The sequence below is a fragment of the Bacteroides sp. AF25-5LB genome, assembly GCF_003602965.1.
In the GTDB taxonomy this organism is placed as follows: Bacteria; Bacteroidota; Bacteroidia; order Bacteroidales; family Bacteroidaceae; genus Bacteroides; species Bacteroides uniformis.
Map to the genome: position 1 here is coordinate 115344 of NZ_QTMC01000002.1, position 57671 is coordinate 173014.

45 protein-coding genes, 1 other RNA gene and 1 pseudogene (2 of these 47 cut by a window edge) are annotated in these 57671 nt (G+C 47.3%); 15 read left to right on the forward strand and 32 right to left on the reverse strand.

The window, feature by feature from the left end; translation table 11 throughout:
- A protein-coding gene (locus DWY57_RS21210; protein WP_227186277.1) for a hypothetical protein crosses the window boundary here: on the forward strand, nt 1–22 show its end. 143 nt of this gene lie to the left of the window's left edge; only the last 22 of its 165 coding nucleotides appear in the window; its start codon lies off the left edge, out of view; it ends in the stop codon at nt 20–22.
- 219 nt (nt 23–241) lie between these two features.
- On the opposite strand, the gene DWY57_RS21215 is transcribed toward DWY57_RS21210, so the two are convergent.
- From DWY57_RS21215 to DWY57_RS02725, 7 genes and pseudogenes are all read right to left on the reverse strand, one after another.
- Nucleotides 242–385 (reverse strand): hypothetical protein, encoded by a 144-nt coding sequence (locus DWY57_RS21215; protein WP_226791205.1) that lies wholly within the window; start codon nt 383–385, stop codon nt 242–244.
- A gap of 218 nt (nt 386–603) precedes the next feature.
- A complete protein-coding gene (locus tag DWY57_RS02695) occupies nt 604–1641 on the reverse strand; it encodes an alcohol dehydrogenase (protein ID WP_117601679.1) in 1038 nt (345 codons plus the stop codon).
- 26 nt (nt 1642–1667) lie between these two features.
- The gene (locus tag DWY57_RS02700) at nt 1668–2465 is read right to left on the reverse strand and encodes an RNA methyltransferase (protein ID WP_117964208.1); all 798 of its coding nucleotides are present in this window, start codon (nt 2463–2465) and stop codon (nt 1668–1670) included.
- Nucleotides 2466–2516: 51 nt separating this feature from the next.
- A complete protein-coding gene (locus tag DWY57_RS02705; RefSeq protein WP_119961310.1) occupies nt 2517–5204 on the reverse strand; it encodes a transglutaminase domain-containing protein in 2688 nt (895 codons plus the stop codon).
- 51 nt (nt 5205–5255) lie between these two features.
- Nucleotides 5256–5669 carry a DUF2141 domain-containing protein gene (locus tag DWY57_RS02710; RefSeq protein ID WP_117601676.1) on the reverse strand — a complete coding sequence of 138 codons (414 nt, stop codon included), beginning with the start codon at nt 5667–5669 and terminating at the stop codon, nt 5256–5258.
- Nucleotides 5670–5695: 26 nt separating this feature from the next.
- A pseudogene (locus tag DWY57_RS02715) lies at nt 5696–7635 on the reverse strand (TonB-dependent receptor).
- A gap of 138 nt (nt 7636–7773) precedes the next feature.
- Entirely contained in the window at nt 7774–8664 is an 891-nt protein-coding gene (locus DWY57_RS02725; RefSeq protein WP_117964205.1) for a LytTR family DNA-binding domain-containing protein, read from the reverse strand.
- Nucleotides 8665–8896: 232 nt separating this feature from the next.
- On the opposite strand from DWY57_RS02725, the gene DWY57_RS20815 reads away from it, so the two are divergent.
- Nucleotides 8897–9037: a hypothetical protein gene (locus DWY57_RS20815; protein WP_165491341.1), complete on the forward strand. Its 141-nt coding sequence runs from the start codon at nt 8897–8899 to the stop codon at nt 9035–9037.
- Between the two features lie 96 nt (nt 9038–9133).
- Here DWY57_RS20815 and DWY57_RS02730 read toward each other — a convergent pair whose 3' ends face one another.
- The 6 genes from DWY57_RS02730 to DWY57_RS02760 form a co-directional block, all read right to left on the reverse strand.
- Entirely contained in the window at nt 9134–9508 is a 375-nt protein-coding gene (locus DWY57_RS02730) for a YccF domain-containing protein (protein ID WP_005832831.1), read from the reverse strand.
- 37 nt (nt 9509–9545) lie between these two features.
- Complete coding sequence (gene dinB / locus DWY57_RS02735) at nt 9546–10652, reverse strand: DNA polymerase IV (RefSeq protein ID WP_119961311.1); 1107 nt, start codon at nt 10650–10652, stop codon at nt 9546–9548.
- A 31-nt stretch (nt 10653–10683) separates the two neighbouring features.
- Nucleotides 10684–12030 (reverse strand): MATE family efflux transporter, encoded by a 1347-nt coding sequence (locus tag DWY57_RS02740; protein WP_117964203.1) that lies wholly within the window; start codon nt 12028–12030, stop codon nt 10684–10686.
- 179 nt (nt 12031–12209) lie between these two features.
- Complete coding sequence (locus tag DWY57_RS02750) at nt 12210–13298, reverse strand: 2-aminoethylphosphonate--pyruvate transaminase (RefSeq protein WP_117600516.1); 1089 nt, start codon at nt 13296–13298, stop codon at nt 12210–12212.
- A 36-nt stretch (nt 13299–13334) separates the two neighbouring features.
- Nucleotides 13335–14129 carry a phosphonoacetaldehyde hydrolase gene (gene phnX, locus DWY57_RS02755; RefSeq protein ID WP_119961312.1) on the reverse strand — a complete coding sequence of 265 codons (795 nt, stop codon included), beginning with the start codon at nt 14127–14129 and terminating at the stop codon, nt 13335–13337.
- A 14-nt stretch (nt 14130–14143) separates the two neighbouring features.
- On the reverse strand, nt 14144–15601 hold the full coding sequence (locus tag DWY57_RS02760) for a DUF5690 family protein (RefSeq protein ID WP_117600419.1): 1458 nt from the start codon (nt 15599–15601) through the stop codon (nt 14144–14146).
- Between the two features lie 112 nt (nt 15602–15713).
- Between DWY57_RS02760 and DWY57_RS02765 the strand changes: the two genes are divergently transcribed.
- From DWY57_RS02765 to DWY57_RS02785, 5 genes are all read left to right on the forward strand, one after another.
- Complete coding sequence (locus DWY57_RS02765) at nt 15714–16595, forward strand: hypothetical protein (protein WP_117964201.1); 882 nt, start codon at nt 15714–15716, stop codon at nt 16593–16595.
- 97 nt (nt 16596–16692) lie between these two features.
- A complete protein-coding gene (locus tag DWY57_RS02770; RefSeq protein ID WP_119961313.1) occupies nt 16693–18633 on the forward strand; it encodes a heavy metal translocating P-type ATPase in 1941 nt (646 codons plus the stop codon).
- A 5-nt stretch (nt 18634–18638) separates the two neighbouring features.
- Nucleotides 18639–19073, forward strand: a complete 435-nt coding sequence (locus DWY57_RS02775) for a transcriptional repressor (RefSeq protein WP_117600422.1) — start codon at nt 18639–18641, stop codon at nt 19071–19073.
- A gap of 71 nt (nt 19074–19144) precedes the next feature.
- On the forward strand, nt 19145–20785 hold the full coding sequence (locus DWY57_RS02780) for a sigma-70 family RNA polymerase sigma factor (RefSeq protein WP_119961314.1): 1641 nt from the start codon (nt 19145–19147) through the stop codon (nt 20783–20785).
- Nucleotides 20786–20866: 81 nt separating this feature from the next.
- Nucleotides 20867–21664 (forward strand): class I SAM-dependent methyltransferase, encoded by a 798-nt coding sequence (locus DWY57_RS02785; protein WP_057255848.1) that lies wholly within the window; start codon nt 20867–20869, stop codon nt 21662–21664.
- Nucleotides 21665–21863: 199 nt separating this feature from the next.
- On the opposite strand, the gene DWY57_RS02790 is transcribed toward DWY57_RS02785, so the two are convergent.
- Both DWY57_RS02790 and ssrA read right to left on the reverse strand, forming a co-directional pair.
- Nucleotides 21864–22349, reverse strand: coding sequence for a helix-turn-helix transcriptional regulator (locus tag DWY57_RS02790; RefSeq protein ID WP_119961315.1), 486 nt, complete (start codon nt 22347–22349; stop codon nt 21864–21866).
- Nucleotides 22350–22552: 203 nt separating this feature from the next.
- Nucleotides 22553–22951, reverse strand: a transfer-messenger RNA (tmRNA) gene (gene ssrA, locus DWY57_RS02795).
- A 798-nt stretch (nt 22952–23749) separates the two neighbouring features.
- On the opposite strand from ssrA, the gene DWY57_RS02800 reads away from it, so the two are divergent.
- From DWY57_RS02800 to DWY57_RS02810, 3 genes are all read left to right on the forward strand, one after another.
- Complete coding sequence (locus DWY57_RS02800) at nt 23750–26578, forward strand: glycoside hydrolase family 3 N-terminal domain-containing protein (protein ID WP_119961316.1); 2829 nt, start codon at nt 23750–23752, stop codon at nt 26576–26578.
- 93 nt (nt 26579–26671) lie between these two features.
- A complete protein-coding gene (locus DWY57_RS02805; RefSeq protein WP_119961317.1) occupies nt 26672–27799 on the forward strand; it encodes a lactonase family protein in 1128 nt (375 codons plus the stop codon).
- A gap of 70 nt (nt 27800–27869) precedes the next feature.
- On the forward strand, nt 27870–28919 hold the full coding sequence (locus DWY57_RS02810) for a DUF4831 family protein (protein ID WP_118696425.1): 1050 nt from the start codon (nt 27870–27872) through the stop codon (nt 28917–28919).
- 7 nt (nt 28920–28926) lie between these two features.
- Here DWY57_RS02810 and DWY57_RS02815 read toward each other — a convergent pair whose 3' ends face one another.
- The 15 genes from DWY57_RS02815 to DWY57_RS02885 all read right to left on the reverse strand — a co-directional run bounded on the left by DWY57_RS02815 (nt 28927) and on the right by DWY57_RS02885 (nt 44706).
- The gene (locus tag DWY57_RS02815; RefSeq protein ID WP_117600427.1) at nt 28927–29280 is read right to left on the reverse strand and encodes a PqqD family protein; all 354 of its coding nucleotides are present in this window, start codon (nt 29278–29280) and stop codon (nt 28927–28929) included.
- Between the two features lie 19 nt (nt 29281–29299).
- On the reverse strand, nt 29300–30691 hold the full coding sequence (locus DWY57_RS02820) for an MFS transporter (RefSeq protein WP_119961318.1): 1392 nt from the start codon (nt 30689–30691) through the stop codon (nt 29300–29302).
- 153 nt (nt 30692–30844) lie between these two features.
- Nucleotides 30845–31234: a preprotein translocase subunit SecG gene (secG, locus tag DWY57_RS02825; RefSeq protein ID WP_117600429.1), complete on the reverse strand. Its 390-nt coding sequence runs from the start codon at nt 31232–31234 to the stop codon at nt 30845–30847.
- A 4-nt stretch (nt 31235–31238) separates the two neighbouring features.
- A complete protein-coding gene (locus DWY57_RS02830) occupies nt 31239–32012 on the reverse strand; it encodes a tetratricopeptide repeat protein (RefSeq protein ID WP_117964198.1) in 774 nt (257 codons plus the stop codon).
- Between the two features lie 4 nt (nt 32013–32016).
- Complete coding sequence (locus DWY57_RS02835; protein WP_117600431.1) at nt 32017–32541, reverse strand: LptE family protein; 525 nt, start codon at nt 32539–32541, stop codon at nt 32017–32019.
- Nucleotides 32528–33778, reverse strand: a complete 1251-nt coding sequence (locus DWY57_RS02840) for a sigma-54 dependent transcriptional regulator (protein ID WP_117964197.1) — start codon at nt 33776–33778, stop codon at nt 32528–32530. Before DWY57_RS02840 ends, DWY57_RS02835 begins: the two co-directional genes overlap by 14 nt.
- A gap of 1 nt (nt 33779) precedes the next feature.
- On the reverse strand, nt 33780–34877 hold the full coding sequence (gene pdxA / locus DWY57_RS02845; RefSeq protein WP_117964196.1) for a 4-hydroxythreonine-4-phosphate dehydrogenase PdxA: 1098 nt from the start codon (nt 34875–34877) through the stop codon (nt 33780–33782).
- A 5-nt stretch (nt 34878–34882) separates the two neighbouring features.
- A complete protein-coding gene (locus DWY57_RS02850; protein WP_117600434.1) occupies nt 34883–35938 on the reverse strand; it encodes a DUF4837 family protein in 1056 nt (351 codons plus the stop codon).
- A 70-nt stretch (nt 35939–36008) separates the two neighbouring features.
- On the reverse strand, nt 36009–37049 hold the full coding sequence (gene rlmN, locus DWY57_RS02855) for a 23S rRNA (adenine(2503)-C(2))-methyltransferase RlmN (protein ID WP_119961355.1): 1041 nt from the start codon (nt 37047–37049) through the stop codon (nt 36009–36011).
- Nucleotides 37050–37201: 152 nt separating this feature from the next.
- Nucleotides 37202–39340: a peptidylprolyl isomerase gene (locus DWY57_RS02860; RefSeq protein WP_119961319.1), complete on the reverse strand. Its 2139-nt coding sequence runs from the start codon at nt 39338–39340 to the stop codon at nt 37202–37204.
- A gap of 122 nt (nt 39341–39462) precedes the next feature.
- Nucleotides 39463–40719, reverse strand: a complete 1257-nt coding sequence (locus tag DWY57_RS02865; RefSeq protein WP_117600436.1) for a hemolysin family protein — start codon at nt 40717–40719, stop codon at nt 39463–39465.
- A gap of 4 nt (nt 40720–40723) precedes the next feature.
- Nucleotides 40724–41350, reverse strand: coding sequence for an LPS export ABC transporter periplasmic protein LptC (gene lptC, locus DWY57_RS02870; protein WP_117600437.1), 627 nt, complete (start codon nt 41348–41350; stop codon nt 40724–40726).
- Between the two features lie 4 nt (nt 41351–41354).
- The gene (locus DWY57_RS02875; RefSeq protein ID WP_117600438.1) at nt 41355–42680 is read right to left on the reverse strand and encodes a hypothetical protein; all 1326 of its coding nucleotides are present in this window, start codon (nt 42678–42680) and stop codon (nt 41355–41357) included.
- A 45-nt stretch (nt 42681–42725) separates the two neighbouring features.
- Complete coding sequence (locus DWY57_RS02880; protein ID WP_117600439.1) at nt 42726–43988, reverse strand: hypothetical protein; 1263 nt, start codon at nt 43986–43988, stop codon at nt 42726–42728.
- Nucleotides 43975–44706 carry a type III pantothenate kinase gene (locus DWY57_RS02885; RefSeq protein WP_117600440.1) on the reverse strand — a complete coding sequence of 244 codons (732 nt, stop codon included), beginning with the start codon at nt 44704–44706 and terminating at the stop codon, nt 43975–43977. The genes DWY57_RS02880 and DWY57_RS02885 overlap by 14 nt, the downstream gene beginning before the upstream one ends.
- Before the next feature lie 505 nt (nt 44707–45211).
- Here DWY57_RS02885 and DWY57_RS02890 point away from each other — a divergent pair.
- From DWY57_RS02890 to DWY57_RS02910, 5 genes are all read left to right on the forward strand, one after another.
- Nucleotides 45212–46432, forward strand: coding sequence for a DUF4105 domain-containing protein (locus DWY57_RS02890; RefSeq protein WP_117600441.1), 1221 nt, complete (start codon nt 45212–45214; stop codon nt 46430–46432).
- Nucleotides 46432–48000: an alkaline phosphatase family protein gene (locus DWY57_RS02895; protein WP_117600442.1), complete on the forward strand. Its 1569-nt coding sequence runs from the start codon at nt 46432–46434 to the stop codon at nt 47998–48000. The genes DWY57_RS02890 and DWY57_RS02895 overlap by 1 nt, the downstream gene beginning before the upstream one ends.
- Before the next feature lie 97 nt (nt 48001–48097).
- Nucleotides 48098–51433 carry a preprotein translocase subunit SecA gene (gene secA, locus DWY57_RS02900; RefSeq protein ID WP_117600443.1) on the forward strand — a complete coding sequence of 1112 codons (3336 nt, stop codon included), beginning with the start codon at nt 48098–48100 and terminating at the stop codon, nt 51431–51433.
- Between the two features lie 170 nt (nt 51434–51603).
- Entirely contained in the window at nt 51604–52704 is a 1101-nt protein-coding gene (locus tag DWY57_RS02905; RefSeq protein WP_117600444.1) for a DUF6340 family protein, read from the forward strand.
- Nucleotides 52705–52770: 66 nt separating this feature from the next.
- Entirely contained in the window at nt 52771–53217 is a 447-nt protein-coding gene (locus tag DWY57_RS02910; protein ID WP_117600445.1) for a hypothetical protein, read from the forward strand.
- Nucleotides 53218–53325: 108 nt separating this feature from the next.
- Here DWY57_RS02910 and DWY57_RS02915 read toward each other — a convergent pair whose 3' ends face one another.
- Nucleotides 53326–56328 (reverse strand): glycosyl hydrolase family 28-related protein, encoded by a 3003-nt coding sequence (locus DWY57_RS02915; RefSeq protein WP_119961320.1) that lies wholly within the window; start codon nt 56326–56328, stop codon nt 53326–53328.
- Nucleotides 56329–56357: 29 nt separating this feature from the next.
- Nucleotides 56358–57671, reverse strand: the 3' portion of a protein-coding gene (locus DWY57_RS02920; protein WP_119961321.1) for a glycosyl hydrolase family 28-related protein. It continues 1701 nt past the right edge of the window; the window shows 1314 of its 3015 coding nt (coding positions 1702–3015); its start codon lies off the right edge, out of view; the stop codon is at nt 56358–56360.

Genomic DNA, 57671 nt, shown 5'->3' on the forward strand with positions numbered 1-57671 from the left:
ACACACTGATGGAGAGTTATAGCCCAAAATGAACTGGTTATTGGTACTGATCTGGGAATTATATCCGGAGTTGAATTGTCCGTTCCTCATATGCTCCTCTTTCATGCGCATGAAAGTGGCGTCATTGTCTGTCTTTGAGTAGCTGTCACGTCCATCAAGTATTTTTCCCTATGATTCATATTTTTTGAATTGTTCAGGCCATGACTTCCTTAGACGTCTTACCTTTGCTTTCATTTTCCTGTCAGCATCCCCCGTTCAGGGTATCATCTATCTGCACGAGTGCCTTTTCCACTTTCTTCGGGGTGATATCCTGATATGTGACCGGAGCGGAATCACGCAGTTCCTGTTTGGTGACGGAGCCCCAGACGAACCCGAACTGGATCATTTTGGGGAATAAAATCGCCTAAATATGGAGGCAAAAGCAGATTATCGTTGGAGGTGTAACTTTTAAACATTATCCTTGGGATATCTTGACTTGATTCCCTAAGATACGAAAAATTAGGGACACGGGCAAGTTCTGGCTGAGAGAAGTTAGGGCTTGTCCGATTTTTTTGCAGACACAAAAAAGGCCATCTCAAACTCATTTTGAGACAGCCTTTTTTTCTATCTACCCACAATCGCCACCTTTATCACCCCCTCCAGCCTATTCTCAAAAATACGGTAGGCTTCATCAATTTCCTCTAATGGGAAACGATGTGTGATAAGTGGTGTGGTATCTATCTGTCCCGCCGCTATCAGGCGCAGTATCTCGGCACAATCGCACCCATCCACACCACCGGTCTTGAAGACAAGATTCTTACCATACATCTCCGGCAAGGGCAATAACTGAGGCTGGTCATAAAGCGCCACAATGGTGACAATGGCATTGGGACGGGCACACTCCCATGCCAAGCGGAAAGTATCTTCCGTGCCGGCAACTTCAAGTACGACATCTGCCCCACCATGGTCGCTATGCTTCCTCACAAAGTCTTTGCAGTTTTCCGGCCCAATGACCAGCACCTCCGGATAATGCTCGCGGACAAAACGGATTCTTTCGGCCGACTGCTCGCAGACAATAATGCGACTGGGCTTCTTCAGCATGGAACAAAGCAGGGTACAAATACCCGTCGGCCCGGCACCGATGATGAGTACAGTGTCTTCCTCGGTTATTTCGGAGATACGGGCGGCCCAGAAGCCGGTGGCCAACACATCGCCTACCAAGAGCGCCTGCTCGTCACTTACCGTATCGGGAATACGATTCAGCCCCTGGTCGGCATAGGGCACACGTACATATTCCGCCTGGCCGCCATCGATACGGCACCCCAAAGCCCAACCGCCATTGGGATCGGTACAGTTGTTCACATATCCGCGACGGCAAAAGAAACATTTACCACAAAAAGTCTCCACATTCACAGTCACACGGTCGCCGGGCTTTACCGACTCAACGTCGGCACCCACCTGCTCTACGATGCCCACCATTTCGTGTCCTACCGTAATTCCGGGTACAGCGCGCGGTACGCTTCCATGCTTTATATGCAAGTCACTGGTGCATATGCTACCCAATGTCACCCGCACAATAGCATCGCGTGCATCCTCCAATACTGGTATCGGTTTCTCAAGCAATCCAAACTTTCCGTGTTCAATATAAGTATATGCCAACATAATATATGTTTTTTGAGTTATCACTTTTAAACGCGAAGTTGCCAGAAAGCAACGGCCGCCGCAGCCGCCACGTTCAGAGAATCGACACCGTGCGCCATGGGGATACGAACCACATAGTCGGCTCCCGCAATCGCTTCGTGCGAAAGACCATCTCCCTCAGTACCCATCACAATAGCCAACCGGGGCTCGGTCTTCAAAACGGGATTGTCTATGGAAATGGAATTGTCCGTAAGCGCCATGGCCGCCGTGCGGAAGCCCAACTCACCAAGCGTATCCAAAGGACCGTCCATCCACGTCCACGGCACAAGAAAAACCGTTCCCATTGAAACTCGGACCGCACGACGGTTCAGAGGGTCGCAGGAATTACGCGTCAACAGCACGGCATCCATGCCAAGAGCTGCTGCCGAACGGAAGATGGCCCCGATATTGGTGGTATCCACCACCCCGTCAATAACCACAATACGCCGGGCTCCCCGGCAGATGTCCTCCATACTCTTCGGAACCGGACGGCGCATGGCACAAAGAACACCACGTGTCAAGACGTAACCGGTCAGCTCGGCAAGCAATTCCCTACCGCTTGTGTAGACGGGTATATCGCCACAACGTTCAATGATTTCAGCAGCATCCCCATAGATGTGCTTGTGCTCACACAAAAGGGCCAAAGGCTCGTAGCCGGCATCCAGAGCCACCTTGATAACCTTAGGACTCTCAGCTATAAACAGCCCTTTGTCCGGCTCAAGGCGGTTGCGCAACTGGGCTTCGGTAAGGGTACTGAAGATCTCCACACCGGGATGAGTCAAAGATGATATTTCGATAATAGGCATCGGATGATTTATTATTTGACAATTACTATTTACAATTCATAGCAGAAAGCCCTATAACCCCTTTATTGTCTTCATCAGTTGTTCTCCCAGTCCGATGGTATATCCTTGCGATACAAAGACCACCCGATTGAAAGTATCGGCTATAATGAATATCGGCAGGCTCTCTTTATGCTTCAACTTCATGCTTTCTGCAATCTGCGCAGCGATACCGTCCGTATCTATACCATAAATAATGGTAGAGGGCAAATCGGGGAATGACTCGCGGGCGAACTTGCCGGCTTTGGCCTCATTAGGGAACAGCAACACCATCTTACGCCCCCACTTCTCCAAATCAGCCTTGAATGAAGCGATATCGCGCAACGCATGATTGGTTGGCTCTTGGTTGACACCCAGAATGCCTACGACAAAGTAACCGCGCCCACAAGCCTGCAGCAGACTCTGCCGGGCTGCGGAGCCGGCGTCCGGCAGCGGAGTGAAGAGAGACTCCGAATTAAAGTTCCCGATAACCTGCACCTCATCCTCGCTCTCGCGCATCACCAATTCAATTTCCGTTGTCTTCTCCGGCAGAATATTGAAAAAGGTGGTTTTAGAAAGTACCGTACCGCTGGCAAGGCGTGTACCTGTCACCAAAACATAACCTCCGGCCTCCAGAGCAGTTCCTTCCCTCAGCAGGCTATTCCAGGTAGTACCACCGCCCATATCCGTATCGCCTTCGTCATAAGAAAGCAACTGTAAACTACCCTGCGGAGTCAGTTTGGAAAGGGTGAAATGAGAATAGTATTTCGGGTTGTCCAACGAACGGATAGGCTTATAGGAAGCCACTAACTTTCCCTTCGAAGCAATTCCTTCCGCCATAAAGACCGGCTCTTCCGGATGATGGTTCAAGTCCACATCCGTCACACCATCATCCCCTATCAACTGTACTTTGCCGGTCACTCCGTTGATACGGGCAGGGATTGCCATGCTGCGTGCCATGGAGACGAAGAAAATGTCACGGCTATGGGCATCAGCCACACGGGCCTTCCAGACCCCTTCTGGAGAAATGGGAGCCCCTCCCAGATTACAGTCATTGTCTACCCGGATATTTTGGGCCACCCATGCCACCAGTTTCATCGGTTCTGCCTTGTATGCCTCAGCATCTTCCTTTGAGACGGCTTTCTTGAAAAAGCCTTTATAGGGGGTCAGCATCTCGTTGCTTACGCGTGGATTGCGCACATATCTGCGGAAATGGTCGGCATTCTTGCACATACGGGATTGCATGTGGTCCATCAGAACTTCCAGCGTAACGTCGCGGAGGTCTTTTGCCGAAATCCGTTGGAGCAGGTCCAGACCTCCTCTTTTGGACTTTTCAGAGCGCAACCGTGCCATGAAGTCGGCAATGACCCGGTGGTTTCCTCTGGAAGCGACCAGTATCCGTGAAACGGCATCTTCGTCGAGCTTGTACTGCCGGGCAAAATAACGTGCTGTCTCATCCGTCATGAACATAGACACATAAGCGTTGCGGATGGAATCTTCATGAACCATGCGGCGGTCGTTCGCCGCACGCTGTTCGGGCGTAACCGTCGGTAACTCCGCATTTTCGGGTGGCGGCACAAGTTCAAAATCTACCGCATGGCCGTCACCGACAGTCTTGTCCATCTTCACTGTCAGTTCATGGTCCTTGCCGAAAGACAGTTTGGCATAGCCGAACTTTCCGTCTTTGGAGACCCATACCAGCATGTCGCCTTTGCCAGCCGTCAAGGAAGCTTTTCCCTCTTCATCACTCTGTTTCCGGGCCACAGTATAGAACTCCGCATAATTATAGAGTTTGAACTCCACACAGGCATCAGATACCGGATTGCCTTGCCCATCCGTTACCGTAACGGTGGACTTGGCTGTCGCTGCATAGTTACCGATTACATTGATTTCCGTATAAGTAGGAGTGACGGACATCACTTCCTCCGCTCCTTCATAACGTCCGAAGACCTTGGTATGCATCAACATACCGCGACTGGCCGGAGCATTGAACCAGCCAAGGTTGAGTACCGGTTCCGGTTCGCAGGCTCCAAGAAAATACCATTTCCCGTCTGCCCATGCTTCTACCCACGCATGATTGTCGTCCGTATGCGCCCACCGGGGGGTGTAGACCTGACGGGCAGGAATGCCCACCGAACGCAAGGCGGCAACCAGCAAGGTAGATTCCTCACCACAACGCCCGTATGCCGTGCGTACCGTTGCCAAAGGCGAACTGGTACGGGCATCGGAGGGAGTATAGATAGCCTTCTCGTGGCACCAGTGGTTCACCTCCAGAATGGCATCATAAAGGGACAGAGACTTGACACGATTCTTCAGTTCTTCGTAAAACACTACCCGTGCACTATCCAGATGCTCATTGTTCACCCGCACCGGAAGCACGAAATGACGGAACACCTCCTCGGGCACCGTTTCTCCCCAAGGCATTTCCTCGGCCGCCTTCCGAGAGGCTCGCACATTCATCAGATGAAATTCGCCGGGGTAGTCGGTTATGTCTGCCAAAGGCATATAGGCATAGAGAAACTCCAGTGCCTCACGCTCATACGGCGTCAGGTCCGCATCGAAAATAGCGAACAAATCACCCTGCGGTAACCTTTCCTTTTTTTGATTGAAGTCCTGCTCCACACGTTGGCGGTAAGAAGCGTCTGTAATGAAAGAACGTCCGCCACAAGAGGACAGCAGACATACCACTCCAAGAAATCCCAGAAGTCGTGCAACTCGTTTCATAATCCTTATTATTGAGGTTGAGCCACAAAAATAAGGATTATATTTCAATTTTTACTTCAGATGTATCACCAAAGTCATGTCTCCGGAGAAAATGAAGCTACATTTGGCATAGGACGGAGGCCCCATCATGCCTTCGGCATCATTGCTGAAACCAAACTTCTCCGTAGGGATGCCAAAAGCCCCGCTATCCAGCTTCCCGTTTCCATTCTCATCCTGGAAAAGGGAAATGGCATACGTGCCCGCAGGAAGTCCCTGGCAAGGGATGGAGAGCGACGTATCTTTTACATCTATCCGGAAAGCGGTCAAGGGTTTCTTCATGAACGCCTCTTCCGAGTTATAGAGGGCGACGTAGAGATGTCCCTCCACCTTTTCAATGTCACGCACTTCAATGGTCAGGTTCTGAGCAAAAAGCATCTGGGCAACACTTTGTAACACAAACACTAAAAAAATAATCATTGCTTTCATCTTTGTTCTTTTTTAAAGAGTTATCATTAGAAATTGGATACATCGTAAGCAGCCTTCTTCCCCAAAGTGACGTACACTCCTACATAAAAGAAACGGTCTTGGGAAGCCAGGACAGCCTTGTTGTCTACTTTGCCAAACTCATTCTTGCGACCGAGGATATTGCTGGCGGAAGCATGGATAATCACCTTCTTGCTCGCCAGAAAGGTCACCCCTAAATCCAAGCTATTATAAGGCTTCACTTCATCGTTCATCAACCCCGGCAGCAATGGATTATGATAGGGACGCCCCGTGCTGAAACGGTTCGTTAAGCTGATGATGGAGTGAAGACGGGGCAAGGAATATTTCACAACCAATGCCGCGTTATGCCGAGTGGCATACTGGGGAATGGTCAGCTCGGAACAACTCTGATATTTACGCTTGGAAATGTTATACGTATAGGACAACTGGTATTCCAGATTCTTTATCGAAATCCGGTCGCGGAAGAACAAGTCTACACCTCTGCTATATCCGTATCCACCGGAAGTCAGAAGTACACTCCCCGTTCCAGCATCTGTTTCTTCCAGAACCAAGCGGCTATAGTCTTTATAATATAGTCTTTATAATAAAGTTCTGCCTTATAGAAACGTCCTTCATAACCGTATTGCATCCCCAGATTATATTGCATGCACACCTCGGACATCAACTTCCGGTTACGTACCAACCAGTCATTTTCGGGCAATTGCGTGTAGCGGCCCACTATGCCAGAGAGCATCATATCCCCCAAATAGTAATTTACCGCCAGACGCGGAGAAAAATTCATCTTCCGGTTCAGAGAAGTGTACTCCGTACGGAAAGACAATTCTGCCTTCAAGCGCTCCAGCGGATAGTAAGCAGCCGAAAAGAAACCTGCACTGATAGTGGGGGACATTTGGTTGGCATCGTCTATGTCGGAGTATAGATAACAATTCCGATAGTTACGGATATAACTCTCCACCCCCATATCCAGGTGGAATACTGACGAGAAGCGCCTAGACATCTTAGTCTTCAAATGCAACTCCCACTGGCGTTCCAGCCAATTATCTCCCGAAACAGCAGCAGCGTTGACCTCCCGATTATAATAGGAATAAGCAGCCCCTGCAAACCAGTCCCATCCACCTGCCGCACGATAGCGAAAGGTAGCATTGACGTAGATGTTGTCTTCGGCCAGAGCGAACAATCTGCGTTCATCCCCCTCATAGGCAGAAAAGTCTGTCCGGTCATATTGCGCATAGATCTTAAAAACCGTCGCATCGCCGGGGGTATGACGGAACTGGGTGGCACCGGAAAACATCCGGTAGGGCCGCTCAAATTCTGTCCGTCCGGAATAAACCTTGTCATATAAGCTCAGATTCTGGTAATTCAGATCGACGGACAAGGAGCCACGGTCCAAAGTCTTGGTACCGCCCCCGCCCACACCGACTACGGAAGCATTCACGCCCACCTTATCCACTTTACTATAATCCTTGGTTTCTAAGGGCAGAACAGCCGAAAGAGCCTCTCCGTACTCCTGCGAAGCCCCGCCGGAAGCAAAATTCACCCCACTGAACATGAAGGTGGAATAACGACTACGCGAAGGGGTATTTATTCCATTGGAGGTATAGGGATTCAACACATGCATCCCATCAATGAAGGTCTGTGTCTCATAGCTGCTCCCACCACGTACCAGTAATTCGCCAGTCTCCCCCTGCACCTGCGTACCGGGCAAGGTCTGCAATGCCTTGTACAAATCACCGTTTGCACCGCCCACCGTGACTAGTTCCACCGGATGCATATCGCTCCACCTGCTATTGGCGGCAGGAGTCTTTTTCCCTCTTACCACCACTTCGTCCAGACCTATACTATCGATATTGAATGTCAGACGCACGGTATCCGTCACCGACTTCTGCGCTACGGAAGCTTGTACAAAGAGAAGTCCGCCCGTCATTAAAAAGATTATTTTCCACTTCATATCTTCATGTTCGTTATGTTTTCCTGCCACAAACATAAAGGAAGGACACGGACAAAAAAAATATCCGGGACAGACGACCCGGATATGTGACGAACAACCAACGACTTGTGACGAATGGCGTATCTCTGTGACGAATAGCTACCGCTTTATCTTGTTTTCTATCAGTGCTTTCACCTCCTTGGCATAGGCACGTGAAACAGGAATCTCCTCTCCATCTCCCTCCAGCCTCAACCGGTATCCTTGAGAGTTTCCGTCCACTTTCACCACCTTGCGGGCATTCACCAGAAAGGCTCTATGACACCGGATAATGAAGGGGCAGGCAGCAACCGCCTCCTCTGCCTGCTTCATCGTGGCACGCAACATCTTCCGGGTACTCTCTCCCTTCAGTCGATAATCCACCTTCACATAATTTCCTTCAGCCTCCGCATAAAGAAAATCTACGGCCTTCACTTCCAGCATATCTTTGGTGCCACCGGAAAACACCAACACTTCCTCCGGAGAAAACTCCTTACTTTCCGCCCCAACCTCTTGAGATGCCCTCTTTGAAAGGTGGCAATTTATCTCCATGGCTTCTTGCAGATTACGGGTCAGTTGCAAATTGCGATTCCACAGCAAGAAAAACACGACTGGAAAAGGTGCCAGTACCATTACCCAAGACAAAGCCAGAAAAAACAACCGCTTGTCCAGCCACATACCCATCAACCATGAATGATAGACCCAAATTCCCACCGCTATCAGTAACAGCATCAGCAACACGTCCAACACGTGTTTACCCAACGTCCAGTTCTGCTCTTTATAATAGGTGGGAAACAATGCCGGAAGCAGGTAAGTGAAGATGCTCGAAGCACCCGCCGCTATAAGTGCCGAACCGGCAACCACCCAAAATACACCTTCCTTTATCCGGGAAATACCGAAAGGTTGGAGTATATATAGTATCAGAAATATAATGACCGAAGGTATCACCACCGCTTTCCAACGTTGATAAAACATGGGATAGGGGCTCCGCCAAAGTTCTGTCAGTTTATTCATAAGTATTACCTCTCTTCTTTACATGGTAGTACATGCAAAGATATGTAATATATTTGTTATATACGGATTGCAAAATACAGTATTTCTAGAGAAAATGAAGAAAGAAACATAAGTTTTTATGTTATAGAACATATTTATCGCAAACATTTCGTATCTTTGCAGCGTTATAAGATAAAAGAAAAGATATAAAACCCGCTTTCCGAAACGCGGAGAGCACAAAAAGATGAGAATTATGAAAAAGAATGCAAATGAAATTTTTATGTTACAGTACCAAATCAAACGCTATCAAGCAATGGGTAATGGAACAATGTGCCAAACACTGAACGGTAAACTACAAAAACTGCTTGCAAAGCAGCCCCTTGTAACCATGTAAAAAAACACCTTTAAATACAATGAATGAAGGGCGGAGAACTGAAAAATTCCCCGCCCTTCTTCTTCTCTGGCATATTCCAAACCAACAGAAAATAACTCAAGCCGCAACAATATCCTTCCCGAAAGGAGTCAATGCCAGCCCTGCCAACTTAAAATGTTGAATACCGAAAGGAATGCCTATAATAGTGATGCACAGCAACAACCCGAATCCCAAGTGCGAAAGGCAAATCCAAATGCCGCCCAAGAATATCCAAAGAATATTCATCAGCACATAGAGGCAACCGTTGGAACGTTCCCCACTACGAACCTCTTTGCCGAAAGGCCACAAGGCAAGGCTTGCCATTTTCAAGGTCTGCATACCAAAAGGGATGCCAATAATGGTGAACATCATCAATAAACTTGCAATAAGATACTCCACAGCAGTGATGATACCTCCAAACATCAACCACAAAATATTCATAAAACAGCCCATAGCTTTCCTTTTTTTGATACTGAACACAAATATAGCATTATTTATTTGAATGTTCCGTCTCCCAGTCACTAAATTCAAAACTCAGCTGCTCCCAGACTCCTTTCTCCTCCCCCTCTTCACAGGGGTTGGAAACGGAAAGCCCAATCAAACGGATAGGATGATGTTCATAATCCACTTCCTGCAGCAATTGCTTTGCCAAAGGCAGAATCACGTCAAGGGCAACCAGCTCCTTTGTTTGGGTCATACTGCGGGTAATCTGGCTAAAATCATGAAACTTGATTTTCAGCGTCAGCGTATTCCCGCGGAAATTGGTGTGCTCCAGTCGCCCCACCAGCTCCACTGCCGCATGGTACAGCTCTATAATGACGGATGAACGCTTGCTGATGTCCTTCTCCAACGTATGTTCACAGCCCACAGACTTGCGGATACGGACAGCCTCTACCGGACGGATATCGATGCCACGGGCAAAATCATAATAAATTGTCCCCACTTTGCCAAATTCGCGGGTCAGCATTTCCAAAGACTGCATGCGCAGCTGTTCCCCGTTGTGAATCCCCAAAGTGTGCATCTTCTTCGCCGTTACCGGTCCCACTCCCCAGAAACTTTCAATGGGCAGCCGGGCAACAAAGTCCAACGCCTGGGCAGGATGTATGGTGCAAAGCCCGTCCGGCTTGCGGTAGTCCGAGGCTATCTTGGCAAGAAACTTATTATAGGATATGCCGGCGGAAGCCACCAGATTCAACCTCTCCCGCACCTTCCGCTTTATCTCCTTCGCGATGTCCACAGCCAACGGAATGCCCGGTTTATTCTCCGTCACATCCAAAAAAGCCTCGTCCAGCGAAATGGGCTCGATGACATCCGTATATTCATGAAAGATTTCGTGTATCTGGCGGGAAACGGATTTGTAGACTTCCATCCGTCCCGGGATAAAGATAAGTTGGGGGCACAGCCGCTTTGCCTTCAGTGACGACATGGCAGAACGCACCCCGAAACGCCGTGCCTCGTAACTGGCTGCCGCCACCACTCCCCGCTCCTCCGCATGGCCCACGGCAATGGGCTTGCCCCGCAATGCAGGATTATCACGCTGTTCTACGGAGGCGTAGAATGCGTCCATATCGATGTGTATAATTTTTCGTCCGGTCATTCTTCTTTCAACTCCCCGATACAAAGATACACTAATTTTTCTTCATCCGAAGTATCCGCCGATAGACATAAATGAAGGCTGGTATTAAAAAGGCATCTGCAAAAATCCATGCAGTAGGGTCACCAAAACACACGGCCAGATAGCCGAAAGCCGGAACAGCCAGCAGGCTGACCAGTATCCGGGCAATCATCTCCGAGACACCGGAAAGCATAGCAAGATTGGTATATCCCACCCCCTGGATAGTGTATCGCAGGATGCAGAGCAGTCCCAAAACCGGGAAAAAGGAAACGGAAATGTGCAGGAACAACTCCGTATTCTTTAAAATCTCCAACTCAGAGGCATCTACAAAGAGCAGGGCAAAAGTCCTGGCACCGAACATCAGTACACAGAAAGTGAATGCCCAATAAACAATCATCATCAGTGCGCTTGCCTTGACTCCCATCCAGATACGTTCCGGCTTGCCCGCACCGTAGTTTTGCCCGCTATAGGTGGCCATTGCCATGCCCAGACTCTCGAAAGGACACATGAAAAACATCTTGATACGCATGGCTGCCGTGAATGCAGCCACACAAGCCGTACCCAAAGCATTATTGGCGCTTTGCAACATAATGCTGCCAATGGCAGTAATGGAAAATTGCAGTCCCATGGGTACGCCGATGTACATCAGTGTGCGTGCCAAAGCACCGTCGAATTTCCGCTCGGCAGGCGTTGTCTTCAGAATGTCGAAACGACGCATCATATAGATGTAGCACAATATGGCCGAGACGCCTTGTGAAAATACGGTAGCGATGGCAGCTCCTGCCACTCCCCAACCCAGTACCAGAATGCAGAACAAATCGAGCAGGATATTCAGTACTGTAGAGAGAAGTAGAAACCAAAACGGCGTCTTGCTGTCACCCAATGCACGGATAATACTGGACAGCAAATTATAGAAGAAAGTAAAGGGAACCCCGATAAACGTAACAAGCAGGTAATAATAGGCTCCCGTGAATATGTTCTCCGGCGTACTCATCATGTGCAGAATATCTGCACAGTAAATGCTGGTAACCACGGCAATGACAACAGACATCACCGCAGCCAGCTGCAGGCTGATAGCCACATAACGGCGCATCGTGACATAATCCCGCGCACCGAACTTTTGCGCCACAGGAATGCCGAAACCTCCGCAACAGCCATTGCAGAATCCCAGAATAAGAAAAACGACCGAAGTGCTTGCCCCGACTGAAGCCAAGGCGTTGATACCCAGAAAGCGCCCCACGATGGCTGCATCCACCAATGAATAGGTCTGTTGCAGCAGATTGCCGAGCAGTAAAGGCAAAGTAAAGTTGAAAATCAACGGAAGAGCCCGTCCTTCCGTCATTTCTCTGGATGTTGCCATAAATCTGATACCTCCGAAATTGGGTGCAAAAATACGAAAAGATAGCGTTTACAGACTTGACGAAAGTCAAATTTAATAGGGAAGCTTAAGGAGAAGGAAGGCGAAGGACAAATCGTTCCATCGTGGGGGAAATATTATTCCTCCACGATGGAACGATTAAATCTATGCAGATTCGGAGCTTAGTATTTACACTCGCGAATTATCTCTATCAGCTGCCAGAAATCTTCGGGATGAACATCTCCGATATTGCCGATACGGAAAGTGTCGGCTTGCGAAATCTTTCCCGGATAGATGACAAATCCACGTTCTTTCAGTTGTGTGTAGAAAGCTTTGAAATTGAAATCGGCATGAGGATAGAGGAAAGAAGTAATAACGGGCGATTGAATCTCGTCCGGCAGCAACGTTTGGAAACCGAGGGAACGCATGCCGTCCACCAGCACGCGGTGGTTCTCGCAATATCTGTTGTGACGGGCCTCCACACCGCCCTCCTCTGCCAGTTCGTCCATGGCTTGCTTGAAGGCGCGGACCACGTGTGTGGGAGAAGTAAAACGCCATTTGCCATGTCCTTTCTCCATGGCTTCCCATTGGTCGTAAATGTCGAGAGAGAGTGACTTGGAGACGCCCTTGCAGTGCAACAGCTCGGAACGGCGAGCGATGATGAAGCCAAATCCCGGAACGCCCTGGATGCACTTGTTGGCACTGCTGATGAGGAAGTCTATGCCCAGTTCGTGTACATCGAGGGGAACACCGCCGAAGCTGCTCATGGCGTCTACAATCAGTTTCTTGCCGTGCATCTTGACGAGGTGGGCTATCTCCTTGAGGGGATTGAGCACGCCGGTAGTGGTTTCGCAATGCACCACGGCAACGTGAGTGATTTCGGCATTGTGCGAAAGATAGTCGTCAACGTAGCTGACGGAGACTTGCTCCGTTTCGTCAAAAGCAAGCATGTCGTACGAGATGCCGTGATACTCGGCGATGTTGCCCATGCGGTCGCCATAGGCGCCGTTGCTCAGTATGAGAAGTTTGTCGCCAGGCTTGATGACGCTACCGATGACGGCTTCCACACAGTACGTGCCGCTGCCTTGCAGGAGGATGGAAGTATAGTCGCCGGTATGCTGGGTGGCGAGGGAGACGAGGGACTTACGGATTTCTTCCACAATGTGGAGGTTGTAGTCTTCGTCCCAGGTACACCAGTCGGTCAGCATGGCTTCCTTGACAGTTTGTGAGGTAGTAAGGGGGCCGGGGGTAAGGAGAATGTAGGGTTTCATATGCATTGAGTTTTTAAGTTTATACGTTTATAAGGGTTACAAAATCTCAAGTTTACGGTTTATCTCGGCGATGACTGCGGGAAGCTCGGCAATGGTATCGACCACATAGTGGGCACCGGCGGCAAGCATGCGGCGGCGGACATCGGCCTTACGGGCTTCGAGCTCATCGGCAGACAAGGAGGAGACTTCCTCTTGTGTCAGTCCCAGTTCGTTACTGCCGAGGACTACACCGACGGTCCATGCTTTGGCATTGATACCCTCCTTGATGTCGGCGATGGTATCGCCATACTTCAACACACAATCTACGGAGGGGATGGCGAGGTCTGCCATATTCTTATATATCATGTAGGGAGCAGGACGGCCTGCAGGCAACCCGTCGGGAGTGACACAATTATCTACCGCATAGCCTTTGGCAGTGGCGGCAGGCAGCACAACATCCATCATAGAGCGGGTATAGCCGGTGGTGGAGCCAATGCGGACGCCTTGCGCACGCAGTGCGGAAATAGTTTCCACCACACCGGGAATAGGGTCGGTATAATCTTCGAGCGAGGCAAACAACACCCGTTGGAATTCGGCATAACGTGCCTGCACGTCTTCCTCACCGGCGGGACGGCCGAATTTCCGTTCAAATTCCGCACGGACACGCTCTATATTGAACAGCGCACGGATTTCTTCTACTTTGGTCAACCCCATGTGCGCACGTGTTTCGGCAGCAGTGACGGGAACGCCGATGGCCCGAAAGCTCTCGACAAAGGCGGCGACGGGAGCAAAGCAACCGTAATCGATGGCAGTTCCTGCCCAGTCCATAATGATACATTCAATTCTTTTCATACGATATATTATTATTATTCAGTCTCAAGAAGCAAGGAATTGCCCGGCCGGGACCAACGGCGCAAACGGAAAAGGGAAGAGCCCAACGGTCCCGAAGCATTCTCCTTGCGATAGCGCTGCACCAGGTAGACAGCCGAGCATAGGAAAGCCACGCTGCACACAATGCCTACATAGCCCGACATCAGGTTATAGAAATCCAGCCAGTTGATGTCCGGATTGAAGAATTCCTTGAATACCAATACCACCACCGTACCGGTATACCCGATAAAATCGAGTGTGACGATAAAGAACCCCACATTCCCCTTGATGCGGAAGCAGGCGATGAAACGCTCGAAGAACAACGTCTGAAAGCTGAGGTAAACAGTATAGAGCGACAAACTCTGGAGGAACAGCCACGTCATGGGTGGCAGTTGCAACCCATCGTAATTGAAGGCCACGAATCCCAAGGTCGCTGTGCCGCACGTCACAAGCACCAGCAGCAGGCACAGCACCTTTATATTACTCCTCACCGCGGACATCAGCCCGAAAAGCAACAAGATAATCAGTGTCACCACCGCATCTACCTTGGCAAATGCCCACGACGACAGCCCCACCGCCTCCACATCCAGAATCTTCACCAGGAAGTCCTCCTTGATGTCCTGCAAGACGGTGATGAACAAGTTTGCCGCAAACAGCATCAGCAATACCGGCATGAAGCTCTTGAAGAGGTCCGCACGCGCCCTGCCGTCCAGCGTCACCCGTTCCGAGCGCAGTGCCCGGTCTGCCGCGGTAGGTTGCGGCATTCTCGTCATCAGCCAGCCCAGCAACGACAGCAGCGGGAAGGCAAAGGCACCGATAAAGGCAGGCATCCAGAACTCACTGATGTGGAGATGCTCCATCACAAACAGCCCGACAGACTTTGCCGTGCCCGAACTGATGGCAATGCTCAGCCCCATCAGGCTCGCCAGCAGATCCGTCACCCGCCGCCCCTCGAGGAAACTGAAAATCACTCCCCACATGCATCCCAACGAAAGCCCGTTGAAGAACAGCGCAAAGACATTCAGCGGCCGGGGCAACGCTCCGAACAGCACCAGCGAAAGCTCGGCCACCGCCACCGAGAGGATGATGAACTTCAGACGGTTCTCCTTCTTCAGTTCCGAAATTACCTTGATGCCAATCAGCTTGGAAATAAAATAGCCGGAAATCTGCACGATGCTGGTTGCCGTCTTGTAATCCATCCCGAAGAAGTCGAGCCCGTCGAAGCCCGCAGCCGTAAACGGCTTGCGCAGCGCATAGACCAGTGAATAGGAAAGCAAAGCCGCTCCACCCGCCCAAAGGATGAATAAGGCATCAGCCAGTCTCTTGCTCTGTATTATCTGTTTTTTCTCACCGTTGAACATAGTGTGTTGTTTAAATTCGTTCTTGATTTCGGTGGCAAAGATAGAGGCGGGCGCTGACAGCAAAAATGAATTTCCATTATTAATAAACTTCATGAAAACAGCCCTTTATTATGTAACATTAATGAAATATTTATGTAACGCCAGCATAACATCCGCACCTTTTCTTTGCACCCATTTAAGTAATGTATCATAGAAGCACACCCTTATGAACGACCTTTTAGACATATACAAACGCATCGAATACCTCCGCAACAAAGGAGTGAAAATGAAAGAAATGGCAGACCACACCAACATGGCGGCGAGCGTCCTCTCCTCCCTCTACTCCAGCGTCCTCCCCACCTACATCAGCACCCTGCGGAAAGGCAGTACGGAGGAAGAATCCCTGGACTACGCCCTCTCCCAAGTGAACAACGTATCGAAGAAGCGCCTCCTCGGCTCCCTCAAAGAACTGAAGGAACAACTTTTTGAGCTGGAGCCTGCTCCAGCCACGGGGCAAAAAGCCAACCCTTTCCTCGACATGCTGACCGAAGAGATGCTCCACTCGGCGCAGGAAGTGTACAATTACAGCGGCATCTACATCAGTTACAGCCTCTCTTCCTCCTCCAATGCCTTAAAGGTGGAGCCTTACCTGATAACCCCTGCCGACAGCAACGACCACGTCAAAGTGGTGCACATGAGCGCCTACAACACCACCCACTTCGGCACTGCTATCTTCAACAACCACCAGAATGCCTATATCTTCTTCAACGAACGCGAGGCGCCCCAACTAGCCTTGTTCACCATCTACCTGCAACTGCCCATGTACGACTTTCCCCACCTGCTCAAAGGGCTCTACCTCTGTCTGGACTACAACCGCAACCCCATAGCCCGCCGCATCCTCTTCATCAAACACTCGGACAGCACCTCCATGGACGACTTCCTGGAACTGAAAGGCCAACTCATCCCCCAAGACCAGCTGACCGACGAGCAACGCCCCTACTACAACTACACCTGCCAGCCGGGCGACTTCATCAAAACCTGTTCCGTCCCCTCTCCCCTGCTGAACGAGAAAGACCTGGAACGGGAGAAACGGATGCTGGAAATCTAAGACAGCCCGGACAGTCCGGGAATTTTCACTTTGCAACCAAGTTGCATCTCCTTTCCGCTACCTTTGCTGCAGAAAATAGAAAATAGGAGGAAACAATATGAGTTGCAAATGCTGCTGCACACACGGACATACAGCGATACAAGAAAAAAGAAACAGTCTGCTGAAAGATTATTGGAGAATCATCCTCTCTGCCCTATTGCTCTTCGGAGGGCTCATCCTGAATGCTACTGACGCCACCTTCTTCAAGGGAGAGTATGTACCTTTTATATGGTACTTGCTTGCCTATCTCCCCGTAGGCCTCCCGGTGATGAGGGAAGCCTGGGAAAGCATCCTGCAAAAGGACGTGTTCAGCGAATTCACCCTTATGTCCATCGCCACCCTCGGCGCCTTCTATATAGGCGAATATCCCGAAGGCGTTGCCGTCATGCTCTTCTACTCCTTGGGAGAGCTCTTTCAGGACAAAGCCGTAGACAAAGCCAAGCGTAACATCAGCGCCCTGCTCGACGTACGTCCCGAAACGGCAACGGTCATCAGAAACGGCAGTACGCTTGTCGAAGCTCCCCAACGTGTGCAGGTAGGCGAAACCATCGAAGTAAAAGCCGGAGAGCGCGTCCCCCTGGACGGAACGATGCTGGACGAAGTTGCCGCCTTCAACACCTCCGCACTGACGGGAGAAAGTGTTCCCCGCAACATCCGCCAAGGCGGGGAAGTGCTTGCCGGAATGATTGCGACCGACAAAGTCGTACGCATCCAAGTCACCAAACCCTTCGAGAAAAGTGCTCTTTCCCGTATATTGGAACTGGTGCAGAATGCCTCCGAGCGCAAAGCGCCGGCAGAACTTTTCATCCGTAAGTTTGCCCGTATCTATACGCCCACCGTCACCGGACTGGCGGCATTGATTGTACTGCTCCCCTTCCTCTATTCGCTGGCAGATGCACAATTCTCGTTCATCTTCAATGACTGGCTATACAGAGCATTGGTCTTTCTGGTTATCTCCTGCCCGTGCGCCCTCGTCGTAAGCATTCCGTTAGGCTACTTCGGAGGAATCGGTGCCGCCTCCCGCCTGGGTGTCCTCTTCAAAGGGGGCAACTACCTCAATGCCATCACCCAAGTCGACACGGTGGTATTCGACAAGACGGGTACGCTGACCAAAGGCACCTTCGATGTACAATCCTGCCAGGCACAACCGGGAGTTACGGAAGAGAAGTTGATACAGCTTGCCGCCTCGGCAGAGCGAAACAGTACGCACCCCATAGCCAAAGCCATCGTAAGCTATGCCAAACAAAGGGATATAGAGCTGATTGCCACAACGGACGTTACGGAGATTGCCGGCCACGGACTGCAAGCCACTATGGATGGAACGCGTGTCCTGGTGGGCAACACCCGCCTGCTGACTAAGTTCGGGATAGAATATCCCGATGAACTGTCATCAATTGTCGATACGATTGTGGTCTGCGCCATCGGAACCAAATATGCCGGCTATCTGTTATTATCAGACACATTGAAGGAAGACGCCGTCAACGCCGTCAAAGAATTAAAAGCTTTAAATATCAATAATATTCAGATATTATCGGGAGACAAACAAGCCATTGTTACTAACTTTGCAGAAAAGCTAGGCATCACCCAGGCATACGGAGACCTGCTGCCGGACGGAAAGGTGAAGCACATCGAGGCACTCCGCAGCAACCCTGCCAACCGGATAGCCTTTGTGGGCGACGGCATCAATGATGCCCCGGTTCTTGCCCTTAGTCATGTGGGCATCGCCATGGGCGGACTTGGCAGCGATGCCGCCATCGAAACCGCCGATGTAGTGATACAGACAGACCAGCCTTCGAGAGTGGCCACCGCCATTCATGCGGGCAGGCAAACCCGCCGGATTGTCTGGCAGAACATCTCGCTGGCTTTCGGAGTGAAGCTGCTTGTCCTCATCCTCGGTGCCGGTGGAATCGCCACACTTTGGGAAGCTGTCTTTGCCGACGTAGGCGTCGCCCTCATTGCGATAGTGAACGCCATACGCATACAGAAACTTATTAAATAGAAAAAATGGAACAAAAGAAATATTTGGACCTATTGGCCAAAAGAGACATACAGCCCACTGCCATTCGCATCCTGGTATTGCGCACCATGATGCAGGCAGGCCGTTCCGTCTCATTGCTCGACCTTGAAACCATGCTGGATACGGTGGACAAATCCACCATCTTCCGTACCCTTACCCTATTCCTCTCCCATCATCTGATACACAGTATAGATGACGGGACGGGTTCCTTCAAGTATGCCGTGTGCAGTGACAGTTGCTCTTGCGACGTAAGCGACCTGCACACCCATTTCCATTGCGAGAAATGCAACAAGACCTTCTGCTTCACCAACATTCCCACTCCGGTGGTGAAGCTGCCTCAAGGATTTACACTGAACAGCATCAACTATGTACTGAAAGGCATTTGTCCGGACTGTGCAGCAGAAGCCAACCGGGAGGCTTAGTTAAAAAATAAAAATCCATGCAGTCATTCATGTTCTTCTCTATCTTTAAGAAATAACATTGAGACAAACACATGGATACAAAAGCTCTTGTCACTTTATGCCAGAAGGGAAACGGGCAGGCCTTGAGCCTGCTCTACGAAAACTATTCAGAGAAAATGCTGAAAGTATGCCTACGCTATATTCCCGACCCAACGATAGCCCAAGATCTTCTTCACGACGGTTTTGTCATCATATTCACTTCCATTCATTCGCTGCGCAACCCGGAGAAACTGGAATACTGGATGAAAAAGATTATGAGAAACCTGGCACTGCAATACCTCAACCATGCCAATGCCAACCCCACCATCCCATTGACAGATATTTCGGAAGAGGAAGAGCCTGCTGAAAATCCTTTTTGTCCGGATTTCATTTCGTACGATAAGATGCTGGATATAGTGGAGAGCCTTCCGGAGGGCTACTGCAAGGTATTTAAACTGGCAGTACTGGAAGGATTGTCCCACAAAGAAATCGGAGATTTACTGGGTATAGCGCCACACTCCTCTTCCTCCCAATTGTTCCGGGCGAAAATTTTACTTAAAAAGATGCTGGCAGGATACCGTGTATTCATTGTTTTGACAGTATTGCTTCTCTTTCCAACGCTGTATGACTATCTGTACAGAGAGAAAAAGAGTATCAGGGAAAACCGTTTGTCCAAAGTTTCTTCCAGGCAAGCCGGGAGTACGCAACTAACAAAGAAAACTGATACTCCCCGAAACGACGAACAATGCTATACCAAAGAAAATCTGAACAAAAGGGAACGAATCATCCCTCCCGTTCCTGTTTCCACAGAATGGCCCCTTACCATACCCAAAATGAAAGATAGCATCCACAAATATCCCATACCCTCTCCATTCACCGGACAGACCATCACCAACCGGCAGATGGCTTTCGCCTCCTCCCCTTCCCCGATGCCGCCAACCCGCAAGAAGAAATCCGGGAAATGGAAGTTGATGCTGGCAGGTTCACTCGGACCGCAACTGGCACAGAACTTATATAAGCTGATTGCCACTCCACATACCGACGGCATTTCAAGTGACTTCCCTCAACAAGTCAGTACGTGGGAAGAGTATTATTCTTATCTGCACACCCGCTATCAGCAGGGTACTCTGGGAAAAGATTCCATCGGACTCATGCAGATTGCCCAGAATAACAGCGGCAGGATTGTTGAGAACCAGCAGCATCATGCCCCCACCGTCGTGGGACTCTCTCTCAGCAAGAAATTGAATGAGCGTTGGAGTCTGGAAACCGGATTGCAATATACGCTTCTCAGGTCGGAGTTCACTACCGGCGAAGCATTCCGCATTCAAGACAACCAGAAGCTGCATTATATCGGCATCCCTCTCCGGCTTTCCTACCGTTTCTGGCATTACAAACGTTTCTCCGGTTATGCCACGGCAGGCATGCAGGTGGATATCCCCATAAAAGGGACACTCCAAAGCTTCCACGTCACAGACAGTATTCCACACAAGCTCGGCAGTCATCCGGTAAGTGCTCCCTGGCAGTGGTCGGTCAACACAAGTATAGGCATACAATATCACCTCACACCCCAGGCAGGCATCTATCTGGAGCCGACTGTAAACTATTACATCCCCGACGGCAGCCAACTGCGCACCATCCGAAAGGAACATCCGTTCACATTCACCCTCCCGGTAGGCCTCCGCATTTCCTGGTAAAAAAACGATGTGCCACGCAGTCTTTTACCCGACTGATTATCTATTTATATGGATAATCAAACTCAAGAAGGAACAAAGAACATGCAGAAACGACATACCGACCGGGAAAGCTACTTTGGTGAACAGTCACAGACCAGCAAGAACTATTATATCCCCTACATAAAGGAAGTCATCGGACACATCCCCGATAAAGTGCTGGAAGTGGGCTGTGGAGAGGGAGGCAATCTGCTCCCCTTTGCCGAAGCCGGTTGCCGGGTGATGGGCGTAGACATTGATGCCACGCGAATAGAACAAGCCAGAACCTTCTTCGCCCAAAGGCATCAGCAGGGACAGTTCATTGCCACCGACATTTTCCAGCTTAAGGACAAGGCTACGAATTTTCCCCTAATTCTTCTACACGATGTGATAGAGCATATCAGAGACAAAGAACGGTTCCTCTCCGGCCTACAAAAACATTTGTCTGCCGATGGAGCTATATTTGTAGGGTTTCCCGCCTGGCAAATGCCATTCGGAGGGCACCAGCAGATAGCACACAGCCGCATTGTTTCACACTTCCCTTTTCTCCACCTCCTTCCCCGCACTTTATACAAATGGATATTAAGACTATGCGGCGAGCAGGAACACGCAATTACGGAGCTACTGGATATAAAGAGCACCGGATGCACCATAGAACTGTTCAATCGTATCGCCCGGCAAGCCAACTATCAAATCATTGACCGGAGACTGTACCTTATAAACCCACATTATAAAATCAAATTCGGCTTGTCCCCACGAAGGCTCAACGGAGTTATTGCTGCTATCCCGTATATAAGAAACTTCTTTTGTACAAGTTGCTTTTACATATTAAAGAAAGGGACTAAAACTGTTAATCACTACTGATTTCCCAGCTTTAGAATTGATTCCGAACCATCAATTTAAGATTATATATTCAGAAGAAACAATTAATTTTTTGAATAGCTCTGATGAAAGAGTGGGTGTAGAAACCCTCATAAACTAAAAAATCCCCCTCGCTGCAGATGGTTGTAGCGAGGGGGATTTCAATAAAAGAGGAACTTGCACTTCTTCCCTTTTAATGTTTTTACATCGTTACTTGGTTCATTACAGCCTCGTCAGGTGTCGTTCCTATTTCATCGGCAAATAATATGTGGGTGATAGACCCTCTCGGGGTCGGAGTTTCGATTTTAATTCTTTGACCTTGGTACATCTCCGGAATATCAACCAGCTTACATCTATGGACTTCGTTATTGCCAAAACTGACATAATAGTCTTCCCCTATTACCAGCTTTACAGGTTTACGTTGAGAGAAATGAATCGGACAAACAGAGCTATCCACTTTTATATCTATCACAAAACCAAGAGCGGATGTTACCTTAGATAGTATATCAATGCTCACATTATAAGCCCCTTTCTCTATCTTGGCTATATTAACACGATTAACACCACAAAGATTAGCCAATTCCTCTTGGGTCATATTTCTCTTCTTGCGAAGAATGGCTAACCGGTTACCAATCCGTTCACGTTCTTTCAAAATCTTCTCTGTACATTTTCCTTCGTGAATTTTCATAAATCTGTTGCAGAATTTAAAGTGTTGCCCCCACTTCTAATAGTTATTGATTGTTGAGCAGACAAAAGTAGACATTAATTTTGAATTGTAGTACATTTACTACAATTATTTTTTAATGAATATAAAAGATAGAGGAAGTAGTAGAAAAAGAAATTCCCTAAACCATTGAAATTCAAGGAATTAAAAACTTATTTTCCCATTTTTCGTGGAGCTGGAGGGAATCGAACCCTCGTCCAAACGAGGAAATCATAAGCTTTCTACATGCTTATCTTTGCCTAAGTTTTCGTGCAGCGGCAGAACCAAAGCCATCAACCGTTGCCTTATCCTCTAAAGTTTCATCCGCGCCACGAGGCTGGCACGAACTATCCCCGATTTGACTGCACCACTTTATCGGAATGCTTCGGAGCAACAGCTTCCGAGTGATGTCACGTCCCAGCACCTTGTGCCGGGATTAAGCTTCAATCTACTATACTTCGATTAAGCAGCGAGAGCGTAACGAGTTTCGCCAGATAAAATTTTGAGGACTGAGATTAAAGTGCAAATCAACGACGCACTGCATGCTTACTTACCATTTCTGCCCGCTGTCAAATCCAGTCAACCCCATGACTTTATAACGGTCTGAAATTTAAAAGATTGCGTAACTCATTGCTAAGTAGGGAGGGTGAAAAAGGGATAAATGCTACTTTATTTTTCATCCTCTACCGCTTTCTTTGGCACAAAGATACATATTCTTTTATTAGCAATCACCATATATTTACAAATATTAGCTAATACTGACTTTTCGTGATAAAAACAATAATCCTCCATACATACAATATGTGCACCCCATTGTCATCAATGTTCAAACAGCTACCAAAGCCAGTATCCGTTGACGGAATTAATGCCTGCAAGAGGGAATATCTATCTTCTGTAATGGATATTTGCACAAAAGAGATAGGAAGTTAACGGAAAAACCGGAAAGAATTAAGGAAGCAATCTATCCCAAACTTTGGTTTTTCCAAACCCAACTTTGGGATGTCTAAACCAAGGTTGGGTTTAGACATCCCAAGGTTGAAAAGAATGTTCTCCCGTACAAGCAACAATTCTGCCAACGGATTCCTATTATATAAATATACCCTCGTTCAACAGATGCAGCCGTAATACTTGTATACACCACGACCGCATCTACTTCTCAGGTTATTATAGTGTCCCCTATTTCTTTTTAAAAGTGAATGATATGTTTCGTCTAATAATGATTTGAACTCCCCGGTAGCATCTTGGAGGATATTTTTAGTAAGAGGAATACCCTTCGGACAATAAAAGCCGATACTTCGGACTATTTTATCCCTTTCTTTCACACATTAGCCGTATTTTTGTCAATAAAAGAAACAATAATAACCAAGAGATTTTCAGAACATATCATGAAGAACCTTATTGCCCTAACCCTGCTGCTTGGAGGAAGCACACTGCTCTGCGCACAAAAGCCTGCCAAAACACCGGTAACCTACAAGCCGGTGAAAAGTGAAATGTACCGCAAAGGTTGGATAGACTTCAACAAGAACCGAGTGAAAGACGTGTATGAAGACCCCTCCGCCCCGCTCGAAGCACGTATCGAAAACCTGCTGCAACAGATGACGCTGGACGAAAAGACCTGCCAAATGGTCACCCTCTACGGCTACAAACGCGTACTGAAAGACGACCTCCCCACCCCCGAATGGAAAGAGCTGCTCTGGAAAGACGGCATCGGCGCCATCGACGAACACCTGAACGGCTTCCAGCAATGGGGACTGCCTCCCTCGGACAATGCCTACGTCTGGCCCGCCTCGCGCCACGCCTGGGCACTGAACGAGGTGCAACGGTTCTTTGTGGAAGATACCCGTCTCGGCATCCCCGTAGACTTTACCAACGAAGGCATACGCGGCGTGGAAAGCTACCGCGCCACCAACTTCCCCACCCAACTGGGACTGGGACATACCTGGAACCGTGAACTGATTCGCCAAGTAGGACTCATCACCGGACGCGAAGCCCGCATGCTGGGCTACACCAACGTCTACGCCCCCATCCTCGACGTAGGACGCGACCAGCGCTGGGGACGCTACGAAGAAGTTTACGGCGAATCTCCCTACCTCGTAGCCGAACTGGGCATCGAAATGGTGCGCGGCTTGCAGCACAACCACCAAGTGGCCGCCACCGGCAAGCACTTTGCCGCTTACAGTAACAACAAAGGCGCCCGCGAAGGCATGGCACGCGTGGACCCGCAAATGTCGCCGCGCGAAGTGGAGAACATACACATCTACCCCTTCAAACGCGTCATCCGGGAAGCCGGCATGCTGGGCGTAATGAGTTCGTACAACGATTACGACGGCATCCCCGTGCAGGGCAGCTACTACTGGCTCACCACCCGCCTGCGTGGCGAAATGGGATTCCGTGGCTACGTCGTATCCGACAGTGACGCCGTAGAATACCTCTACACCAAGCACGGCACCGCCAAAGACATGAAAGAAGCCGTCCACCAAAGCGTGGAAGCCGGGCTGAACGTACGCTGTACCTTCCGCTCGCCCGACTCCTTCGTCCTTCCCCTCCGCAAACTGGTGAAGGAAGGCGGGCTGAGCGAAGAAGTCATTAACGACCGTGTGCGCGACATCCTCCGGGTAAAGTTCCTCATCGGTCTGTTCGATGCCCCCTACCAGACAGACCTTACCGGTGCCGACCGTGAAGTGGAAAAAGAAGAGAACGAAGCCATCGCCTTGCAGGCATCCCGCGAGTCCATCGTTCTGCTGAAGAATGCCGGTGAGCTGTTGCCCTTAGACATCAACTCCACCAAGAAGATTGCCGTCTGTGGTCCCAATGCCAACGAAGAAGGCTACGCGCTGACCCATTACGGCCCCCTTGCCGTAGAGGTGACCACTGTACTGGAAGGCATTCAAGAAAAGACAAAAGGCAAGGCAGAGGTGCTCTACACCAAAGGCTGCAACCTAGTGGATGCCCACTGGCCCGAAAGTGAAATCATAGACTATCCTCTGACCGACGACGAGCAAGCCGAGATAGACAAAGCCGTAGAAAATGCCCGTCAAGCTGATGTTGCCATCGTAGTATTAGGCGGCGGACAACGCACCTGCGGCGAAAACAAATCGCGCACCAGCCTCGACCTGCCCGGCCGGCAGTTGCAACTGCTTCAAGCCATACAAGCCACGGGCAAGCCCGTCGTACTGATACTCATCAACGGACGCCCGCTCTCCATCAACTGGGCAAACAAGTTCGTCCCCGCTATCCTCGAAGCTTGGTATCCCGGCTCCAAAGGCGGAACAGCCCTGACCGACATCCTCTTCGGCGACTACAACCCCGGCGGAAAGCTGACAGTGACCTTCCCCAAGAGCGTAGGGCAAATACCCTTCAACTTCCCCTGCAAGCCTTCTTCACAGATAGACGGCGGTAAGAATCCGGGACTCAACGGCAATATGTCACGCATCAACGGAGCACTGTACCCCTTCGGTTACGGCTTGAGCTACACCACCTTCGAGTACTCCGACCTCGACATCACCCCCCGAGTCATTACCCCAAACGAGTCTGCCACCGTCCGCCTGAAGGTGACCAACACCGGCAAACGCGCCGGAGATGAAGTAGTGCAACTCTATATCCGCGACGTACTGAGCAGCATCACCACCTACGAAAAGAACCTTGCAGGTTTCCAGCGCATCCACCTTGAACCGGGCGAAACCCAGGAACTATCCTTCACCATCGACCGCAAGCACTTGGAGCTTCTGGACGCCGACATGAAATGGGTGGTGGAACCCGGCGACTTCGTGCTCATGGCCGGCGCCTCTTCCGAAGACATCCGCTTAAACGGAACGCTGACCGTAGAGGATTATCAGACTCGAGCCAAAGCCATTGAAGTCCAAAAACCGACAAAGCGTGTGAACGCCAGCACTAACCCAGAGGATGCCGAAAACGTGCTCGACGAAAAAATCAATACCGTATGGCAAGGAAATAAGGGAGATTATATTACCTTTGCCCTAAAGAACGGAGCCAAGGTAGATAAAGTTGCCATCGCCTTTACACGCGACAACAACCTACCGGCAACCTTCGAAATCCAGCTCTCGGGCGGTGGCGGACAGTTCCTCACCGTATATTCGGGCACCGTCAGCGAATATGGCAAGCTGATTTCCTATCCGTTCAAAGGCACTACCGCCAGCGACCTCCGCATCGTGCTGAACGATGACCGCGTCGGTATTGCCGAAGTTAAATTTTAATGTGCTAATGTGCCAATATGCTAATTGGCTGCGCTGTATATGCCGCAGGGGCATTGGCACATTAGTATATTGACATATTAGCACATTAAATTAATGAAAACACTTCTTTTCTGTATGCTCGGATTAGGTTTGACAGCATGTGGCTCTTCTCCAAAGGGCACTAACGGTGACCAGGACGAACTTGCCATGCTGGTGGGTACTTACACGAATGGTTCAAGCAAGGGTATCTATACCTTCCGCTTTAATCAGGAGACGGGAACAGCCGTCCCGCTCAGTTCAGCGACATTGCCCAATCCCTCCTACCTCGTTCCCTCGGAAGATGGCGAATTTGTCTATGCCGTCAGTGAAATGAACGACAGCACAGCAGCCCTCAGCTCCCTTTCCTTCAATCGGGAAACAGGAGAACTGCGCCTGCTGAACACCGTTCCCACCTTCGGCGCCGACCCCTGCTACGTGGCCACCAATGGCCGGGAAGTGTTGACTGCCAACTACAGCGGTGGAACCATGTCCGTCTTTCCTTTACAGAAAGACGGCACTTTGGCCCCTGCAGACACGCTCTTTCAAGGCTCTGCCACCGGTCCCGACGCCATACGACAAGTCACTCCCCACATCCATTGCACAGTCTTTTCACCGGACGGAAAGTACATCTTCGCCACCGACTTCAGTGCCGACCGCATCCTGCGCTTTGTGATGCACCCCGACAACCCTATTCCTCATGCTTCTCTGGAAGCCGTTAACATTGAGGAGGATTCCGGCCCGCGCCACCTGACATTCAGTCCCAACGGGAAGTTTGCCTATCTCATCACCGAGTTGTCCGGCAAAGTCATCGCCTTCAGTTACGATGACGGCCGCCTGGAACAGATACAAACCATTACAGCCGACACCGTAGCCGCCCGTGGAAGTGCAGACATCCACCTCAGTCCGGACGGGAAATACCTCTATGCCAGTAATCGGCTGAAAGAAGACGGCATCGCCATCTTTGCCGTTAATCCCGAAAATGGGACCTTGACAAAGGTAGGTTATCAGCCAACCGGCATCCATCCTCGCAACTTCAACATTACACCCAACGGCAAATACTTGCTTGCCGCCTGCCGTGACAGCAATGTCATTCAGGTGTATAAACGAAACGAAGTTACCGGACTTTTAGAAGACACTCATCAGGACATTGTAGTCGACATGCCGGTTTGCGTACAATTCGTCAGATCTGTTAATAATTTATAAAGCAATATTTAGCAAAGATAACTTCATTAACTTTGTCCCTTAGCTAAATCAGTCTAAACGAATGTAGATTATGAAAAAGAATATATTGATACTCTCAGCTCTGTTCTTGTCTACCACTGCCATAGCGCAAACAGACGTAACCACCGGTGTGATGCGTGGCAAAGACTATGGAGTAACCTATATGTTGCCCAAAACAGAAATAGAAATCGTATTGCAAACCACCAAGCATACCTACACTCCCGGAGAATTTTGCAGATATGCCGACCGCTATCTGCGTCTCAACAACGTGTCTGCCGAACCGGAAGAGTTCTGGACACTGGATAAGATAGAAACCCGTATAGCCGGTATACCGGATAAGGACAATGTCTATTTCGTCAAAATGAAAGACAAAACCGTGGCACCCCTTATGGAGCTTACTGAAGACGGGATTGTCCGCTCCATCAACATTCCGTTCAGTGACAAGCCTGCTGCCAAGATGCCCGTAGCTAAAGCCACCGAAAGCAACATTGACCCACGCAGTTTTCTGACAGAAGAAATACTGATGTCCAACTCCAGTGCCAAGATGGCCGAGCTGGTGGCCAAGGAAATATACAGCATCCGCGAAAGCAAGAATGCCATCCTGCGCGGTGAGGCAGACAATATGCCCAAGGACGGCGCCCAGCTCAAGCTGATGCTCGACAATCTGAACCAGCAGGAAACGGCCATGACGGAAATGTTCTCGGGCAAAATAAAGAAAGAACCCAAGACATTCACTATCCGGTTGACGCCTAAAGAGATGAAAGATGAAGTGGCTTTCCGTTTCTCCAAAAAGTTAGGAGTGGTAGCTAATAATGACCTTGCAGGTGAACCGTATTACATCAGTGTCACAGACCTCAAAAATCCCGATGTATCTGCCACCGAGGAAGGCAAAAAGAAAGTGGACGGTGTAGCCTATAACCTTCCGGGCAAGGCACAAGTGACATTGGTGTATAACAATAAGAAATTGTTTGACGACCAACTTCCCATTACCCAATTCGGCACCGTAGAATACCTCGCACCGGTACTGTTCAACAAGAATTCTACCATCAAAGTGCTGTTTGATACGGCAACGGGAGGATTGATAAAAGTGGATAGGGAATAAAGGAATTCTAATTCCGGATTGTCAACTGGATAAATCCATCCTTACGCAACTGCATTACGTAGGCGGTGACCCGGGGAATATAATTCTCTTCCTTCCCAAAGTGCCTGGCAAGCAGAGAGATGATTTCGCGCACGGTACGATGTCCATCTATCAGATTCCAGACAGCTGTGCCGTGTTCTTCCAGCCTCACATGGATGTCAGGAGACATCCCCTTCGGCAATAAAAAACGACGCATCCATTCGTATTTAAACCGTGGGTAGGCGAGTACGGCGCACTCACCTTCCCATTCGGTTGTTATATGTCCACAGCGGACCGGAACAGCGTCCAACAGACTTACTTTTCCTTCGGGTATTTCCATCATACGATATCCGCTTTTCCTATTATTTCTGAATATTAGGCTCTTCCAGCTTATAACCATACTTCCTGTCCGCCTTCTTCAGCAGTAGGGCCACTACAAGGGACAAGCAGGCAATACCGGTAAATATGCACATAGGCACCGTATAGTCATACATATTCGTTCCATCTGGTTTCTTACCGGATATACAATAGGCATCAAGCACCCACCCTATCAATGTAGGAATACCCCAAAGACCGATATTCTGGATAAAGAAAATCAATGCGTATGCCGTACCCAGCTGACTTACCGGGAATATCTTGGCCACAGCCGGCCACATGGCAGAAGGTACCAGCGAAAAAGCGATGCCCAAAATTATCATCAGCACAATAGCTACCAACCAATAGTTTATATCGGGAATAGCATAAATAAAATGTACACATATCAGCATGGCTGAACCCAGCAGCATGATAGATGCGGACTTGCCCCGCTTGTCAATAAAACCACCAAAGACCGGGGTCAGAATCAGCGCCCCCAATGCCGGAAGTCCGGCAAACGTACCAGCTACATTCTCATTGATACCGTATTTGATAATCATCAACTCGGAAGCAAATTTCTGGAATGGGAATACACAAGAGTAGAACAATACACACAGCAATGCTATCAGCCAGAAACCGGGATTGACCAGAATATTCTTCACATCCTTAAAGGAGAACTTCTCTTCCTCATCTTCCGTACCGGCAGCAATGGCAGCAGCTTCCATCTGTTTGTCCAGCTTCTTGTCCATCACTGTAAAGACGAAGAAAGCAATCATACCACCCAACAACAGAACCAAGCCCAACAACACCGGTGTGGAAATACCGAAAGCACGGGCCAAAGGAATGGCTACTGCATAACCGGCCTGCGAACCGATACGTGCCAAAGCAACTTGTACCCCCATAGCCGTGGCAAGCTCTTTCCCCTTAAACCACTTAGCTATGATTTTGGAAACTGTAATACCAGCGACCTCCGCTCCTACTCCAAAGATGGAATAACCGGCAAAAGCAACAAACACCCCTGTTTTATAGCCAAATATTTCATTGATTCCAAATAAAGTCGCGTCGGTACCGGCAAGTCCCGTCATTGCATAGTATTCAAGTGCTGTACCACCTACCATCAAGATAGTTGCCAGCTTTCCGGTGAAGCGGATTCCAAAGCGGTCGAGGATTAATCCTCCCCAAATCAGCATCAGGAAAAAAACATTCAGGAAACTATAACCACCGGTAAAGAATCCGAAATCAGTACTCGACCAAGCCAAGTCCGTTTCCAACATTGTCTTCAATGGCGCTACCACGTCGTTTACATAATAAGCTGCCATCATCGTGAAGGCAACAATCACCAATGCCCCCCAACGGGTAGCCTTGGAATCATTCAATTTAAGTTTGAGTTGTTCTGTCATTGCACTATTTAAATTTCAATTTATTAATCAGATTGCATAAGTTGCTGACAAAGGTAAATAAATACTTCATTAAAACGAAAAAAGGTTGACACCTTTTCAGTATCAACCTTTCTCTTATTTTTCCAAGCGGGAGTCATCCGCAATATCCTTATCTTATTCTGCTGCTGGGGCTTCTGCTGCAGGAGCAGGAGCTTCAGCCGAAGTTGTAGCTGCAGGGGCCTCCGATTGCGGAGCTTCTGTACCTACGGGCATGTTATAAGGATTAGTTTTTTCTTCTTGTTGCGCCTGTTCCAGAATCACATCACCGCCCTTACCTGTGGAAGAAGGAATAGTGTAAGCAGAAACAATACTGAAGACTACCATGACAGCTGCCAGAGTCCAAGTTGCTTTTTCCAAAAAATCCGTAGTCTTGCGCACACCCATAATTTGGTTGGATGATGAAAAGCCTGATGCCAGACCGCCTCCTTTAGAATTTTGAATCAATACAATGAAGCACATCAGCACAGATGCAATCAGCATTAAGATAACTAATAATAAATACATTTTGTTATTTTGATTTAGCGTTAATAATCAATTTCTCCAAAAATCTGATTTGGTCTGCAAAGTAAGCATTTTTTTTTGGATAATTCAAACTTAATTTTTTAATAATTTCAAGTGCCTTGTCATATCTGTGCTGTTTTATATAGATTTTGGCTAAAGTTTCCGTAAAACAGCTATCGTCCAATTCTTCCGTTACCGGCGATACGGAGCGCTCTTCCTCTTCTTCAGTCTCTTCCTCCTTCTCTACAAGAAACTCTCTTCTCGTATTCGCGACATCTGGAGACTCACTCTTTTGAATAAAGTCATCTATCAATTCATGTCCGCGCAGTTTAGGTACTTCCTGCTCATTTTCTGCATCTACACCAGGTTCTTCCTGCATTAAATAGGCCGTATAATCCACCGCATAATCCAGCTCCGTATGCTGTGAATGCTCTTCGGGAACAGTAGCCAAAAACGCATCTATCAAGGAAAGGGTACGGTCTACACTCGGCTCTTTCTCCGAATCGCCGGAAAAAAGCGACGAGACCTTCTGGGATTTCAAAGTATAGCGGTCACCCTCTATAAAGTAAAACAACACACGACGGTCTGCCACATACAACACAGCCTTGCGCAGCTCCGCGCCAAAGTTGATGTCGTGCAGCAGATAGAGGTTTTTCAGATAGAGCAAACGGAGCGACTGGAAATAAGGATAGCGTGCCACCAATGTGCGAAGCTCGTACAAAGTATCCCTATTCAGCGTCTCGGGATGCTGAATCCATTGTTGCAAATGGGTAGGCGTCATGAGTTTACCAGTTAGCTATAGTTGCATTGAAAATCTGTTCAGCAATGTCCTTCACCATCAGGGTTATCAGCTGGTCCTGCACATCGGTCAACAATTGTGAGGAATCATAGGTCTGGAAAGCCGAGAACTGCTGTTCAAAGTCCTCCTCATGGTTCGTGTTATTGGTGTAGCGCACGTTAACTGTCAGTGTCACCTTCACCTTCGAAGAGAAACCGCTGGCATCCACCGATTCATTATATTGGTTGTAACCGGTTATTTCTCCGTCTATGTCCAAGTCTCCTCCGGAGTTCACCAATTGCAGGCGAGTCTGCTGAATGAACATATCCTTCATTTTCTGATTAAACTCTGTTGCCAACGGTGCATATACATACTCTGCCCGGTTCTGGAAATCGGCAATGGAAATCGTTTTTACCTTTGTATAGTCAATAGAGCTTATCGGAGCAAGTCCCAACTTCATACTACATGAATTCACCAGAAATAACAAGCTTACCAACAAGGAAGCAAATGCCGCTTTTTTAATCCAATCCATATTCTTTTATCTTTCTGTATAACGTACGCTCAGAGATATTCAAATCCTGAGCCGCACTCTTACGCTTGCCGTGATGTTTTTCAAGCGCTTTACGTATCATTTCTTTCTCCACTTCATCCAGGGAGAGTGACTCCTCCACATATTCTTCCGTATCCTGGAAGTCATCGTCCACCGGAGTAACCGGCTTTACCGAAGGATGTATAATAGTAGGGACACTGGATGTCACCGGAGGTACCACCGCCGGAGTGACCGGCGCATAATAGGTAGATGTGGCAACCGTCGGATTGGATACCGTTCCCCTTTCAGCCATAATCTCATGCACCAGCTTTTTCAAGTCCGTTACATCCTGACGCATATCAAACAGAACCTGATAGAGAATTTCCCGTTCACTTCCGAAGCTCTTGTCCTCCTTCACTCCAAAGAAGGCAGGCAGGCGCTGCATATTGTTCTGCTCAGGCAGATAGCCCTTCAGTATGGATGCATTGATTTCACGATTGGTCTCAATGATGGATATCTGCTCGGTGATATTCTTCAACTGGCGCACATTACCCGGCCATGAGTAGCTCAGCAATACTTGCTTGCCGTCTTCCGTCAGCTGAATGGCAGGCATACGGTACTTCTCCGCAAAGTCCGAAGCAAATTTGCGGAACAGCAGCACCACGTCTTCACCGCGTTCGCGCAATGGAGGAACCTGAATAGGTACTGTGTTCAAACGGTAATACAAGTCTTCACGAAAGCGTCCGTCAGCAATGGCCTGTGTCAAGTTTACATTGGTAGCGGCAACAATACGCACATCGGTCTTTTCCACCTTAGAAGAACCTACCTTGATGAATTCACCGCTCTCAAGCACACGCAGCAAGCGTGCCTGGGTAGGCAAAGGTAATTCGCCGACTTCATCAAGGAAGATTGTTCCGCCGTTGGCTTCACCGAAATACCCCTTCCGTTCACCGATAGCCCCCGTGAATGCACCTTTTTCGTGGCCAAACAGTTCCGAATCAATCGTTCCTTCGGGAATGGCCCCACAATTCACGGCAATGTACTGTCCATGCTTGCGCCGGCTGTATTGGTGTATTATCTGCGGAAAGCTCTCCTTTCCCACACCACTCTCTCCAGTAATCAGTACAGACAAGTCGGTAGGCGCTACCTGGATAGCGATATCAATGGCACGCATCAGCGCTTCGTTATTGCCGATGATGCCAAAACGTAATTTTACTTGTTGTATTTCCGCTTTTGTCATTCTACAAATCTTCTTCTACACTATCGAGTTTCAGTTTGTCGCTATCGTCACGTTTCTCGTAATATTGCTTGCGCAGCGGATTTGCATGTGCCTCTTTCTCACGCTGGCGGTTACGGAACACATCTATAGCCACATAGATAGCCTGCCGGAACGAATCTTCAGAGGCAATTCCTTTCCCGGCGATATCGTAGGCCGTTCCATGAGCAGGCGAAGTGCGTATCACCGGCAAGCCGGCAGTATAGTTTACGCCCTCGTCCATAGCCAATGCCTTGAACGGTGCCAGCCCCTGGTCGTGATACATGGCCAGGATACCATCAAAATGGATAAAGTTATCTGAGCCCATAAACCCGTCTGCCGGATAAGGACCATAGCAAAGCATACCCTTAGCAGCCATTTCGTTGATGGCCGGAATGATAATCTCCTGCTCTTCAGTTCCCAGCAATCCACCGTCTCCTGCATGCGGATTCAGTGAAAGCACTGCAATACGCGGTGCGCCGATAGCAAAATCCTGCTTCAAGGAGCGGTTGAATATCTTCAGTTTTTCTTGTATCAGTTCTTTGGTGATGCTTCCGGCTATCTCTTTAACGGGAATATGTCCGGTCACCAATGCTACCCGGAAGTCATCTTTCATCAGAATCATAAGGGCCTTCTCGCCATCTCCCAATTTCTGCTCTATATACTCCGTATGTCCGGGGAAGGCGAACTCCTCCGACTGGATGGTGTGCTTGTTGATGGGAGCTGTGACAATCACGTCTATCATCCCCTCCTTATATTCCTCAATGGCTTTTTCCAGTGCACCAAGTGCAGCTTTACCAGCTTCAACGTCAGGTTTAGAAAACTCAACCTTTACTTCATCATCCGTACAGTTCACTACACTCAAGCGATTGGGAGCCGCTTCGGAAGCGGAGTTGACGATACTGAAGTTGGCAGGCAAGTCCAATGATTTACGATGATAAGCTGCCACTTTAGGCGAACCGTAGATAATCGGCGTACACAATTCCAGCATCACCGGGTCTGCAAACGTCTTTAAAATCACTTCATACCCTACACCATTAATGTCGCCTTGTGTAATGCCGACTCTTATTTTGTTATCTTCCATTTTTATTACTTATTATTAGTAGTATCTTTTGCGGTTACACCTACCGGAATCTCCTCACCTTCCTGCTTACTGCCGGGCAGTTTCAAGGTATAGAGCGAAGCCTCCATCTGACGCACCAGATTACGTTTCATTTTATCAGGTGAATAAATAAATATTTCAGATACAATTATACGCTGATTGGCTTTGTCCAAACGTACATGCGATACGAACGGACCACCCATGAAATCACCCTTCACACGCCACAAGCCGCGGGCCTCCAGTGCATAGTCTCCCTGCACACTGATGGGACGTACATCGGTCATCAGAGAATCCGTCGACATATACATACCTTCTTGGGCACCCGGGATATTGATTTTCATCACAGAATCGCGTTTATGAACAAAATATTCTTTAGTAAACGTATCCTTATCCGTATAAGGATAAGAGTAGATTACAAAGTTCTGATCACCGGTAGCCGCATTCGTACCTGCCCAGAAGAAGTTCTCCCCCTCCTTGGTAGATGTCAGTTCGCCCGGCACCCATACATCGCAATCGAACTGGCTTTTCACCTTCGTTGCTATATAGTCGCTATGCTTGTCCTTCAATACTGAAATCTGACGGTTCATTTCCGCATGGGTAAAGAAATCGATGATTACCTGCTTGTTCTCCTCCACAAATTTCTCGAACGAAACCTCGTCCGGCGCCTGAATAGTGAGAATAGACTGAGGAGCGGCATACACATTCCTTGCATACTTGAATTTAGGCTGGGTATAGAGATCCTTATTCACATCGACAATAATGATATTGCGAATCAGTTTTAAAGTGGCATCATAATTGGAAGGGGCAGTATACATGATTCGGAATGAACGTTCTGACTGGGGAAGCCCCGGAACATCAGAATCAAGCACATCGAAAAGCGCCCTACCGGCAGGACGTTCCCACAAGCCGGGCTCCACCACTACCAGAACTTCATACGCACGACCGCTGGAGGTCGGAGTAAACACACCCTTTTTACCACCACCGCAGGCGGAAAAAAGTGTCAGTACGAGAACCATACTTAAATAAAACAAGTGCTTTCTCATATCTCTATCATTTTAGTTTTTCACAAAGCTACGAAGAATGCGTAATATCCTCCCTACCTAAGTTAATAATTTATATTAATTCTTCTTTATTCTCCTCCTGCTTGGCAGTGGACAACATGCCACAAGCGGCAAATATATCCTCTCCACGCGACGACCGTATAGTGGTAAACAGACCGTGAGAAGTCAGATAATCACGGAACGCAATCATGGTTTCCATATCGGCTCCCTCAAGATTCACCCCAGGTATGGCATGAAAACGAATCAGGTTAATCCGGCAGTCCAACCCACGTAGCAGCTTCAGAAGTTCCTTTGCATACGGTAACGAGTCATTCACTCCTTTGAAAACAATATATTCAAAAGATAGTCTGCGCTGTTTGCTAAAATCATAGTTTCTTAACAATTCTACAATCTCCGTGATGGAGAACGCCTTCTCTGCCGGCATCAGCTCGCGGCGTTGCAAAGGTATCGGCGAATGAAGGCTGATAGCCAGGTGGCAATCCGATTCCTCAATAAAACGCAGCAAGCCCTTCTTCAGTCCCACAGAAGAAAGTGTAACACGCTTGGGACTCCACGCATACCCATAAGAGGCGGTCATTATTTCCAGCGCTTTCAATACCTCGTCCAGATTATCAAGTGGTTCGCCCATACCCATCATTACCACATTGGTCAGCTTGTCCCTTTCGGGCAACGAATTGATCTGGTTAATAATCTGGTTAGATGTCAGATTGGCGGTAAAACCCTGCTTGCCGGTCATGCAGAATTTGCAGTTCATCTTGCAGCCCACCTGGGAGGAGACACAAAGCGTAGCCCGGTCTTCGTCGGGTATATAGACAGCTTCCACAAAATGTCCCTCGCCTGCCCGGTACAAGTATTTCACCGTACCGTCTACAGAGCGCATGGCATCTACCGGCGCTTTGGCACCTACCTCATAGATTTCTTTCAGCAATTCCCGATGCTTCAACGAAAGATTGCTCATTTCGTCTATAGAAATCACCTTCTTGTCATACAGCCAGGAAGCTATCTGCTTGGCAGAGAAACCGGGCATTCTCAGATTCTTCACCACATTCTGCAATTCAGAGAGCGTCAAGCCCAATAGAGGTCGTTTCTGCATATCGTTTTTCATTAAAACAAAACTCTTTCAAGAATGCAAAGGTAGGAATAAAGTTGCACAAAGACAACGGAGAGTGTAGAAAATGAAATGTACAGACAATGAAAAAGCCGCCCGGAAGTACCGGACGGCTTTTCAATATATTTTTTCTATTCTTAGAAGAATAAATAACGTTGGTCTTTTACGTTGGCTTTCAGATACAAGTCACTGATGAACTGGCTTGCCATGCGTGCATGCATGTTGGCCAAGTTATCCTCTTCAGTTTCCTTGTTGAATGTTTCGTTCAGTTTCTCTTTTGCATAAGGTTGCAGAACGAATACACCACCATTACCCTTGATAGGAGCACTCAGCTTGTTCACTTCGGCAATAGAAGCGTATGCGCCTACCAGAGGTTCGCTGCTACGCAATGCCGGGATATAGGCAGGAGCAGAGAAAGTAACGTGCTTTACAGAATCACTGACAGCATTTGCCATATTCTTATACTGCTCGAACGAAGTTGCATTGGCAGCCTTCATATCAGCCATAATCTTCTCTGCTTTCTTGTCACGGAGAATTTCAGCTCTCAACTGGTCTTTTACCAAAGCCAGTGGGCGATAGCCTTCAGGAACAATACTTGCAACACCTACTACCAGCATATGGTCGCTCTCGCCACATTCGTACAAACCGGAAACTTCACCGGCTTTTGCCTCAAACGCCCATTTCAAAGCATCTTTGGTACCTCTGATACCACCGATACCATGTTCAGAGCTGTACAAGTCGGCTCTATCCAGCAACTTATAACCAGCATCTTCCGCATTGGCAATCATTTTCTCTAAAGTATTGTTTGCAGCAATAAACTGGCTGAACTCATTGTATGCCTTACTGTAAGTTTCCTTACTGAATTCTACCGGACGCTTGATAACGGCTACCTTATATTTATCCTTGACAGCCTTCTTGTTGGTTACCTGCAAAATGACATTTGCCTGTCCCAACGCCAAGTTGGTCAGCTCGTTCTGTCCCAAAGTAGTGACAGCAGTAATATATTTCAAGTTGTCACCGTCAATCTGTGCGCCTTCGTAATTAGCAGAAGAAATCCAGGTAGGCTCACCGGTCTGACCGTATTTCTTCGCAACTTCAGCAAAGCTGGCACCCTCCTTAATAGCATTGTAGATGCTGTCGGCCAAAGTCTTCGTCTTTTCAGCATCTTCAGCAACCACTTGAATCTGACGGAACTCGATAGAGTCCGGCATGGCAGCAGTAGCCAATTTCTTGAAAGAGTTGAGAGTATTGTCCGATACGTTATAATAAGGTCCGAACACACCACCCACCGCAACAGAGTCCAAACGGGCAGTCACATCAGCGGGCAGAGACTTAGTAGTGTAGAACAAGTCTGTATAAGGAGTTTCGGAACCGGTAGAACGGATGAAGGTAGTATAGTCAGAAGGATTGGCAATAAGTTGCTCCGTATATTCCTCCATTTCCTTTTGGAGAGCAGCTCTGTCTTCTGCACTTGCAGTTACCTGCACATCAATAAACTTAATGTTACGGGTTTCCACATATTGCTTGAATTGCTCTTTCTTCTTATCGTAGGCAGCTTTCAAGTCAGAATCCTTGATGACAATAGTAGAATCAACAATAGAAGAATAGGGAACTGCTGCAAGCAACAGGTCTGACTGATCCACTCTTGCATCAAATGCATCCTGAGCTTCCACAGGATTGGAGAAGAGAGATTTCGTAATCAAAGCCTGATACTTTTCCTGAAGACGAGCCTGGATAAGAGACTTCTCAAGGAAAGACCAGAACTTATACATAGACTCATAATACTCTGCATAATTGGAAGGCATCTGTGCCTTGTTCATCTTGGAATAGTCTACTAGGAACTTCTTCAACATATCCTTATCGAACGCACCGGTCTGGGGATTACGGAACGGAGTCTGTTGCAGCATCGGATGCACACCGGCATCAATGATAGCCTGAACTTCCGCCTTAGATACAGACAAGCCAAGTTTCTTAGCTTCTTTTTCAATCAGTTTATTATTGACGTATGTTCTCCATACTTCATCTTTGATTCGGTTGGTTTGTTCATCGCTCAATGCACTGTTGCCACTGGAGAACTTGATAACTTCTGTATATTCTTCTACCAATGCTTGAAAATCCTGAGCGGAAATTGTCTCCCCGTTCACTTCACCAACGTCTTGTGACTGGTGTGGCTGAAGCACTTTCCACGCGTCACCTGCGATGAAAGCAAACAGCGCCAAACCAATAACAATCACCAATAAAGGTCCTTTAGACCGAATGTTTTGTAATGTTGCCATTTTAGTTAATATGATTTATTTGTTTATTATTATTTTCCTAACATGTTCATTTTAGCGCACGAAGATACAAAAAATGCTAATACGCATCCATTTATTCTTTAAAAAATTACGCCTAAATGAAATTATTCAATGACTTTCAGTCTTACCAACTCAATTTTAGTAGCTGTCACCTTGATTATTTTAAACTGATAATTATCCACTTCAATCACTTCATGCAGCTTCGGGAAACTTTGATAACGGTTCAGAATCAGACCGCCCACTGTCAGATAATCGTCCGATTCCGGCAGGTCGAGCCCGAAAGTCTCATTTACCTTTTCTATTTCCAGACGGGCCGAAAGCACATATTCACGTTCACCCAGCTGCTTACATACATAGGACGTATTATCATGCTCATCCTCAATATCGCCGAAAATTTCTTCCACCAAATCCTCCAAAGAAACGATGCCTGCCGTACCACCAAATTCGTCCACCACTACAGCAATCGTTTTTTTCTGCTGCATGAACAGTTTCATCAGTTTGTGAGCCGACATCGTTTCGGGTACAATAGGCACTTCCTTCACGTTATTCTTCCAGTCTACCGGATTCCTGAACATTTCCGACGAGTGAATATATCCCACCACATTATCTATATTTCCATCATATACTATGATTTTAGAAATACCCGACTCCACAAAAAGACATTTCAATTCTTCCAATGTGGTGGTCAGATCTACAGCTACCACCTCTGTACGCGGTACAATACAGTCGCGTATCTTTATATTCGAAAAATCAAGCGCATTTTGGAATATCTTTACCTCTGCATCCAGTTCTTCTTCACTTTCCGCATTCTCTATGCTCGACTGGATGAAGTAATCCAAATCCACTTTGCCAAAAGCCTTGGCCGACGCTTCCTTGTTTACTTTCATCCCAAATATCCGAAGGAACAGATACGACAATCCCGATGCAAATTTTGAAACAGGAAACAGAATGACATAACATATAAATAAAGGAATGGCACACACCCTCAGCATCAGATTGGGATTGATTTTAAACAAAGTCTTCGGCAAGAACTCACCGGTTACCAAAATAATAAGAGTGGAAATTATAGTCTGCACCAACACCATTACAAAATGGTTGGAAATAATTCCGGCAAGAAGATTCACCTCTATGATTTGTGCCATCAAGATACCATAAATGACAAGCGCGATATTATTACCAACCAGCATGGTCGAGATGAAGTTATTCGGGTTGCGAAGAAAATAGGAAATGATACCGGAAGTGACGCCTGACTTCCTTTCCATCTCAAAGCGCAGTTTATCTACGGAAACAAAGGCAATCTCCATTCCTGAAAAGAAAGCGGAGAAAGCCATGGTTATCAATAAAAAAATAACGGTATCCATTTTATCAATTTATGGTATCAGTCTGCAAGCTATCTGCTGCGGCAGCCTCTTCGTCAACATAGAAGATGCCCTCCGGCTTGCGAATCGTGTAAACAGTCATTTGCTGATTGGATTCAAAGCCATGTCCCGTAATGATACGGTCAGGCTGTTCGATACGGATAAACTCATCCGAATAAATTCTTTGTGTCCGCTGGTCCCAATACAGCAACTCTGTATCAAACTGCTCACCTTTCAAATTCTGTATATGCACATTCCCCATCAGTTTCCATAACTCTTCCTTATTAAAGAAATAGGCTGTATCGGCCTTGATACTTGCCTCCACTTGGAAGATAGAGTCAAACTTTTCCAAATAGACCCCCTTTTCAAAAGCCCAGTATGGAGGATTCTTCCGGTCAAAGACCAGCCACTCTTCCGTATTGATGCGGTAACGTGTTACACCGGAATCAGACACTAGCGTAGTCACCCCGCGGGTGTCCATCACCGCCATAGAATCACGCTCGGTAATGGCATCGCCCAGCTCCTTCTTCTTCCCGGAACATGAAGAAAATAAAAGAAGCATAACCATTGCCCCAAAGACAATGGTTATGCTCGCATTTTTATGATAAACAACGTTGATGAGTTGTAGCAACATAGTTTTATCTGATAGTTGTAGATTCACCTATCCATCCGCCGATAGTGATACGGTCACCAGCTTTGTAACCCAACATAAAGAGGTCTTTAGCCTGGGGAGTGTGACGGGAATAAGTACTAATCAGCTCGTTAGCACGTTCTGTAACTGAAGGATCCACCGCTTTAGCTCTCTGCAACTTATCAATTACTACAAAGTAAGTACACTTATTCAGAGCTGGCTCGTCAGTCCAATTAGGATTGGAACCGTAAAGCTGTGCCAGCAAGATATAAGGATCACCATAGTTTTCCTTAAAGCTAATAGCCTTCTGGCAATATGCTCTTGCCTGAGAAAGTTTCTTAGCCTGCATCAAAGCAGCAGCAGTGGCATATGCCATTTCAGCTTTCTTGTCATTATCGGTTTCCTTAGCCAATGCTTCGTCAAAGTATTTCACGGCATTGTCATAGTCACCTTTTTTATAGTACATGTATGCTACACCTACAGCAGCATCGGCAGTCGGGTCAATTTGATACATGTATTCAGAAGCCTTGAAATAAACTTCACTTTCGTTACACTTCATCAATTTCAAAATATTCAATGCTTTCTTCAAGAAAGTAGAGTCTGTCTTATTTTCTTCTACTTTAGGGCCATAGATATTCTGCAAAGATTCACAATCAGCCACACCACTCTGGATGAACATAGCTACCAAATTATCCTTGATAGTTTGCAGGTTTGCCTTCTTTGCCTCTTTGGTCTCAGCTGCGATAGCATCATCCGCATACTTGGAAGCATCAATATAGTCTTGGAAGAACTGGTCAGTATGATTGTCATCTGCCTTTACCTTCTGCATAGAAACATCCAAGAAATAGTGTAAAACCGCACCTTTGGAGCCGCCCTTTTCTGCTTGGACAGATTCTTTCAGCCAATTGTAAGCTGTATTAAGGTCCGGAGTAGGAGCAAATTGAAGATAATCCACTGCTTTGGCACCCAAAGCATCAGCTACACTCGGCACCCCCTTCATTCCCTTGTTAACAAATTCAGGAATGTACTTCATTCTCAAGTCATACACATCCATCAGCTCATCAAAATACTTCTTATAATCAGCAGAATTTCTATCTTTAATCTGACTCAAGAAACCCACTAAAATCTTCTGAGCATCTGTAAATGTATAATACCGCAGTGTAGGGCAATCCTTCAATACAGCCATACAAGGAGCGTATGCATCCTTAAAGTTACCAGCTCTCACTGCTTCATGAGAGATACTACTGTTCGAATTACAATTTTCAGTCTGTGCGAAAGTACTGGTCGCTCCACCCGAAAGGAGCAAGACAGCCACAAGCGTCTTAATTTTCATTGTATTTAAATTTTAGTTGTTATATTTTTGTCTATTCAATTTCCATTAATCCACTTTACGCTTGAAGAACCAGCGTTCGTTAAAGGTTACTCCGATACAAATACGCAATGTATTTTCGTTCAAGAACGCAGCTTGGGTTCCTTTGGTTCGCACGTATTGCGCAGAAAGGCTCAATACGGAACGGGTTCTCGGTATAGGTAATCCAAAACCGGCAGTAATGCCATATTCATCAGCGGCACGTACACCGTCTATCTTATAATAAGGCTTGGAGTAATAAGCTCCCAAACGATACTTCACATGAGACAAATAACTTCGTCCCATAGGATTCGGCAGATATTCTGCACCAACGGATACTCTTCCACGGTCGCAAAACGCCTCGTCATTATTCATATAGCTCACTTTACTCCAATTTTGAAACATCACATCCGCTCCCACCGTCAGACGATCGTCGTACACGTATGTCACACCTGCTCCAAATGTTGTTGGAATGCCGCAAGTAACAATAGTGTCCCTTGTTACCGAGGTAACTCCCGTATTACTATTGCCAGTCTGCGTAACTTCGTACGCATCGTTGCTCAAATCATGCCCCGGAGAAAATACGATTCCCAATGTTGCAACATGCTTTTTTCCAAACTGGTGGGTGTACTGTGCTCCAAAATCCAATTTATAGCTCTTTACAGCCACATTAGACTGTATTGTAATAGGAAATACACTAGAACTGGACGGAAAGGTTTCCGCAGCGGTTCTTGTTATATCTCCCCAAAGATACGAAAAATTCGCACCGACGGAAAGATTTTTAATTATTTTAAAGCCTGCACCTAAATAAAGCTGGTGCAGACCTCCTTCTCCCGAATAGCTTACCGTCGTAGATTTGTCTGGGAATTCCGTATCTTCCCGGTACTCTCCCATGCTGTATCCCACATTCGAATAAGGCAATAACCCCAAGCTTATGGCAGCCCATTTACTTGCACGAAATTGCATCGTGATGTAATCAAAACTGGAATTCTTGGCATTTTGTTTCAGAGTGCCGTTACTGAGGTTTGTATTCTGTAGAGAGACTGCTCCATCAAAGATAAAAGTCAGCGAATCTACCGCCGTATAGGATGCCGGATTAGCAAAGTTAGTCTGGTACTTGTCTCGTAAACCATAGGCAATACCACCCATCGCCCTGCTGTTACTTGAGCCTTGTTCAGACAACTGTCCATATCCATATCGTGTATAGGGAGAATTCGTATTATTTTGAGCGACTGCCGCTCCTGATAATATCGTAAGCAAGAGCACTAACAGTGTTTGTCTATAGCCTGTCATTATTATAGTTTAAAATTCTATTTAATCCTTTCAACACTAAAAATCTGTCTGCAAAGATGATACTTTTTAAGTTTGTATCAAAAGAAAAATCATCCCCGCCCGTTAAAAAAACCAAAAGTTCAGGATATTTATGCTTCATAGCCGTAACGTAACCTGAAATTTCATATTCAATACCCTTCAGTACTCCGGCACGGATAGCCGTATCGGTATCCTTCCCCATGGGCACCATCCGCCCCTCAAGAGTCACCATTGGAAGCCGTCCGGTAAACTGATGAAGCGCCTTGAAACGCATCTGCAGGCCGGGAGAGATATTCCCGCCATGATAGCGGGCAGCAGCATCGACAAACTCATAAGTGATACAAGTACCGGCATCAATCACCAGTATATCCCTGCCAGGAAATTGCTCATTGGCTCCTACCACCGCCGCCATACGATCATACCCCAGCGTCCGGGGAGTTTCATAGAGGTTTTCTACCGGAAGAGAAGTCTTTTCATTGAGCCACAGAATGGGAACAGCCATACCTTCCAGTTGCGACAACACCTCTCTGCTCAAATCAATGACAGTAGCCACTATCGCTTTTTCAATCGTATATGTACGGCACACTTCAGGCAATCGTTCCAACGTCAGATTGGAGTCATACACCACCTCTACGATACGTCCACCATCAAACACCGCCATCTTGGCAATTGTATTTCCTATATCAATAATGAGATTCACCGTATTGCATAAATTTAGCGGCGCAAAGATATAACATTAATATTGAAATTCAGCAGAAACTACCTCTTTATTAGAAGAGCAACCGCACAAGAATTCTTATTCATATCCGTACCAAACAAGCACAATGCCACTCCAATAATTTGTTGAGATTTATTAAAACCACAACACCATACCACAACCACCTGATTATCAATATAGTTGAGATGCATTACATTCAGTATACGACCGATCCCTATTCAGTATACGATTGAATGGCATTCAGTATACGGCTGAACCAGGTTCAATATACCACTATTCTTTCACCTATATCATTTGTAAATAGAAAACACTTACCGCTCGTACTTGGCAGTTGATTCAAAACAGCCAATAATGCGAATCAAGAATTGTATCAAGTTCATAATTAAAAAAGATTCTTCGGACACAGATGACTGGGATAACACGAATAACCACTTTAGTTCCTCATCACAAATTGGGATAATATTAGTTTTTTCCGTAAGTTTGCAGCATGAAACGAAGCCTACTTATACATATATATATAGTAATCTTTTTCTTCTGTTTGCCTGCAGCGAATGCCCAGGTGACACAACAGCAAAAGAGTGCTGCAACAGACTCCGTGCGCGTCAGTCTACTGACTTGCGCTGCAGGAGGAGAGATTTATTCCCTATTCGGACACACTGCCATACGGTACGAGAACTATACGCGCGGCATTGACGCCGTCTTCAATTACGGCATGTTCAACTTCAACGCCCCTAACTTCATCTTCCGTTTTGCCTTGGGAGAAACGGATTATCAACTTGGAGTGACCGATTATGAGCATTTCGCCGCCGAATATAACTATCTGGGACGCGATGTCTGGCAACAGACGTTAAACCTAACAGAAGAAGAAAAAGAACGCCTGATAACACTATTGACAGAGAACTACCGCCCCGAAAACCGAGTATACCGCTACAATTTTTTCTACGACAATTGCGCCACCCGCCCGCGAGACCAGATAGAACGTGCCATCAACGGCACGCTGCAATACGCTGACAATATGACTGATAACAGTACGGGAATCTCTTTCAGGGATTTGCTGTATAAATACAGTGAAGGCCATTTGTGGTCACGTTTCGGCATGGACTTATGCATGGGCAGCAAAGCAGACGAACCCATCAACCGCCGGCTGGCAATGTTCGTCCCCTTCTACATGCAGGAGTATTTCAATAAAGCGCAGATTGTGGACAAAGAAGGACAAGCACGGCCACTGGTTGCCAAAGAAGAAAAAATCGTAGTAACGGGTAAAACACCAGCCGACTTCGTCAGCAGAGGCATCACACCGATGCAGTCGGCTTCGCTATTACTGATACTTGTAGCAGGCATCAGCATTTACGGCATACGAAGAGGAAAAACTCTCTGGGGCATGGACCTCATACTCTTCTTGGTTGCCGGAATGGCTGGATGTATACTGGCATTTTTAGCACTATTCTCACAGCATCCGGCAGTAAGTCCCAATTATATACTATTTGTATTCCATCCATTTCACCTTTTTTGCCTTCCATTCATGCTATCCAGGGTACGAAAAAGGGAAATAAGCCGCTATATGCTGGTTAACTTTGCAGTTTTAACACTTTTTATAGGGCTTTGGGCAATAATTCCGCAGAGAATTCCGCCAGCAATATTACCTTTGGCACTGTGTTTGCTGATACGTTCTGCAAGCAACCTCATTCTGACATACAAACGAAAGTAATGAAAAAAGGACTGATAACTTCCATACTCGCACTAACATTCAGTGGTTTGCAAGCCCAACCGCTGCCTGCCTCCCCAAAGCTGGTGGTAACATTGACCATTGACCAGTTGCGTACAGACTATATGGAAGCATTTTCGTCCTTATACGGAGAAAAGGGGTTTAAGCGCTTACTGCGTGAAGGTAAAGTCTTCCGTCAAGCAGAATTTCCTTTTTGCGGAACGGACCGAGCCTCGGCCATTGCCGCCATCTATACCGGGACAACACCGTCCATGAACGGCATCATTGCAGAGCAGTGGCTGGATGCAGGTACACTACGCCCCATAGACTGTGTAGAAGACCCCAACTTCATGGGCAACTATACCGACGAAAGCACTTCCCCCTCCCAATTACTGACCTCCACCATTGCCGACGAGCTAAAAATAGCTACCCGCAACAAAGGTCTGGTTTATGCCATTGCGCCTTTCCGCGATGCCGCCATATTGGGTGCCGGACACGCGGGGAACGGTGCCTTCTGGCTTAATAACAATACCGGAAAATGGTGCAGTACAACTTATTATAATGAATTTCCGTGGTGGCTGAGTCAATACAACGACCGGAAATCTCCCGACTACCGTATCAAGGATATGGTATGGACACCTGCACTTCCTTTTACCAACTATACATTTCTGCCCGAATGGCGTAACGAACCATTCAAATACAAGCTGGACGGTGAACGGGCAAACAAATTTCGCCGCCTGATTACCAGTCCTTTCATCAACGAGGAAGTCAACCTGCTGACCGAAGAGCTGCTGAACAAGAGCACTATCGGACAAGATGACGTACCCGACCTATTATCGCTGACTTACTACGCAGGAAATTACAACCACCGGAGTACGCAGGAATGTGCCATGGAAATGCAAGATACCTACGTACGGCTGGACCGTAGTATAGCTTCCTTATTAGAGCTCATAGAACGTAAAGTTGGGCTCCACAACGTACTTTTCTGCATCACCTCCACCGGCTATGCCGACCCGGAAGCTGCCGACCCGGGCGTATATCGGATACCGGGTGGTGAATTCTACCTGAACCGCTGTGCCGCCCTGCTGAACATGTACCTCATGGCATCCTATGGCGAGGGACAATATGTGGAAGCTTATTATGACCAACAAATCTATCTCAACCATAAACTTATTGAGAACAAGCAGCTGAGCCTGACTGAAATTCAAGAAAAATCTGCCGAATTTCTGGTTCAGTTCAGTGGCGTGAGCGAAGTATATTCAGCTCATCGCCTGCTTTTGGGCCCCTGGTCACCGCAAATAGAACGTATACGCAATGGTTTTCACCGCAAGCGCTCTGGCGATTTGCTCATTGAAATACTTCCGGGCTGGACTATCATGCAGGAAAATAGTACTGATAACCATGTAGTACGTACGGCCGATATTCCTGCTCCCCTCATTTTATTGGGAGGAGGAATGAAGGCTGAAATCATCCGTATACCCATCAGTATCGACCGTATTGCCCCTACCCTGGCAAGTGTAATGCGCATCCGCGCCCCTAATGCAAGTACAGCATCTCCCCTCGACTTTTGATTCTAAAATAATCTGTGCAAATCTGGATAATCTGTATAGAAATCAGTAACTTTGCACGCTCAACTAACTCAGCAATAATAATAAAAACAAATATATAATGGGATTTAATGAATTTTTAAGCTCGATTTTCGGCAACAAATCCACACGCGACATGAAAGAGATACAACCGTGGGTGGAGAAAATCAAAGCCGCTTACCCGGAAGTAGCCAAACTCGACAACGACGCCCTACGCGCCAAGACAGAAGAACTGAAAGCCTACATCCACGATTCGGCAGCCGAACAACGCGCCAAAGTGGAAGAACTGAAAGCCAGCGTTGAAGATACCGAACTGGAAAAACGCGAAGACCTCTTCAACCAAATCGACAAAATCGAGAAAGAGATATTGGAGATTTATGAAAAAGCGCTGGACGAAGTATTACCCACCGCTTTCTCTATTGTAAAGGAAACAGCCAAACGATTCTCTGAAAATGAAGAAATAGTGGTTACAGCTACCGATTTTGACCGCCAACTGGCTGCCACTAAAGACTTTGTACGCATCGAAGGCGATAAAGCCATCTACCAGAACCATTGGATAGCAGGTGGCAACGATACTGTATGGAACATGGTACATTATGATGTACAGCTATTCGGCGGTGTGGTTCTACATAAAGGTAAGATTGCCGAAATGGCAACCGGTGAAGGTAAGACATTGGTAGCTACCCTACCGGTATTCCTCAATGCCCTGACTGGTAACGGCGTGCACGTGGTAACAGTGAACGACTATCTGGCAAAACGTGACTCCGAATGGATGGGTCCTCTTTACATGTTCCACGGTTTGAGTGTAGATTGCATCGACAAGCACCAGCCCAACTCTGATGCCCGTCGCAAAGCTTATCTGGCAGACATCACGTTCGGTACAAACAATGAATTCGGTTTCGACTACCTGCGTGACAACATGGCTATCAGCCCCAAAGACCTGGTACAACGCCAACATAATTATGCCATTGTCGATGAGGTGGACTCAGTATTGATTGATGATGCCCGTACTCCGCTGATTATCTCCGGACCGGTTCCCAAAGGCGATGACCAACTCTTCGAACAGCTCCGCCCACAAGTAGAACGTCTGGTAGAAGCTCAGAAAAAACTGGCTACCCAATACCTGGCCGATGCCAAGCGCCTGATTGCATCGAACGATAAGAAAGACCAGGAAGAAGGCTTCCTCGCTTTGTACCGCAGTCACAAGTGCCTGCCCAAGAACAAGGCACTCATCAAGTTCCTCAGCGAACAAGGCATCAAGGCCGGTATGCTGAAGACCGAAGAAATCTACATGGAGCAGAACAACAAGCGCATGCACGAGGTGACTGACCCGCTGTACTTCGTTATCGAAGAGAAAATGAACAGCGTGGATTTGACAGACAAGGGCGTAGACTTGATTAGTAGCAATGTAGAGGACCCCACTTTCTTCGTACTCCCCGATATCACAGCGCAACTCTCTGCCTTGGAAAACGAAACAGAGCTGACAGACGAACAGCGCCTTGAAAAGAAGGATGCCCTGATGACCAACTATGCCATCAAAAGCGAACGTGTGCATACCATCAACCAACTGTTGAAGGCATACACCATGTTCGAGAAAGATGACGAATATGTGGTAATCGACGGCCAAGTGAAGATTGTGGATGAGCAGACGGGACGTATCATGGAAGGACGTCGTTATTCTGACGGTTTGCACCAAGCCATCGAAGCCAAAGAAGGCGTGAAAGTAGAAGCTGCCACCCAGACTTTTGCCACCATTACATTACAGAACTATTTCCGTATGTACCACAAACTATCCGGTATGACCGGTACGGCAGAAACAGAAGCCGGCGAGTTGTGGGACATTTACAAACTGGATGTAGTGGTTATTCCGACCAACCGCCCCATTGCCCGTAACGACATGAATGACCGCGTTTACAAGACAAAACGTGAAAAATATAAAGCAGTCATCGAAGAGATAGAAAAAATGGTGGCAGCAGGACGCCCCGTACTGGTGGGTACCACTTCTGTTGAAATCTCTGAAATGTTGAGCAAAATGCTCACCATGCGTAAGATTGAACATAGTGTATTGAATGCCAAACTGCATCAGAAAGAAGCGGATATTGTGGCTACTGCCGGTTTGAAATGTGCTGTAACCATTGCTACCAATATGGCCGGTCGTGGTACCGACATCAAGCTGAGTCCGGAAGTGAAAGCTGCAGGCGGTCTTGCCATCATCGGTACAGAACGCCACGAATCACGCCGTGTGGACCGTCAGTTACGTGGTCGTGCAGGACGTCAAGGCGACCCGGGTTCTTCTGTATTCTTCGTATCTTTGGAAGATGACCTGATGCGTTTGTTCTCCAGTGACCGCATTGCCAGTGTAATGGACAAACTGGGTTTCAAAGAAGGTGAAATGATTGAACACGGCATGATTTCCAAATCCATTGAACGTGCGCAAAAGAAAGTTGAGGAAAACAACTTCGGCATCCGTAAGCGTCTGTTGGAATATGACGACGTGATGAACAAGCAACGTACAGTAGTCTACACCAAACGCCGCCACGCTTTGATGGGCGAACGTATCGGTATGGATATCGTGAACATGATTTGGGACCGTTGTGCCAACGCCGTCGAAGCACCCGACTATGAAAACTGCAAGATGGATGTGCTCCAGACGCTTGCCATGGAAGTACCTTTCACCGAAGAGGAATTCCGTAATGAGAAGAAAGAAAAACTGGCAGACAGAACTTTTGACGCTGCCATGGAACTCTTCAAGCGCAAGACAGAACGTATGGCACAGATAGCCTATCCGGTCATCAAGCAAGTATACGAAATGCAGGGACACATGTACGAAAACATACTTATCCCCATCACAGACGGAAAACGTATGTACAACATCTCCTGCAACCTGAAGAAAGCTTACGAGACAGAATGTAAGGAGGTGGTGAAGTCATTCGAGAAATCCATCTTGCTGCATGTTATCGACGAAGCATGGAAAGAAAACCTGCGCGAGCTGGACGAGCTGAAACACTCCGTGCAGAATGCAAGTTACGAGCAGAAAGACCCGCTACTGATTTACAAACTGGAATCTGTGAACTTGTTTGATGCAATGGTCAACAAAATCAATAACCAGACCATCTCTATCCTGATGCGTGGACAAATCCCGGTACAAGAGGCTCCGGCTGAAGCCCCTGAGGCTCCCCAGACTCCCCACCAAGTAGAGGTGCGCCAGGCTGCTCCGGAACAACGCCAGGATATGAGCAAGTATCGCGAACAGAAGGTTGATTTGAATGACCCGAACCAGCAGGCCGCTGCGGCACAAGATACACGTGAACAACCAAGACGCGAACCTATCCGTGCCGAGAAGACCGTAGGACGCAATGATCCTTGTCCTTGCGGAAGCGGTAAGAAATACAAAAACTGCCACGGAAGGAATGCATAAATCAAAGCTATAAAATGATAAGGCGATAGGGTGATAAGATGATACCGTCAGGTATCTTTTATCACCCTATCACTTTTTCTCCTGCCACATTATCACATTTTTTATTCGTTCCAGCTTTTGAATATTCAGCTAAAAGAGTACTTTTGCTCCAAAGAACAAAACCAAAGACTATGACCAAATATCACTATTGTCTGTTATTGATGGGGTCTCTGCTGTTAGGCAGCTGCCAGAGTGTAGAACAACTGTCCATTGATTATATGCTTCCGGCAGAAGTCAGTTTCCCGGCAACACTGAAACGTGTGGCTGTTGTCAACAACATGCCAAACGTACCGGACAACAAACTCATCATCAGTGAGGAAGAACAGAAAAAAAGTGAGAATGAGGTGGCACGCCTCACCAACTACTACAATGGAGACGCCGCAATAACAACCGAATCCCTTGCAGAGGCCCTTGCCAACGAAAACTACTTTGAAGAGGTTGTGATATGCGACTCTGCCCTCCGGAGTAAAGACATCAATCCCCGCGAAAGCACATTATCGAGGGATGAAGTACTGGAACTTACACAGAATTTGGACGTAGATTTCCTGATAGCCCTGGAAAACATACAAATGCGTTCCAATCGCAAGATAAGTTATATGCCCAACTGGGGTGTGTTCCTCGGCACAGTGGATGTAAAGGTATATCCTACCGTCAGAATATATTTGCCTAACCGCAAAGGTCCTATGGTAACCGTCAACAGCAATGACAGTATTTTCTGGGAAGAGGCAGGAAATGGTGAAGCGTCAGTACGTTCCCGCCTCATCAGCGAAGAAGACATGGTGAAGCAAGCATCTGAATTTGCAGGAACAGTTCCGGTAAGACATCTACTCCCCTATTGGAAAACCGGTAACCGCTATCTCTTCAGTGGTGGTTCTGTAAATATGCGTGATGCAGCCGTATATGCCAAAGAAGAAAATTGGAGTAAAGCAGTAGAACTCTGGAAGCAGACCTACGAAACAAAAAAAGGAAAACAGAAAATGTATGCAGCCTATAACACCGCTTTGGGCTACGAAATGCAAGACAGCATAGATACTGCCTTGGAATGGGCATTAAAAGCGCAAACCCTTGCCCGTGAGAAAAGCAAGACAGACAAAAAAGAGACAGGCGAAATACATGATGGAACCATCTCCTATTACATCTTTATCAGCATGTATGTAGACGAATTGGAGAAACGAAAAGAGGGAATGGCACGCCTGAACATGCAAATGAACAGATTTGATGATGATTTTTAGTCAAATGATGCAGAGATAACCGTTTTTTTTATACCTTTGAACAACCATTAAGAAAAGAAAGTTATTATGAAGCTCAGTCAATCGTCATTAGCACTCTTGGAGGACACTCTTAAAAAAGCAATCGGCAAATACACCTGCGGTTGCGAACAGACTATCGTTACAGACATTCATCTGCAACCGAATCAGAATTCGGGCGAACTGTCTATCTTTGATGATGAAGACAAGGAGCTAGCCAATACCACCATTGAAGAATGGATGACATACGAGGGAGATGATTTCTACGAAAATGTAGAGCGTATCTTGTCCTCACTGCTCTGCAACATGAAAAATGAAGGAAAGTTCGACAAGCTGACTATTCTGAAACCATTCTCTTTTGTACTGGTGGATGATGATAGAGAAACAATAGCAGAACTGTTGCTGATGGATGATGATACTCTATTGGTCAATGAAGAGCTACTGAAAGGATTGGATGAGGAACTGGATTCTTTTCTGAAAGAGCTGCTGGAAAAATAATATTCCAAACAATCAGCCTATAAGGAAAAGAGACCTTCTTATAATAAATTAGCCCCTGCGATATAAAACAACCGCAGGGGCTAATTCTTTTTTTACCTACACCAATACCTAACGTATCTTAATTCCATAGAAAGAACTTGAGGTGGTAACAAAAAGTATATCCTTCTGCCTTCCACCAATTGCCAAGGAAATCGGGCGTTCTTCTATCTGAATACGTCTCTGCTCTTTACCATATTTGTCATAGACAAATATTTCACCATCAGCAACATAGACATTCCCATCAGCATCGGTCACATTACTGTATTGGCCATAAGGACATATTATTCCTTGTTCTGTCAAACGGCCATCCACACCAACGGAAAGTTGTACTGTCGTTTTATTCATCTCATTTACAATATAAACCGGTTCTGACTGACCGGGAACTGTAACAGTCAAAGCACAAGAACGTCCCAAATCATAGGTATCCGGAATAATTGTCACGCCATCCGGAGCGACAAAACTATACTCAGGCATACTGGCAACCACCTTGTCAAAGTCACCTCTCCAACGACTGGAAGGGTGAATGACTTTCTGTATATTCTTCATACCGGCTGTAACGACACGTGGCATAGGCTTCATCGTAGCATCCACGTTATCCGGATTAAAAGAATACCCCCAAGCACTCCAGCCACTGTTACCCCAACCACTGTACATCGGATTATCATCCGGCAAGCGCACTACCGTTTCCTGCTTGCCGTTCACCAGATAACCCGGCTGAGGGTCATAGCGGAAAATAACCAGCAGATTGTCTTGCGTATCAGTGGCCAATGTAAAAGGTTTCCAGGGATAATCGGCTATCAAAGTAATCTGCTCCGTGTCTGCCGACCATTTATAGATTTTCTTCAGACGGTTTTCACAGAAGTAGATATTTCCTTTACTGTCGGTAGTAGCTCCGGAGGCCAGTTCAAAACCGGTAGCCAGCTTCACAGGCTTGTCCATGACCGTGCAGGAAAGGCGAAGGCTCTTCTCGCTACCCGAAACAGTGAGACGGGCAAAGTCCCACGAATAAACGGGCAACTTCTTATTCATATCATATATAGGAAACTCTATGACTGGCAATATCTGCGTATAATTGTGCATATTACGGAAAGTGATATTCTTGCAATCCCATATGCGGAAACCTATCCTCTTCGGCATAAAGGCACGGATCACGCGATACATCCACACATTTACCATTTCGATATTTTGACAATTGGACATTTCTGCCATATAACAATCAGGCCCTTCACGACCTTCTTCCTCAAACTGGAAAGCATAAATTTTCCAGTTGGCCACATTATGGAAACGGGCTTCAGTACGGACATGATGCTCCAAAGACATGGCATAAATACGTCCCGGAGTCTTCGTTTCGCTAATATAAAGCCCACTGGCAGCATACGTACTGGCTGTCCAAACATCCTTAATTGTCCCGCCGCCATTGTTTGTAATCCACAAACTCCAATACTGGTTGTCCCAAGCCATATCCTTACCGGTCTCCATGACCGGAGAAGACGGGGAACTAATTCGACGCTCGCCCCTGCGGTAAGACGACTGTCCGGAAACATTCGGAGCCAGTTTGCGCAAGGTGCCGTGCCCGCCTACAAACTTCACATCATTCAAGTACGAACGCTCACCCGCCATCCATTTACAGCCGACAGCACGGTAATTATACGCACCGGTATTAATACCTATGCCATTCAGCACGTCGTCGCCGCCTTCGGAAGATTCAACCAAAGGCACAGGCATGCCGAAACCACTGAATGCAGGCTCGCTTTCCTTCAACAGAAATTGAGTCCCAAAAGGATGCAGCCCAATCAGCTTAGTACCGGGAGACAGCTTCAACGTTCTCGTCAGGCGATACCAACCCTGGGGCACATAGATGTTTTTATGCAAAGAGACAGCTTTCTCAAAAACTTCCGTATCATCAGTCTCGCCATCACCTTTTGCCCCTAAGTCGCGGATATTGACCCATGTCTCCATTGCCGGAAGAACCGGAAGGTCCTTGCCAAATGGAACCGGCAGTTTTGCCACCGGCTCTATTTCACATATTTCCCTGAAAGAAGAAGCATCATTCAAATCCTGATACACCAGACCGTAAGTAAACTCCTTGACTCTGTACATTTTTGCTTTTCCGGCAACTTTCTTTCCACTTTGAGCATAGTCCACCAGTACGGGAACATTCCTGCAATCCACATTCACCAGATTCAATTGCGAAAAAGTATTTCCCTCTACGCTTACCCTGACACCGGCTTCCGAAATATTCTCCCACAACGAATTCTCCACATGAAGGCGGTCTGCCAGATTCTCTGCCATTTCAAAGGCAACGGGCGTATTCTTCACATGCATATTGACGATGGCAAACCCCACCTCTTTTGAATAGACAGCCGCTTTTCTCTGCCCCTCAAAGTAAGTATCGACCATCATCATAGGCCATCCCGGAGAAGTCCTGGAAGAAATTATCCCATATTCACCGCCATAGAACCTGACGTCTTCCAGTTCATTGCCCACATCATACATGCCGGCTTTTCCCGAACCAATCCGAATGTCGCAATGATTGATAAATCCATGCTGGGCAAAATGCGCACGAATGGCGACGGCTTGAGGATTACCTTTGTCTATACGGAAATCCACATTGGACACCGCACTATAGAAAGTACCTGCACCGGCATCCGAAGGCTTCCTGCCCTCTTGTGCCAGCCCTCCCGTAAACCATATCATATAATTTTGAGTAGTCTGGAAACCGGGTGTATCGGCTCCCAAATAAATCACCGGCCGTTTCTTCCCATAACCAATCAGCCGAATGGATGAGGGAATTTGAATCGTCTTGCTAATGCGATAATTTCCTTCCGGCAGAAACAGTATCCCAAAATTCTTTTCGCGCTTCACCTGATTGATTGCCTCTTGAAGCGCATCGGTCACGTCGGACTTTCCATCAGCCTTGAAGCCGTAATTCTCCGGGGTAAAGTAGAATGCTTCCGGATCGTCCGGTCTTTGCGTATAGGCGGAACCACCCCCTACCGCCCACCCGGACGACATATTACAGATAATCCAACAGACTATCAGCAGGTATCTCATTATTTGATAATTTCTCATTACACAGATTGTTTTAATATGGATTTTCCTTATTTAATACGTACACCAAAGAACTTGGAACGGCCTGTGACAAACAATGTATTGCCATCCTTACCGCCAAACTGTAATGTGGACGGACGTTCGGGAACACGAATCATCCCTTTCTTCTTGCCATCCTTATCAAATACATATATTTCTCCGTCAGCCACATACAAGTTCCCTTCCTTATCTACAGCAGAACCAAATTCGCCCTGCTCCACAAAATAGCTCAAGTTGGAGAGCGTGCCGTCATTGGCCACATCCATCTTCACCATTCTGCGGTCATATTCATCAGAGGTATAGAAAGGCTTTCCCGGATAGGCTTCCAGCAAGGAAGAACTACGTGACAAGTCGAAATAATGAGGAATGATAGTTTTTCCATCCGGTGCCAGGAAGCACATTTCAGGAACATAGACCGACACCGCATTGAAATCGTGGAAGTCTCTCCAACGGTTAGAAGGATAAAGAGCCTTATACACGTTCTTCACTTGACCCATCGGAACACGCGGCAACAGTTTGATGGTCTCTTCCGGATTTTCCGGGTCAATGGAGTAGACTCTCATTGTATATGCGGAATTACCATATCCGCTGAAAGAAGTACCTTTTGTATCAGGCATTACCGGCATTTCCTCCGGTTTACCATTAATCAGATATCCCGGCTGCGCATCATATCTGAACAATACCAATAGATTATCTTCTGAATCAAAAGCCAGGTTGGAGGGTTTCCACGGGAAATCTGCCAGCAGCGACAAGCTGTTTGTCTCTACCGACCATTTAAAGATACGACGCATCCGATGGTCGCAGAAGTAAATGTTACCTTTACTGTCGCGCGCAATGCCTTCGGCAAATTCCAAATCGGAAGCCAATTGGTTCACCTTACCTATTTCATTGCCTAACGGTTGCTGATGAGGTTCTTTTCCGGTTACAATCAAGCGAGAAAGTTCCCACGGGCGGATGTCAATGTCTTTGTTGACATCGAACACTGCAATGTTATTCGTATATTTAATCTGAGAATAGTTATGCAGGTTCAGAAATGCGATGTTCTCGCAATTGCGGATACGTACAGAACTGTGATACGGTTCATTGACACGGATAACGCGGAACATATACAAGTTTGCAAAGGTCACATCTTTGCAGTCGTCCATCTCTATCGGTTGGCAATCGGTACTTTCGCGGCTCTCTTCCTCGGTTTGCATGCAATACACCTTCCAGTTGGACACCTTGTTGAAACGTACTTCATTTCTTACATGATGCTCGATGGACATGGCATAGATACGCCCCGGAGTAGAAGTATTGTTGGCATAGAAACCATTGGTGGCATATGT

Bases quoted from the DNA above. Each gene is read 5' to 3' on its own strand.
- DWY57_RS02915 (WP_119961320.1), bottom strand. From the start codon at position 56,328: ATGAGAAATTATCAAATAATGAGATACCTGCTGATAGTCTGTTGGATT.
- DWY57_RS02910 (WP_117600445.1), top strand. From the start codon at position 52,771: ATGAAGCTCAGTCAATCGTCATTAGCACTCTTGGAGGACACTCTTAAA.
- DWY57_RS02850 (WP_117600434.1), bottom strand. From the start codon at position 35,938: ATGAGAAAGCACTTGTTTTATTTAAGTATGGTTCTCGTACTGACACTT.
- DWY57_RS02835 (WP_117600431.1), bottom strand. From the start codon at position 32,541: ATGGATTGGATTAAAAAAGCGGCATTTGCTTCCTTGTTGGTAAGCTTG.
- DWY57_RS02750 (WP_117600516.1), bottom strand. From the start codon at position 13,298: ATGAAACCCTACATTCTCCTTACCCCCGGCCCCCTTACTACCTCACAA.
- DWY57_RS02880 (WP_117600439.1), bottom strand. From the start codon at position 43,988: ATGACAGGCTATAGACAAACACTGTTAGTGCTCTTGCTTACGATATTA.
- DWY57_RS02780 (WP_119961314.1), top strand. From the start codon at position 19,145: ATGGATACAAAAGCTCTTGTCACTTTATGCCAGAAGGGAAACGGGCAG.
- DWY57_RS02905 (WP_117600444.1), top strand. From the start codon at position 51,604: ATGACCAAATATCACTATTGTCTGTTATTGATGGGGTCTCTGCTGTTA.
- DWY57_RS02725 (WP_117964205.1), bottom strand. From the start codon at position 8,664: ATGAATAAACTGACAGAACTTTGGCGGAGCCCCTATCCCATGTTTTAT.
- DWY57_RS02865 (WP_117600436.1), bottom strand. From the start codon at position 40,719: ATGGATACCGTTATTTTTTTATTGATAACCATGGCTTTCTCCGCTTTC.
- pdxA (WP_117964196.1), bottom strand. From the start codon at position 34,877: ATGGAAGATAACAAAATAAGAGTCGGCATTACACAAGGCGACATTAAT.
- DWY57_RS02840 (WP_117964197.1), bottom strand. From the start codon at position 33,778: ATGACAAAAGCGGAAATACAACAAGTAAAATTACGTTTTGGCATCATC.
- dinB (WP_119961311.1), bottom strand. From the start codon at position 10,652: ATGACCGGACGAAAAATTATACACATCGATATGGACGCATTCTACGCC.
- DWY57_RS02705 (WP_119961310.1), bottom strand. From the start codon at position 5,204: ATGAAACGAGTTGCACGACTTCTGGGATTTCTTGGAGTGGTATGTCTG.
- DWY57_RS02785 (WP_057255848.1), top strand. From the start codon at position 20,867: ATGCAGAAACGACATACCGACCGGGAAAGCTACTTTGGTGAACAGTCA.
- DWY57_RS02810 (WP_118696425.1), top strand. From the start codon at position 27,870: ATGAAAAAGAATATATTGATACTCTCAGCTCTGTTCTTGTCTACCACT.
- DWY57_RS02820 (WP_119961318.1), bottom strand. From the start codon at position 30,691: ATGACAGAACAACTCAAACTTAAATTGAATGATTCCAAGGCTACCCGT.
- DWY57_RS02700 (WP_117964208.1), bottom strand. From the start codon at position 2,465: ATGCCTATTATCGAAATATCATCTTTGACTCATCCCGGTGTGGAGATC.
- DWY57_RS02760 (WP_117600419.1), bottom strand. From the start codon at position 15,601: ATGAAGTTTATTAATAATGGAAATTCATTTTTGCTGTCAGCGCCCGCC.
- lptC (WP_117600437.1), bottom strand. From the start codon at position 41,350: ATGTTGCTACAACTCATCAACGTTGTTTATCATAAAAATGCGAGCATA.
- DWY57_RS20815 (WP_165491341.1), top strand. From the start codon at position 8,897: ATGAAAAAGAATGCAAATGAAATTTTTATGTTACAGTACCAAATCAAA.
- DWY57_RS02770 (WP_119961313.1), top strand. From the start codon at position 16,693: ATGAGTTGCAAATGCTGCTGCACACACGGACATACAGCGATACAAGAA.
- DWY57_RS02860 (WP_119961319.1), bottom strand. From the start codon at position 39,340: ATGGCAACATTACAAAACATTCGGTCTAAAGGACCTTTATTGGTGATT.
- DWY57_RS02765 (WP_117964201.1), top strand. From the start codon at position 15,714: ATGAACGACCTTTTAGACATATACAAACGCATCGAATACCTCCGCAAC.
- DWY57_RS02800 (WP_119961316.1), top strand. From the start codon at position 23,750: ATGAAGAACCTTATTGCCCTAACCCTGCTGCTTGGAGGAAGCACACTG.
- DWY57_RS02875 (WP_117600438.1), bottom strand. From the start codon at position 42,680: ATGAAAATTAAGACGCTTGTGGCTGTCTTGCTCCTTTCGGGTGGAGCG.
- secG (WP_117600429.1), bottom strand. From the start codon at position 31,234: ATGTATTTATTATTAGTTATCTTAATGCTGATTGCATCTGTGCTGATG.
- DWY57_RS02815 (WP_117600427.1), bottom strand. From the start codon at position 29,280: ATGATGGAAATACCCGAAGGAAAAGTAAGTCTGTTGGACGCTGTTCCG.
- DWY57_RS02830 (WP_117964198.1), bottom strand. From the start codon at position 32,012: ATGACGCCTACCCATTTGCAACAATGGATTCAGCATCCCGAGACGCTG.
- DWY57_RS02695 (WP_117601679.1), bottom strand. From the start codon at position 1,641: ATGTTGGCATATACTTATATTGAACACGGAAAGTTTGGATTGCTTGAG.
- DWY57_RS02710 (WP_117601676.1), bottom strand. From the start codon at position 5,669: ATGAAAGCAATGATTATTTTTTTAGTGTTTGTGTTACAAAGTGTTGCC.
- phnX (WP_119961312.1), bottom strand. From the start codon at position 14,129: ATGAAAAGAATTGAATGTATCATTATGGACTGGGCAGGAACTGCCATC.
- DWY57_RS02890 (WP_117600441.1), top strand. From the start codon at position 45,212: ATGAAACGAAGCCTACTTATACATATATATATAGTAATCTTTTTCTTC.
- DWY57_RS02740 (WP_117964203.1), bottom strand. From the start codon at position 12,030: ATGGCAACATCCAGAGAAATGACGGAAGGACGGGCTCTTCCGTTGATT.
- DWY57_RS02730 (WP_005832831.1), bottom strand. From the start codon at position 9,508: ATGGGCTGTTTTATGAATATTTTGTGGTTGATGTTTGGAGGTATCATC.
- DWY57_RS02775 (WP_117600422.1), top strand. From the start codon at position 18,639: ATGGAACAAAAGAAATATTTGGACCTATTGGCCAAAAGAGACATACAG.
- DWY57_RS02895 (WP_117600442.1), top strand. From the start codon at position 46,432: ATGAAAAAAGGACTGATAACTTCCATACTCGCACTAACATTCAGTGGT.
- DWY57_RS21215 (WP_226791205.1), bottom strand. From the start codon at position 385: ATGATCCAGTTCGGGTTCGTCTGGGGCTCCGTCACCAAACAGGAACTG.
- secA (WP_117600443.1), top strand. From the start codon at position 48,098: ATGGGATTTAATGAATTTTTAAGCTCGATTTTCGGCAACAAATCCACA.
- DWY57_RS02805 (WP_119961317.1), top strand. From the start codon at position 26,672: ATGAAAACACTTCTTTTCTGTATGCTCGGATTAGGTTTGACAGCATGT.
- rlmN (WP_119961355.1), bottom strand. From the start codon at position 37,049: ATGCAGAAACGACCTCTATTGGGCTTGACGCTCTCTGAATTGCAGAAT.
- DWY57_RS02790 (WP_119961315.1), bottom strand. From the start codon at position 22,349: ATGAAAATTCACGAAGGAAAATGTACAGAGAAGATTTTGAAAGAACGT.